This window comes from Azoarcus olearius, from assembly GCF_001682385.1.
GTDB lineage: Bacteria > Pseudomonadota > Gammaproteobacteria > Burkholderiales > Rhodocyclaceae > Azoarcus > Azoarcus olearius.
Genome location: NZ_CP016210.1, coordinates 1870943 through 1925645, shown reverse-complemented (window position 1 = coordinate 1925645; position 54703 = coordinate 1870943). Strand labels below are relative to the sequence as shown.

The 54703-nt window shown below is 65.4% G+C and carries 61 protein-coding genes and 4 tRNA genes (2 of these 65 cut by a window edge); 31 read left to right on the top strand and 34 right to left on the bottom strand.

Annotation, left to right across the window (positions count from 1 at the left end; genetic code table 11):
- Positions 1-98, bottom strand: partial view of a selenide, water dikinase SelD gene (gene selD, locus dqs_RS08910; protein WP_065340243.1) — the beginning only. 943 nt of this gene lie to the left of the window's left edge; the window shows 98 of its 1041 coding nt (coding positions 1-98); its start codon is at positions 96-98; the stop codon falls past the left edge of the window.
- Positions 99-141: 43 nt separating this feature from the next.
- Here selD and mnmH point away from each other — a divergent pair, with 43 nt between their 5' ends.
- Positions 142-1200 carry a tRNA 2-selenouridine(34) synthase MnmH gene (gene mnmH, locus dqs_RS08905; RefSeq protein WP_065341679.1) on the top strand — a complete coding sequence of 353 codons (1059 nt, stop codon included), beginning with the start codon at positions 142-144 and terminating at the stop codon, positions 1198-1200.
- Positions 1201-1203: 3 nt separating this feature from the next.
- Here mnmH and dqs_RS08900 read toward each other — a convergent pair whose 3' ends face one another.
- On the bottom strand, positions 1204-1743 hold the full coding sequence (locus tag dqs_RS08900) for a class I SAM-dependent methyltransferase (protein WP_065340242.1): 540 nt from the start codon (positions 1741-1743) through the stop codon (positions 1204-1206).
- A 298-nt stretch (positions 1744-2041) separates the two neighbouring features.
- Here dqs_RS08900 and dqs_RS20485 point away from each other — a divergent pair, with 298 nt between their 5' ends.
- The 9 genes from dqs_RS20485 to minE all read left to right on the top strand — a co-directional run bounded on the left by dqs_RS20485 (position 2042) and on the right by minE (position 13083).
- Positions 2042-3721 (top strand): sensor histidine kinase, encoded by a 1680-nt coding sequence (locus dqs_RS20485; protein WP_011765395.1) that lies wholly within the window; start codon positions 2042-2044, stop codon positions 3719-3721.
- Between the two features lie 170 nt (positions 3722-3891).
- Positions 3892-6579 carry a bifunctional acetate--CoA ligase family protein/GNAT family N-acetyltransferase gene (locus tag dqs_RS08890; protein WP_011765394.1) on the top strand — a complete coding sequence of 896 codons (2688 nt, stop codon included), beginning with the start codon at positions 3892-3894 and terminating at the stop codon, positions 6577-6579.
- A gap of 4 nt (positions 6580-6583) precedes the next feature.
- The gene (locus tag dqs_RS08885) at positions 6584-7435 is read left to right on the top strand and encodes a D-hexose-6-phosphate mutarotase (protein WP_065340241.1); all 852 of its coding nucleotides are present in this window, start codon (positions 6584-6586) and stop codon (positions 7433-7435) included.
- A gap of 116 nt (positions 7436-7551) precedes the next feature.
- The gene (locus dqs_RS08880; RefSeq protein WP_065340240.1) at positions 7552-9873 is read left to right on the top strand and encodes a Tex family protein; all 2322 of its coding nucleotides are present in this window, start codon (positions 7552-7554) and stop codon (positions 9871-9873) included.
- 12 nt (positions 9874-9885) lie between these two features.
- Positions 9886-10254 carry an ArsC family reductase gene (locus dqs_RS08875; protein WP_041642471.1) on the top strand — a complete coding sequence of 123 codons (369 nt, stop codon included), beginning with the start codon at positions 9886-9888 and terminating at the stop codon, positions 10252-10254.
- Positions 10251-11117 carry an Hsp33 family molecular chaperone HslO gene (gene hslO / locus dqs_RS08870; RefSeq protein ID WP_065340239.1) on the top strand — a complete coding sequence of 289 codons (867 nt, stop codon included), beginning with the start codon at positions 10251-10253 and terminating at the stop codon, positions 11115-11117. Before dqs_RS08875 ends, hslO begins: the two co-directional genes overlap by 4 nt.
- Positions 11118-11208: 91 nt before the next feature.
- Positions 11209-11979 carry a septum site-determining protein MinC gene (gene minC, locus dqs_RS08865; RefSeq protein WP_065340238.1) on the top strand — a complete coding sequence of 257 codons (771 nt, stop codon included), beginning with the start codon at positions 11209-11211 and terminating at the stop codon, positions 11977-11979.
- 29 nt (positions 11980-12008) lie between these two features.
- Entirely contained in the window at positions 12009-12821 is an 813-nt protein-coding gene (minD, locus tag dqs_RS08860) for a septum site-determining protein MinD (RefSeq protein ID WP_011765388.1), read from the top strand.
- 1 nt (position 12822) lies between these two features.
- On the top strand, positions 12823-13083 hold the full coding sequence (minE, locus tag dqs_RS08855) for a cell division topological specificity factor MinE (RefSeq protein WP_011765387.1): 261 nt from the start codon (positions 12823-12825) through the stop codon (positions 13081-13083).
- A gap of 9 nt (positions 13084-13092) precedes the next feature.
- Here the strand turns inward: minE and dqs_RS08850 are convergent, their stop codons facing one another.
- Positions 13093-15780 (bottom strand): autotransporter family protein, encoded by a 2688-nt coding sequence (locus dqs_RS08850; RefSeq protein WP_169823510.1) that lies wholly within the window; start codon positions 15778-15780, stop codon positions 13093-13095.
- A gap of 462 nt (positions 15781-16242) precedes the next feature.
- On the opposite strand from dqs_RS08850, the gene dqs_RS08845 reads away from it, so the two are divergent.
- The 15 genes from dqs_RS08845 to dqs_RS08785 all read left to right on the top strand — a co-directional run bounded on the left by dqs_RS08845 (position 16243) and on the right by dqs_RS08785 (position 27446).
- Positions 16243-17376, top strand: a complete 1134-nt coding sequence (locus dqs_RS08845; protein WP_065340236.1) for a tyrosine-type recombinase/integrase — start codon at positions 16243-16245, stop codon at positions 17374-17376.
- The gene (locus dqs_RS08840) at positions 17373-17762 is read left to right on the top strand and encodes a hypothetical protein (RefSeq protein ID WP_065340235.1); all 390 of its coding nucleotides are present in this window, start codon (positions 17373-17375) and stop codon (positions 17760-17762) included. Before dqs_RS08845 ends, dqs_RS08840 begins: the two co-directional genes overlap by 4 nt.
- Positions 17763-17882: 120 nt before the next feature.
- Positions 17883-18119: a hypothetical protein gene (locus tag dqs_RS08835; protein WP_065340234.1), complete on the top strand. Its 237-nt coding sequence runs from the start codon at positions 17883-17885 to the stop codon at positions 18117-18119.
- Entirely contained in the window at positions 18116-18343 is a 228-nt protein-coding gene (locus tag dqs_RS08830; protein WP_065340233.1) for a hypothetical protein, read from the top strand. Before dqs_RS08835 ends, dqs_RS08830 begins: the two co-directional genes overlap by 4 nt.
- A gap of 38 nt (positions 18344-18381) precedes the next feature.
- On the top strand, positions 18382-18534 hold the full coding sequence (locus tag dqs_RS20725) for a hypothetical protein (protein ID WP_157108167.1): 153 nt from the start codon (positions 18382-18384) through the stop codon (positions 18532-18534).
- 498 nt (positions 18535-19032) lie between these two features.
- A complete protein-coding gene (locus tag dqs_RS20475) occupies positions 19033-19251 on the top strand; it encodes a helix-turn-helix transcriptional regulator (RefSeq protein ID WP_084018766.1) in 219 nt (72 codons plus the stop codon).
- Positions 19252-19261: 10 nt separating this feature from the next.
- On the top strand, positions 19262-21640 hold the full coding sequence (locus dqs_RS08825) for an AAA family ATPase (protein ID WP_065340232.1): 2379 nt from the start codon (positions 19262-19264) through the stop codon (positions 21638-21640).
- A gap of 301 nt (positions 21641-21941) precedes the next feature.
- Entirely contained in the window at positions 21942-22292 is a 351-nt protein-coding gene (locus dqs_RS20720; RefSeq protein ID WP_157108166.1) for a hypothetical protein, read from the top strand.
- A 220-nt stretch (positions 22293-22512) separates the two neighbouring features.
- Positions 22513-23040, top strand: coding sequence for a hypothetical protein (locus tag dqs_RS08815; protein ID WP_065340230.1), 528 nt, complete (start codon positions 22513-22515; stop codon positions 23038-23040).
- Between the two features lie 73 nt (positions 23041-23113).
- Entirely contained in the window at positions 23114-23827 is a 714-nt protein-coding gene (locus dqs_RS08810) for a hypothetical protein (RefSeq protein WP_065340229.1), read from the top strand.
- A 1-nt stretch (position 23828) separates the two neighbouring features.
- Positions 23829-24485, top strand: a complete 657-nt coding sequence (locus dqs_RS08805) for a hypothetical protein (protein ID WP_065340228.1) — start codon at positions 23829-23831, stop codon at positions 24483-24485.
- A 230-nt stretch (positions 24486-24715) separates the two neighbouring features.
- Positions 24716-24910: a hypothetical protein gene (locus dqs_RS08800; protein ID WP_065340227.1), complete on the top strand. Its 195-nt coding sequence runs from the start codon at positions 24716-24718 to the stop codon at positions 24908-24910.
- Between the two features lie 19 nt (positions 24911-24929).
- Positions 24930-25169, top strand: coding sequence for a hypothetical protein (locus dqs_RS08795; RefSeq protein WP_065340226.1), 240 nt, complete (start codon positions 24930-24932; stop codon positions 25167-25169).
- On the top strand, positions 25135-25659 hold the full coding sequence (locus dqs_RS08790; RefSeq protein WP_065340225.1) for a hypothetical protein: 525 nt from the start codon (positions 25135-25137) through the stop codon (positions 25657-25659). Before dqs_RS08795 ends, dqs_RS08790 begins: the two co-directional genes overlap by 35 nt.
- Positions 25656-27446: a hypothetical protein gene (locus dqs_RS08785; RefSeq protein WP_065340224.1), complete on the top strand. Its 1791-nt coding sequence runs from the start codon at positions 25656-25658 to the stop codon at positions 27444-27446. The genes dqs_RS08790 and dqs_RS08785 overlap by 4 nt, the downstream gene beginning before the upstream one ends.
- Positions 27447-27729: 283 nt before the next feature.
- On the opposite strand, the gene dqs_RS20715 is transcribed toward dqs_RS08785, so the two are convergent.
- Both dqs_RS20715 and dqs_RS21270 read right to left on the bottom strand, forming a co-directional pair.
- A complete protein-coding gene (locus dqs_RS20715) occupies positions 27730-28209 on the bottom strand; it encodes an SHOCT domain-containing protein (protein ID WP_169823509.1) in 480 nt (159 codons plus the stop codon).
- 60 nt (positions 28210-28269) lie between these two features.
- Positions 28270-28443, bottom strand: a complete 174-nt coding sequence (locus dqs_RS21270; RefSeq protein WP_418202063.1) for a hypothetical protein — start codon at positions 28441-28443, stop codon at positions 28270-28272.
- A 504-nt stretch (positions 28444-28947) separates the two neighbouring features.
- On the opposite strand from dqs_RS21270, the gene dqs_RS20710 reads away from it, so the two are divergent.
- The 3 genes from dqs_RS20710 to dqs_RS20705 all read left to right on the top strand — a co-directional run bounded on the left by dqs_RS20710 (position 28948) and on the right by dqs_RS20705 (position 30221).
- Positions 28948-29133: a hypothetical protein gene (locus dqs_RS20710; protein ID WP_157108164.1), complete on the top strand. Its 186-nt coding sequence runs from the start codon at positions 28948-28950 to the stop codon at positions 29131-29133.
- A 106-nt stretch (positions 29134-29239) separates the two neighbouring features.
- Positions 29240-29896: an SOS response-associated peptidase gene (locus dqs_RS08770; RefSeq protein ID WP_065340221.1), complete on the top strand. Its 657-nt coding sequence runs from the start codon at positions 29240-29242 to the stop codon at positions 29894-29896.
- A gap of 61 nt (positions 29897-29957) precedes the next feature.
- The gene (locus dqs_RS20705; protein WP_157108163.1) at positions 29958-30221 is read left to right on the top strand and encodes a hypothetical protein; all 264 of its coding nucleotides are present in this window, start codon (positions 29958-29960) and stop codon (positions 30219-30221) included.
- Between the two features lie 40 nt (positions 30222-30261).
- Here dqs_RS20705 and dqs_RS08765 read toward each other — a convergent pair.
- Positions 30262-30346 (bottom strand) — tRNA-Leu (locus dqs_RS08765).
- 262 nt (positions 30347-30608) lie between these two features.
- Between dqs_RS08765 and dqs_RS08760 the strand changes: the two genes are divergently transcribed.
- The gene (locus dqs_RS08760) at positions 30609-31049 is read left to right on the top strand and encodes a DUF1178 family protein (RefSeq protein WP_065341678.1); all 441 of its coding nucleotides are present in this window, start codon (positions 30609-30611) and stop codon (positions 31047-31049) included.
- Positions 31050-31061: 12 nt separating this feature from the next.
- On the opposite strand, the gene dqs_RS20920 is transcribed toward dqs_RS08760, so the two are convergent.
- The 18 genes from dqs_RS20920 to dqs_RS08670 all read right to left on the bottom strand — a co-directional run bounded on the left by dqs_RS20920 (position 31062) and on the right by dqs_RS08670 (position 44918).
- The gene (locus tag dqs_RS20920; protein ID WP_148268730.1) at positions 31062-31241 is read right to left on the bottom strand and encodes a hypothetical protein; all 180 of its coding nucleotides are present in this window, start codon (positions 31239-31241) and stop codon (positions 31062-31064) included.
- A 95-nt stretch (positions 31242-31336) separates the two neighbouring features.
- Complete coding sequence (locus dqs_RS08750) at positions 31337-32512, bottom strand: alkaline phosphatase family protein (RefSeq protein ID WP_011765383.1); 1176 nt, start codon at positions 32510-32512, stop codon at positions 31337-31339.
- Positions 32513-32570: 58 nt separating this feature from the next.
- Positions 32571-32646, bottom strand: a tRNA-Gly gene (locus dqs_RS08745).
- Between the two features lie 9 nt (positions 32647-32655).
- Positions 32656-32729, bottom strand: a tRNA-Cys gene (locus tag dqs_RS08740).
- A 74-nt stretch (positions 32730-32803) separates the two neighbouring features.
- A tRNA-Gly gene (locus tag dqs_RS08735) sits at positions 32804-32879 on the bottom strand.
- A gap of 59 nt (positions 32880-32938) precedes the next feature.
- Entirely contained in the window at positions 32939-33511 is a 573-nt protein-coding gene (gene pgsA / locus dqs_RS08730; RefSeq protein ID WP_011765382.1) for a CDP-diacylglycerol--glycerol-3-phosphate 3-phosphatidyltransferase, read from the bottom strand.
- Between the two features lie 95 nt (positions 33512-33606).
- Positions 33607-35427, bottom strand: a complete 1821-nt coding sequence (uvrC, locus tag dqs_RS08725) for an excinuclease ABC subunit UvrC (RefSeq protein ID WP_065340220.1) — start codon at positions 35425-35427, stop codon at positions 33607-33609.
- Between the two features lie 209 nt (positions 35428-35636).
- The gene (nagZ, locus tag dqs_RS08720; RefSeq protein ID WP_065340219.1) at positions 35637-36770 is read right to left on the bottom strand and encodes a beta-N-acetylhexosaminidase; all 1134 of its coding nucleotides are present in this window, start codon (positions 36768-36770) and stop codon (positions 35637-35639) included.
- Positions 36767-37144: a holo-ACP synthase gene (acpS, locus tag dqs_RS08715; protein WP_065340218.1), complete on the bottom strand. Its 378-nt coding sequence runs from the start codon at positions 37142-37144 to the stop codon at positions 36767-36769. The genes nagZ and acpS overlap by 4 nt, the downstream gene beginning before the upstream one ends.
- Positions 37145-37158: 14 nt before the next feature.
- The gene (locus dqs_RS08710) at positions 37159-37908 is read right to left on the bottom strand and encodes a pyridoxine 5'-phosphate synthase (RefSeq protein WP_011765378.1); all 750 of its coding nucleotides are present in this window, start codon (positions 37906-37908) and stop codon (positions 37159-37161) included.
- Complete coding sequence (gene recO / locus dqs_RS08705; RefSeq protein ID WP_065340217.1) at positions 37905-38636, bottom strand: DNA repair protein RecO; 732 nt, start codon at positions 38634-38636, stop codon at positions 37905-37907. The genes dqs_RS08710 and recO overlap by 4 nt, the downstream gene beginning before the upstream one ends.
- 24 nt (positions 38637-38660) lie before the next feature.
- Positions 38661-39575 carry a GTPase Era gene (era, locus tag dqs_RS08700; RefSeq protein ID WP_065340216.1) on the bottom strand — a complete coding sequence of 305 codons (915 nt, stop codon included), beginning with the start codon at positions 39573-39575 and terminating at the stop codon, positions 38661-38663.
- Positions 39572-40243 (bottom strand): ribonuclease III, encoded by a 672-nt coding sequence (gene rnc / locus dqs_RS08695; RefSeq protein WP_011765375.1) that lies wholly within the window; start codon positions 40241-40243, stop codon positions 39572-39574. Before rnc ends, era begins: the two co-directional genes overlap by 4 nt.
- A 5-nt stretch (positions 40244-40248) precedes the next feature.
- Positions 40249-40608, bottom strand: a complete 360-nt coding sequence (locus tag dqs_RS08690) for a DUF4845 domain-containing protein (RefSeq protein WP_011765374.1) — start codon at positions 40606-40608, stop codon at positions 40249-40251.
- A gap of 15 nt (positions 40609-40623) precedes the next feature.
- A complete protein-coding gene (lepB, locus tag dqs_RS08685; protein ID WP_011765373.1) occupies positions 40624-41412 on the bottom strand; it encodes a signal peptidase I in 789 nt (262 codons plus the stop codon).
- Positions 41413-41433: 21 nt separating this feature from the next.
- Positions 41434-43230: a translation elongation factor 4 gene (lepA, locus tag dqs_RS08680; RefSeq protein ID WP_011765372.1), complete on the bottom strand. Its 1797-nt coding sequence runs from the start codon at positions 43228-43230 to the stop codon at positions 41434-41436.
- A gap of 355 nt (positions 43231-43585) precedes the next feature.
- Positions 43586-44551 (bottom strand): tripartite tricarboxylate transporter substrate binding protein, encoded by a 966-nt coding sequence (locus dqs_RS08675; protein ID WP_065340215.1) that lies wholly within the window; start codon positions 44549-44551, stop codon positions 43586-43588.
- 31 nt (positions 44552-44582) lie between these two features.
- Entirely contained in the window at positions 44583-44918 is a 336-nt protein-coding gene (locus dqs_RS08670; RefSeq protein ID WP_065340214.1) for a hypothetical protein, read from the bottom strand.
- 118 nt (positions 44919-45036) lie between these two features.
- Here dqs_RS08670 and dqs_RS08665 point away from each other — a divergent pair, with 118 nt between their 5' ends.
- Positions 45037-46053 (top strand): LysR family transcriptional regulator, encoded by a 1017-nt coding sequence (locus dqs_RS08665; RefSeq protein WP_065340213.1) that lies wholly within the window; start codon positions 45037-45039, stop codon positions 46051-46053.
- A gap of 32 nt (positions 46054-46085) precedes the next feature.
- Here the strand turns inward: dqs_RS08665 and dqs_RS08660 are convergent, their stop codons facing one another.
- Genes dqs_RS08660 through rpoE form a run of 6 tightly spaced genes read right to left on the bottom strand, consistent with a single transcriptional unit; the run spans position 46086 to position 50317 of the window.
- Positions 46086-46343 carry a glutaredoxin family protein gene (locus dqs_RS08660; protein WP_011765368.1) on the bottom strand — a complete coding sequence of 86 codons (258 nt, stop codon included), beginning with the start codon at positions 46341-46343 and terminating at the stop codon, positions 46086-46088.
- The gene (locus dqs_RS08655) at positions 46340-47758 is read right to left on the bottom strand and encodes a Do family serine endopeptidase (RefSeq protein ID WP_011765367.1); all 1419 of its coding nucleotides are present in this window, start codon (positions 47756-47758) and stop codon (positions 46340-46342) included. The genes dqs_RS08660 and dqs_RS08655 overlap by 4 nt, the downstream gene beginning before the upstream one ends.
- Complete coding sequence (locus dqs_RS08650; protein WP_011765366.1) at positions 47755-48195, bottom strand: SoxR reducing system RseC family protein; 441 nt, start codon at positions 48193-48195, stop codon at positions 47755-47757. Before dqs_RS08650 ends, dqs_RS08655 begins: the two co-directional genes overlap by 4 nt.
- Positions 48195-49166, bottom strand: a complete 972-nt coding sequence (locus tag dqs_RS08645; RefSeq protein ID WP_011765365.1) for a MucB/RseB C-terminal domain-containing protein — start codon at positions 49164-49166, stop codon at positions 48195-48197. The genes dqs_RS08650 and dqs_RS08645 overlap by 1 nt, the downstream gene beginning before the upstream one ends.
- Positions 49163-49708, bottom strand: coding sequence for a sigma-E factor negative regulatory protein (locus tag dqs_RS08640; protein WP_065340212.1), 546 nt, complete (start codon positions 49706-49708; stop codon positions 49163-49165). The genes dqs_RS08645 and dqs_RS08640 overlap by 4 nt, the downstream gene beginning before the upstream one ends.
- A gap of 9 nt (positions 49709-49717) precedes the next feature.
- Positions 49718-50317, bottom strand: a complete 600-nt coding sequence (gene rpoE, locus dqs_RS08635) for an RNA polymerase sigma factor RpoE (RefSeq protein ID WP_011765363.1) — start codon at positions 50315-50317, stop codon at positions 49718-49720.
- Positions 50318-50536: 219 nt separating this feature from the next.
- On the opposite strand from rpoE, the gene nadB reads away from it, so the two are divergent.
- Entirely contained in the window at positions 50537-52126 is a 1590-nt protein-coding gene (gene nadB / locus dqs_RS08630; RefSeq protein ID WP_065340211.1) for an L-aspartate oxidase, read from the top strand.
- Here the strand turns inward: nadB and dqs_RS08625 are convergent.
- The 4 genes from dqs_RS08625 to fabG all read right to left on the bottom strand — a co-directional run.
- Positions 52116-52583, bottom strand: coding sequence for a protein YgfX (locus tag dqs_RS08625; protein ID WP_065340210.1), 468 nt, complete (start codon positions 52581-52583; stop codon positions 52116-52118). The two genes, nadB and dqs_RS08625, sit on opposite strands and share 11 nt — an antisense overlap.
- Positions 52584-52605: 22 nt before the next feature.
- Positions 52606-53841 carry a beta-ketoacyl-ACP synthase II gene (gene fabF / locus dqs_RS08620; RefSeq protein WP_011765360.1) on the bottom strand — a complete coding sequence of 412 codons (1236 nt, stop codon included), beginning with the start codon at positions 53839-53841 and terminating at the stop codon, positions 52606-52608.
- 82 nt (positions 53842-53923) lie between these two features.
- A complete protein-coding gene (gene acpP, locus dqs_RS08615; RefSeq protein ID WP_011765359.1) occupies positions 53924-54163 on the bottom strand; it encodes an acyl carrier protein in 240 nt (79 codons plus the stop codon).
- A 93-nt stretch (positions 54164-54256) separates the two neighbouring features.
- On the bottom strand, positions 54257-54703 hold the 3' portion of the coding sequence (fabG, locus tag dqs_RS08610; protein ID WP_065340209.1) for a 3-oxoacyl-ACP reductase FabG. The gene runs 303 nt beyond the window's last position; only the last 447 of its 750 coding nucleotides appear in the window; its start codon lies off the right edge, out of view; its stop codon occupies positions 54257-54259.

The window sequence follows — 54703 nt, the reverse complement described above, 5'->3', positions numbered from 1 at the left end:
GGCGGCATGCCGGAGAGCATTTCGGCGAGCACCGCGGGCGCGATTTTGCAGCCGCATCCGCCGCCGTGGGAAAATTGCGTGAGCCGGATTTTTTCCATGTTCCAGAAAGGAGTGGCGCCGCAGGACGCGGCACCCGAAACCATGCAGAAAGGCGTTGCGACCGTAGCACAGCGAGGCGAGTTTGACGAGATCATCGACGCCCGCACCCCGGCCGAGTTCGCCGAAGACCATATTCCCGGCGCGATCAACCTGCCGGTGCTGGACGACGCGCAGCGCGCCACCGTCGGCACCATCTACGTGCAGCAGTCCGCCTTCGAAGCGCGCCGCATCGGCGCCGCGATGGTGGCCGAGAACATCGCCCGCCACCTCTATGCCCACCTGCAGGACAAACCGAAGCGCTGGCGTCCGCTGGTGTATTGCTGGCGCGGCGGCCAGCGCAGCGGCGCCTTCACCACCTGGCTGCGGATGATCGGCTGGGACGCCTGCCAGCTCGAAGGCGGCTACAAGCGCTTCCGTCACGTCGTGATCGAAGAGCTGGCACAGCTCGCACCGGCGTTCGACTGGCGCGTCGTCGGCGGCGCCACCGGCAGCGCCAAGACGCGCATCCTCGAGGCACTGGCCGCTGCCGGTGCCCAGGTCGTGGACCTCGAAGGACTGGCGGCGCACAAGGGTTCGGTGCTGGGTGGGCTGCCGGATCGCCCGCAACCCACCCAGAAGGGTTTCGAAACCGCCCTGCACGCGGTGCTGAGCGGACTCGATCCGGCCCGCCCGGTGTTCGTCGAGGCGGAAAGCCGCAAGATCGGCCGCATCTTCCTGCCCGATCCATTGCTGTTCGCCATCCGCAAAGCACCCTGCATCGTGGTGGAGGCGAGCCGCGAGGCGCGGCTGGAATACCTGGTGCGCGACTACGCCTACCTCGGCGACGATACTGCCCGCCTGCAGGGCCTGATCGAGAAGCTGCGCGGGCTGCAGAGCAACGAGCGCATCGACAACTGGCTCGCGCTGGCGCAGGCGCGTGCGCTGCCGGCCTTGTTCGGCGAACTCGTCGACCACCACTACGACCCCCTCTACCGGCGATCGCAAAACGGCAGTTACCAAGGCTACGCGGCGGCGCCGCGCATCGTCACCGACGACCTCGGGCCGCACAACATACCGGCGCTCGCGCGCGAGATCCTCTCGATGGCGACGAACCGGGACTGAGAATCAGGGCAAGGGAATCAGACCGCCGCCATTGACCGCGCAGATGCGCTGCAGCGCGGCCGGGCGCGGCTGGGCGACCTCGCCCTGCTCGAACGCGACCACGCTCCAGCCCGCGGGCAGACGCTGGAGCAACTCGTGGGGCGCAAGCAGGAAATCCGGATTGCTCGGTTTGCCGAAGCGTTCGTTGCCGGCCATGAAGGTTTCGTAGATCAGCACGCCGCCGGCACCGAGCAACGCCAGCATCGCGTCGAAGCGCGGGCGGTAAAGGTAGTTGGTGACCACCACCGCGTCGAACCGGCGCCCGTCGTAGGGCCAGGCGCCCGCCTCCAGATCGACCTGACGGGTGCGCACATGCGGCACACCGGCAAGCAGTTCGAGCGCCACGCCGTCACGGTCGGCCGCCTCCACGCGGAATCCGCGCTGGGCCAGCCAGCGGGCGTGGCGGCCGCCGCCACAGGCAAGGTCCAGCACCTCACCGCCGGCAGCGATCAACGGCGCAAATCGGGTCACCCACGGAGAGGGCGCGGTCAGGCTGGAATGCATGCGTCTGTCCTTCGGCAAGAGACCTCTCGCCAGCGGCGGAAGTCCGGAAAACGGTTGGCGCAAGCCGTGCTTGCAGCGGATATGACAGATTCTACGCCAGCCGTTCGTGACGCCGGGCCCACCTGGGCCGCCATACGGGCTGCCGGCGATACGCGGCGGCGCGGAACTGTGCTATAGAAGCGCGGTGCCCACATAAAGAACCTCGCGCTTGCTAATCCAATCGAGGTAATCCGAAAACGGGAGTCCCGTGAGTCGCGCACAACCGAAACCGTTCTCGTCCCCCATAAGGCATGGGTCGATGGCCCGCCTTCACGGGCTCGTTCCGCTGCTCGGCGCCAGCATGCCGGCGCTTGCGGCGGAAGCAGATGCGGCCGGCGGCGGTCTGACGGCGTTTGCGATCGGCCTGGTGGCGGTCGCGCTCGCCGGCTTCGGTGCCGGCGCCTGGTGGCGCCGCCCCCGCGTCGAGGCAGCCGGCGAGGCGGTTCTGCCGGCCCCGGATGCGCGCGGCTTGCTCGAACTCATCGCGATGGCCTCGGACTGGGTATGGACCACCGACGCAGACCATCGCTACACCCGGATCGGCGAAGGACTGCGCAACCGCCCGGGGCTCGACCCCCGCGCCCTGCTCGGCCGCCGCCCGTGGGAGCAGGCCTGGGATGAATGCGAGCCGGTCGACTGGCTGCGCTACCGCACCCAGGTCGAACAACGCGACGCGGTCACGCTGCAGATCACCTGCAAGGGCAGCGACGGCGCGCTGCACTACCTCGAACTCATCGGCCGGCCACTGGTGCGCAACGGCGAATTCGCCGGCTACCAGGGCATCGGCCGCGACCTGACCGAGCAGGTGGCCACCGAACGCGCGCTGCAGGAAAGCCAGCAGCGCTATTTCGAAGTGGTGGAAGCGGTCAACGAGGTCATCTTCCGCACCGACACCCAGGGGCGGCTCAGCTTCATCAACGGCGTGTGGCGCAACATCACCGGCTACCGGGTGGAACAGAGCCTGGGAAAGCCGCTGGTCGATTTCTTTCACCCGGACGACCGCGGCGGCGCCAGCGAACAACTGCTGGCGGTGGCCAGCGGACGACTGCCCGAATGCCATTTCGAGCTGCGCCTGCGCACCCGCGAAGGGGAAATCCGCTGGATCGAGGCCGCCTGCCGCCCGATCACCGACGCGGCCGGGAGCCGGCTCGGTATCGCCGGCACGCTGGATGACATCTCGTCGCGCAAGGTGGCCGAACTCACGCTGAAGAACATCAACCAGGAACTCGAAGCACGGGTGCGCATGCGCACCTCCGAACTGGAAGCCTCCAACCGCGAACTCGAGGCCTTCTCGTATTCGGTCTCGCACGACCTGCGCGCGCCGCTGCGCGCGATCGACGGCTTTGCCCGCATCCTCGAAGAAGAGCTGGAAGAAAAGCTGGATGAAACGGCGCGCAGTCACCTCGACCGCATCCGCAAGGCAACGCAGCGGATGGCGCATCTGATCGATGCGCTGATCGAACTCGCCCGCCTCACCCGCCAGTCGCTGCACAAGGAAACCTTCGACATCTCCGAACTCGCGCTGCAGGTGGTCGAAGAACTGCGTGCCGAGGAGCCCGAGCGCGAAGTCGAAGTGGAAATCACCCGCGGCCTCATCGTCACCGCCGACCGCACGCTGGTGCGCGTGCTGATCGAAAACCTGCTGCGCAACGCGTGGAAGTTCTCCTCGCGCCAGGCCGTCGCGCGAATCGCCTTCCGTGCCGAGCGCGAACGCGAACGCCGCGTGTTCTGCGTGGCCGACAACGGCGCGGGCTTCGACATGGCCTTCGCGGCCAACCTCTTCCGCCCCTTCCACCGCCTGCACAACGCCACCGAGTTCTCCGGCACAGGCATCGGGCTTGCAACAGTGCAGCGCATCATCCAGCGCCACGGCGGGGTCATCTGGGCCCAGTCCAAACCCGGTGAAGGCGCGCGCTTCTACTTCACGCTCGGGAGCTGAACCCCCATGCAACGCCAGCCCTTCAACTAATCCGCCAACACGCGCCGCCCCCGTGAGAAGTAACATGGAGGCGTTTTGTGCACTGCAGTACAATACGGGCGTTTCCCGGGGTTACGGGCCGGCCGGCTCACCCCGTTCAAGAACAGATTCAATCCACCGGGCAGCCGCCGATGAAAGACAAGCACTACCTCTCTCCCTTGCTCGAGCCGCGCTCGGTCGGCGTCATCGGTGCCAGCGAGCGCGAGTCTTCGCTGGGCAACGTGCTGGTCCGCAACATGCTCGACGCGGGTTACAAGGGCCGCCTGTTCGCGATCAATCCCAAGCACGACACGGTGCTCGGCATCCCCTGTTACAAGTCGGTGGAAGACGTGCCCCACCGGCTCGACCTCGCGGTCATCGCGGTGCGCGCCGAAAAGGTTGCCGCCATCGTAGATAGCTGCGGACGCGCCGGGGTCAAGGCGGTCATCGTGCTGTCGTCCGGCTTCTCCGAAACCGGTCCGCGCGGCGCGCTGTACGAGCGCCACGTCATCGAAGCCGCCCGCCGCCACAAGATCCGCCTGCTCGGCCCCAACTGCCTGGGCATCATGCGGCCGGAACTCGGCCTCAACGCCACCTTCGCCCACGCCAGCGCGGTCAAGGGCAGCATCGGCCTGATCTCGCAGTCCGGCGCGCTCTGCGCGGCGATTCTCGACTGGGCCAAGCCGAACAACGTCGGTTTCTCCGCGGTGGTGTCGCTCGGCACCTCGTCCGACATCGACTTCGGCGAGATCCTCGAATTCATGATCTCGGACCCCCGCACCGAGAGCATCTTCCTGTACGTCGAGGGCATCCGCGACGCGCGCCGCTTCATGAGCGCGCTGCGCGGCGCCGCCCGCGTGAAGCCGGTGCTGCTGGTCAAGGTCGGGCGCCATCCGGACGTCTCGCGCGCCATCCTGTCGCACACCGGCGCGCCGATCGGCGACGACGCGGTGTTCGACGCCGCGCTGCGCCGCGCCGGCGTCATCCGCCTGTACAACATGGGGCAGCTGTTTGCCGCCGCCAACGCGCTGTTCTCGCACTTCCGACCGCGCGGCAACCGGCTGGCGATCATCACCAACGGCGGCGGTCCCGGCGTGATGGCGGCCGACCGTGCCGCGGACCTCGGCATTCCGCTGTCGAACTTCTCCGAAGGCACGATGGAGAAGCTCAACGTCGCGCTGCCCGCGAGCTGGTCGCGCGGCAACCCGGTGGACATCCTCGGCGACGCGGACGTGGAGCGTTACCGCAAGGCAGTCCAGGCGGTGCTCGAAGGCCCGAACGTCGACGGCGTGCTGGTGATGCTGACCCCCCAGGCGATGACCGATCCGAGCGGCGTCGCCGACGCTCTGATCGAACTGGAAAAGACTGCCGACAAGCCGGTGGTCACCTGCTGGATGGGCGAGGACCTCGTCACCGACGCGCGCCACCGCTTCATCGAAGCCGGCATCCCCACCTTCCGCACGCCGGAACCGGCCGTCGAACTCTTCAGCCACATCTCGGCCTACTACCGCAACCAGAAGCTGCTGATGCAGACGCCGGCTTCGCTGTCGCACCTGTCGCCGCCGTCGATCGAGAGCGCGCGGCTGGTGATCGAGACCGCGCTCGCCGAGCGTCGCAAGGTGCTGAACGAGATGGAATCGAAGGCGCTGCTGGCGGCCTTCCGCATCCCCATCGCGCAGACCGTGATCGCGCGCTCTGCCACCGAGGCGATGGTGCTGGCCGAGGAGATCGGCCTGCCGGTGGTGATGAAGATCGACTCGCCGTCGATCATCCACAAGTCGGAATCCGGCGGCGTGCGGCTCAACCTCGGCAGCCTGGCGGCAGTCCGCACCGCCTATCAGGAAATCCAGGACGAGGTCCGCAAGAACCGCCCCGAAGCCGCGATCAACGGCGTCGCGATCGAACCGATGATCCTCAAGCGCAACGGCCGCGAGCTGATGGTCGGCGTACGGCGCGACCCGGTGTTCGGCCCGGTGATCACCTTCGGTGAAGGCGGCAACCGCGTCGAGGCCAACCGCGACGTGGCGGTGGCGCTGCCGCCGCTCAACAACTACCTGGCGGGTGACCTCATCCGCTCCACCCGGGTGCACCGCCTGCTCGGCGACTTCCGCAACCTGCCGCCGGTGGACATGGAGGCGCTGGAGCTGGTGCTGCTGCGCGTGTCGGAAATGGTCTGCGAGCTGCCGTGGATCACCGAGATGGACATCAATCCGCTGATCGTCGACGAGAACGGCGCGGTGGCGGTGGATGCCCGCATCGTGGTCGACAACGTCTCGCCCACCGCGGACCGCTACGACCACATGGCGATCCATCCCTACCCGTCGCACCTCACCAGCAAATGGACGGTGCCGGACGGCGTCGAGATCACGATCCGCCCGATCAAGCCGGAAGATGCGGAACTCGAGGTCGAGTTCGTGCGCGGACTGTCCACCGAGACCAAGTACTACCGCTTCATGAACACGATGCGCGAGCTGCCGCCGGCGATGGTGGCCCGCCTCACGCAGATCGACTACGACCGCGAGATGGCCTTCCTCGCCACCATCCAGGTGGACGGCGTGGAAAAGGAAATCGGCGTGTGCCGCTACGCGGTCAATCCCGATGGTGAATCCTGTGAGTTCGCCGTGGTGGTCGGCGACGAATGGCAGCACCGCGGACTTGCCCGCAAGCTGATGGGCGTACTGATCGAAACCGCGCGCAGCAAGGGGCTTTCGTACATGAACGGGGTCTTCCTCGCCAACAACGACCGCATGCTGAAGTTCGTGCAAGGCCTCGGCTTCGTGCTCACCAACGACCCGGACGACAGCACGATCAAGCTCGGCGTGCTGTCGCTGCAGGACTGACGCGATGGCCTCCGCGAGCATCGACACCCTCGACTTCCGCGGTCAGCCCGCGATTTCTCTGGCCACCGCGAGCGGCGCCCGTGCCGTCGTCGGTCTGTTCGGCGGCCAGGTGCTGTCCTGGAAGCCGGCCGGCGGCGAGGAGCGGCTTTACCTCAGCGACAGTGCCGTGTTCGACGGTGCCACCGCGATCCGCGGCGGCGTGCCGGTGTGTTTTCCGCAGTTCGCCACCGAAGGCGCCCTGCCGCGCCATGGCTTCGCGCGCAACCGGGCGTGGGCGGTGCGCACGCGTCGCACCGGCGACGACTTCGCGATGCTGGCGCTCGGACTCGACGCCGACGACGCCACCCGTGCGCTGTGGCCGCACGACTTCGACCTCGAACTCACAGTGCTGATCGAAGACAGCCGGCTCGAACTCGAACTGGAACTCACGAACACGGGTACCGACGATTTCGCCTTTACCGCCGCGCTGCACACCTACCTGCGCGTGCGCGAAGTCGAGGAATCACGGCTGGAAGGCCTGTACGGCAGCGAGTACCGCGACAGCGCGGACGGCGGCAAACTCAAGCGCGACAGCGGCGACGCCTTGCTGATCGAGGACGAGACCGACCGCATCTACCACGCGGTGCAGCGCCCGCTGCTGTTGCGCGAGTACGACCGCAGCCTCGGCATCAACGCCGAGGGCTTTCCGGACGTGGTGGTGTGGAACCCGTGGGAAACACGCTGCGCGGCGTTGCCGGACATGGCCGCGCTCGACTTCCGCCGCATGCTGTGCGTGGAGGCGGCCGTCGTACAGAACCCGGTGAGGCTGGCGCCGCAGGCGCAGTGGTGGGGCCGCCAGACCCTCGTCGCGCTGTAAATCACGACGTCGATCGTCCGCCGCGGCCTTGCCCCGGCGGCGGGCTTGCTGCACCATCCTGCCCCTTTTCCGCCGCGCCATGCCGGCGCGGCCTCCGCTTCAATCAGCCGAACGACATGCTGCCCCCGATCGAACACCGCATTGCCGATGAAATCGGCGTCTCCCCCCGCCAGGTGATGGCGGCCGTGCAACTGCTCGACGACGGCGCCACGGTGCCCTTCGTCGCGCGCTACCGCAAGGAAGCGACCGGCGGGCTGGACGACACCCAACTGCGCACGCTGGAAGAGCGGCTTGGCTACCTGCGCGAACTCGAAGACCGCCGCGCCACCGTGATCGCCTCGATCGACGAGCAAGGCAAGCTCACCCCCGCGCTGCGCGCCGAGGTCGAGAACGCCGACACCAAGCAGCGCCTCGAAGACCTCTACCTGCCCTACAAACCCAAGCGGCGCACCAAGGCCCAGATCGCCCGCGAAGCCGGCCTCGGCCCGCTCGCCGAAAGTCTGCTGGCCGATCCGACGCTGGACCCGGAAGCCGAGGCGGCGAAGTACTTCAACGTCGAAGCCGGCTTCGCCGACACCAAGGCCACGCTGGACGGCGCCCGCCAGATCCTGATCGAACAGTTCGCCGAAGACGCCGCGCTGCTCGGGGAATTGCGCGACTACCTGCAGGAACACGGCGAGGTGCGTTCCTCGGTGATCGAAGGCAAGGAGAACGAGGGTGCCAAGTTCCGCGACTGGTTCGACTTCCGCGAGCCGATCGCCACCCTGCCCTCGCACCGCGCGCTGGCGCTGCTGCGCGGCCGCAACGAAGGCGTGCTGCGGCTCGCGCTCGATATCGATCGCCCCGACGCGGACGCACCCCACCCCTGCGAAGGCCGCATCGCCGCGCGCTTCGGCATCCGCAACCAGGGCCGCGCCGCCGACCGCTGGCTGGCCGACACCGTGCGCTGGGCGTGGAGCGTGAAGATCTCGCTGCACCTCGAACTGGAGTTGATGGGCCAGTTGCGCGAGCGTGCCGAAGAGGAAGCGATCCGCGTCTTCGCGCGCAACCTCAAGGACCTGCTGCTCGCCGCGCCCGCCGGCACCCGCGCCACCATGGGCCTGGACCCCGGCATCCGCACCGGCGTGAAGGTCGCGGTGGTCGACGCCACCGGCAAGCTGGTCGATACCGCCACCGTCTACCCCTTCGAGCCGCGCCGCGACCGCGAAGGCACGCTGGCCACGCTGGCGGTGCTGGCGAAGAAACACAACGTGGAGCTGATCGCGATCGGCAACGGCACCGCCTCGCGCGAAACCGATGCGCTCGCCGCGGAGCTGCTCAAGCGCCATCCGGAGTTCAAGCTGACCAAGGTGGTGGTGTCCGAAGCCGGCGCCTCGGTGTATTCCGCTTCCGAACTCGCGGCGCGCGAATTCCCGGATGTGGACGTGTCGTTGCGCGGCGCGGTGTCGATCGCCCGCCGCCTGCAGGACCCGCTCGCGGAACTGGTGAAGATCGACCCGAAGTCGATCGGCGTCGGCCAGTACCAGCACGACGTGAACCAGGGCAAGCTCGCCAAGAGTCTGGACGCGGTGGTGGAAGACTGCGTGAACGCGGTCGGCGTGGATGTGAACACCGCCTCTGCGCCGCTGCTGGCGCGCATCTCCGGGCTCAATGCCACGCTCGCCGCCAACATCGTCGAGCACCGCAACGCCAATGGGCCGTTTGCCAGCCGCGACGCGCTGAAGAACGTGCCCCGCCTCGGCCCCAAGACCTTCGAGCAGGCCGCCGGCTTCCTTCGCATTCCCGCCGGCGACAACCCGCTCGACGCGTCTTCGGTCCACCCCGAAGCCTATCCGGTGGTCGAACGCATCCTCGCCCGGGTGCAGAAGAGCGTGCGCGAACTGATGGGCAACAGCAGCTTCCTCAAGGCCCTGAAGCCGGCGGAATTCACCGACGAACGCTTCGGCCTGCCGACGGTGCAGGACATCCTCTCCGAACTCGAAAAGCCCGGCCGTGACCCGCGCCCCGAATTCCGCACCGCCAGCTTCCGCGAAGGCATCGAAACGCTGAAGGACCTGGAGCCCGGCATGATGCTGGAAGGCGTGGTCACCAACGTCACCAACTTCGGCGCTTTCGTCGACATCGGCGTGCATCAGGACGGTCTGGTGCACATCTCGGCGTTGGCCGAACGCTTCGTCAAGGATCCGCACAGCGTGGTCAAGGCGGGCCAGGTGGTGAAGGTCAAGGTGCTGGAAGTGGACATCCCGCGCAACCGCATCGCGCTGACCATGCGCATGGGCGACGAGGCCGCCCCCAAGCGCGCCGACGATCAAGGCGGACGCCGTCCGGCCGCGGGCGGCCGTCCTGGCGGCCAGCGCCCCGCTGCGCAACGCCAGCCCGAGCGTGCCCCATCCAACAATGCGCTCGCCGCCGCATTCGCCCGCGCGCGCACCAAGTAAGCGGAATTCACCATGACGGTCGTCTACGGCATCAAGAACTGCGACACGATGAAGAAGGCCTTCAGCTGGCTCGGCGAGCACGGCGTGGCCCATCGCTTCCACGACTATCGCAAGGACGGGCTGGATGCCGACACCGTGCGCGGCTGGTGCGCGCAGGTGGGCTGGAAGGCGCTGGTCAACACCCGCGGCACCACCTGGCGCAAGCTCAGCCCGGAACAGCAGGCCATCGGCAGTGACGAAGACGCCATCGCGCTGATGCTGGAGCACCCCAGCCTGATCCGTCGTCCCGTGCTGCTGACGCCCGCCGGGGAACTGCTGATCGGCTTCGAGCCCGAACGCTATGAAGCCAGCCTCAACCACGCCGAAGGGGGGCAGAAATGAGCACGCATCCGTTGCCGTCCAGCTACATCCAGCGCTTCATGCTGGAAAACCTCGACATCCGCGGCGCCGTGGTCCGCCTGGATGATGTCTGGCAGTCGCTGCAGGCGGGGCGCGACTACGCGCCCGCGGTGGCAAAGCTGCTGGGCGAGATGGCGGCAGTGTCCACCGTCATCGCCGGCAACCTGAAGCAGCCCGGCCGGCTGACCTTCCAGGTGCAAGGACACGGACCGGTGAGCCTGTTGGTGATCGACTGCACCGAAACGCTGAACCTGCGCGGCTACGCCAAGGCCGAAGGCGCGCTTTCGGGCGAAGGCCTGGAAGCGCTGGTGGGCGACGGCCGCCTGCAGCTGACGCTCGACATCGCCGGCCTGGACCAGCCATACCAGAGCCTGGTGCCGCTGGAGGGCGACAGCATCGCCGCCACCTTCAGCCACTACCTCGAGCAGTCGGAACAGCAGCCGGCCGGCCTGTGGCTGGCGTGTTCGTCCACCGCGGCGGCCGCGCTGTTCGTGCAGAAGCTGCCGGGCGCGGACGCTAAGGACATCGACGGCTGGGCGCGGGTGCAGACCCTGGCCGAAACCGTACGTGCCGAAGAACTCCTCGGCCTCGATCCCGCCGCCTTGCTCGGCCGCCTGTTCGCCGAGGAAGACGTGCGGCTGTTTACCCCGCGTGCGGTCACCCATCACTGGCCGCCGTCGCCGGAAAAGGTGGCCGACATGCTGCGCGGCCTGGGCGAGGACGAAGTGCGCGCGGTGCTGGCGGAACACGGTGAGGTGGTGGTGCATGACGATCTCTCCAACCACACCTACCGCTTCGGCCCCGACGACGTGGACGCCCTGTTCAAGCCGCCCACGCTGCACTGAAGCGCCGGCCCTATGCACGCCGCGGGGGCGCGCCTTGCCCCAACCCCCCGCCCTTAATTACACTTCACTGATTTTGAAGACCTTCTCGCCCATGTCCGCCACCGCGCCCGCCCGTCCGATCGAATTTCGCAACACGGCCCTGGGCGCCACCATCGCGATCCTGCGGGAAACCGAACCGGCACGCCTCGCCGACGAACTCCACAAGATGCTGGGCGGCATGCCGGATTTCTTCAACGGCGAAGCCGCCGTACTCGATTTCGGCGCGCTGGGCCAGCAACCGGGCCGCATCGACTGGGCGGGTCTGCTGTCGTTGCTGCGGCGCTACCAGTTGCAGCCCGTCGGCATCCGCAATCTCGACCCCGCGCTCGCCGCCGCTGCCCGTCAGGCGGGCCTCGCGATACTCGACCACGCCGAGATCAACGACCGACCCGCCGCCGAAGCGGCGCGTCCGGCCCCCGCACCACGGGTAGAGCCCGCACCGTCCGCCACGCCGGTGCCGCCCCCGATCCAGGCCGGCACGCTGTTCATCGACCGCCCGCTGCGCTCCGGCCAGCAGGTGTATGCGCGCGGCGGCGACCTGGTACTGCTCGCGGGCATGAGCAACGGCGCCGAGGTCATCGCCGACGGCAGCATCCACTGTTTCGGTCCGCTGCGCGGGCGCGCGCTGGCCGGCGCGCAGGGCAACCCGGCCGCGCGCATCATCGCCACCAATTTCGGGCCGGAACTCGTTTCGGTCGCCGGGGTTTACCGCACCTTCGAACGCGGCATCCCCGAAGCCATCGCCGGACGCGCCGCCCAGGTGCGGCTCAACACTGCCGGCGCGGACCAGACACTCGACATCGAACCGCTGCAGCTCGACTGAGGCGGCCACACATTGCTAAAGGGGAAACCGTGAGAGTCATCGTCGTAACGTCCGGCAAGGGCGGCGTAGGCAAGACCACCACCAGCGCAGCCTTCGCCTCCGGGCTTGCACTGCGGGGCTTCAAGACCGCCGTGATCGACTTCGACGTCGGCCTGCGCAACCTCGACCTCATCATGGGTTGCGAGCGCCGCGTGGTCTACGACCTGGTCAACGTGATCAACGGCGAAGCCAAGCTGAACCAGGCGCTGATCAAGGACAAGCACTGCGACAACCTCTTCATCCTGCCGGCCTCGCAGACGCGCGACAAGGATGCGCTGACCGAGGCGGGCGTGGAGGCCGTGCTGAAGGAACTGGAGCACATGGCCTTCGACTACGTCGTGTGCGACTCCCCCGCCGGCATCGAGCGCGGCGCGGTCATGGCGCTGACCTTTGCCGACGAGGCGATCGTGACCACCAACCCCGAAGTCTCGTCGGTCCGCGACTCCGACCGCATCCTCGGCATCCTGCAGTCGAAGTCCAAGCGCGCCCGAGAAGGCGGCGAGCCGGTCAAGGAACACCTGCTGGTCACGCGTTATTCGCCCAAGCGTGTCGAAGACGGCGAGATGCTGTCGTACAAGGACGTGCAGGAGCTGCTGCGCGTGCCGCTGATCGGCGTGATCCCGGAATCGGAATCGGTGCTGCAGGCCTCCAACCAGGGCACGCCGGCGATCCATCTCAAGGGCACCGACGTGGCGGAGGCGTATACCGACGTCGTCGCGCGCTTCCTCGGCGAGGACCGCGAGTTGCGCTTCGTCAGCTACGAGAAGCCCGGCCTGATCAAGCGCCTGTTCGGAGGCAAGTGATATGTCTCTGCTCGCCCGCCTTTTCGGCGAAAAGAAGAAGACCGCGGAAATCGCCAAGAACCGGCTGTCGCTGCTGATCGCCCACGAGCGGAGCGGCGGCGCCGGCACGGCGGACTTCCTGCCCGCCCTGCAGAAGGACCTGATCGACGTCATCTCCAAGTACGTCAACGTCAATCCGGACGACATCAAGGTGCAGCTCGACAAGCAGGACAACGTCGAGGTGCTCGAGGTCAACATCGTGCTGCCCGAGCACGGACGCTGACGCCCCGCCTCAGTTCATCTTCCAGCGCAGATTGGCCACCAGCGCGGCGGCATTACCGCTGTCGCTGGTCATGGCGTTGACACCGACGTTGAGCACCACCCCGGCCATCAGGTCGTAGTTTGCGTTCAGCGTCAGGAGCATGCTGTCGCGCGGCAGTTCGGTGCCCATCACCGTAAAGCGCGACCCGCCGGATAGCCGCAGGCCGAGTTCAGGGCGTACATCACCCTCGAGGTGGCGCCATGTGAGCGATCCTTTCAGTTCGATATCGAGTCCGCCGAGATTCACCGCATGCTGGCCGCGCGCACCCAGCGTGCTGATCAGCAGGGCATTGCGCTGGCTGTCGCCGGCCAGCGCCGCGCTGCCGCCCTCCTCCTGGAACCCGTCGGCGCGCTGCTCCACCCTCATCAGCCCGACGAAGGGCTCGACGTGCGACTTCTCCCCAAGCCCCAAGCGATAGGCCAACTCGCCGAACAGCTGGCGGGTAACCACGTCATAGCCGCGGGTGAGATGTTCCACGCCATCGATCAGGCTGACATCGCGAGCGGACTCCAGCCGGTGCAGGCTGTAGGCCGCACCACCGAAAACGCGCAGCGAGTTTCCATCCGCCAGTTCGAAGGATTTGCCGCTGTACAGCGCAAAGCGCCGGGTCTTGGTTTCCCCCTCGGCCTGGCGCGATCCCACGCTGACCTGGGCAATGTCGTATCCGATCGCCGCGCCCACCCGCCAGTCGCCGAAAGCGGGCAGATCGCCGCCGATCAGCGCACCGTCGAAGTCTTGGGTCGTGGCGCCTGCGTTGCCGTCGTCGTTCATGCGCTGGGTGCCGCTGCTCATCTGGGTCCACATCGGCAGGGCCGCGCCCGGCGAGTCGAGGTTGGCGCGCAGGTTGTGGAGCGGCGCGTTGATCACATCGATGTCGCTATACACAAGCGAAGCACTCATGCTGGCATGGGCGTCACCCGACAGTTGCTCGTACATCGCCGCCGCCTGCGGACCGCTGAGGTTGACCAGGGTGCGGTACACCGCGCTGTTGGGGTCGATCGAGGCGATGCTGTTGGCGAACGCGAGCTGGTTGGGCGTGAGCGCCTGACTGGCGAAGCTGACGTCATTGCGCGTCATCGTCAGCGTGACGCCGCTGGCGGTGTAGCTGAGGCTGGGGTCGAGGAAGGCGAGGTTGGACGTCACGTTGGAGAACGTGCCCGAGATCGGTGACCCGCTCGTCGTGCTGATGATGGGGTAGTTGGTGGCGGGGGCGTAGCTGCCGCTGCCAGCCAGCACCTGCAGCGTGCCGTCGAGGCTGACCATGCCGGCAACGATGACCTGATCGGCGTTGCCCGCCGCATCGGTTTCAACTGAAAACACCGAACCCGGCGTGAAGATCAGGTCGCCGGCCACATGCAGCGCGCCGATCGAATTGCCGGGGGCCAGCGTGCCACCGCTATAGACAACGACCGTACCCACTGTGCCGTTGCCGCCCAGTGTTCCCCCGCTGTTGACGTTGACCACCGACGTCGTGTTCAGGCTGCCATTGACCGCCAGAACGCCGCCGTTGACCTCGGTGGCGCCGGTATAGGTGTTGACGCCGGTGAGATCGAGACGCCCTGCACCAGACTTGACCAGGCCGCCGCTGCCGCTGATCTGCCCGCCATAGGTCGTATCGCCGGCCTGGTTCACCGTCAATGTAGAGGCACCGAGGGCAACGACTCCACCGCTGCCGGACAGCGAGGACATCGCGAAACTGCCTTCGCTCAGGTCCAGCGTGCCGCCATTCACCGTATAGGCGGTGTTCGCCGGCAACCAGCCCGCCAGCGTCCCGCCCTCGACGAAGGTACCGCCGGTGTAGCTGGCGGCACCGGAGCCGGCGAGCAGCAACAGCATGCCGTCACCCGTCTTGGTCAGCGCACCGGTGCCGGTGATTTCTCCCTGCAGCAGGATGTCGTTGCCGTTGGTATCGAACACACCGCCGCCGGGCCCCAGCGGCTGCAGGCGGAAGGAGATGTCGTCGGTGTTGCCCGCCGCCCACTGCAACCCGCCGCCATCCAGGGTGATCGTTCCGTAGCCCAGCCCCTCCGCTCGGGAGAAGTTGACGAGACCTTGCTCCACGATCAAGCGGCCGGTAAAGCTGTCGTCGGCCAGGTCGAGCGTAAAGGTACCGGCGCCCGTTTTCACCAGTGCAGAAGTCTCATCCCCGTACAGCGACCCGCTGAAGGAGGTGCTGCTGCCATCACCGCCGACGCGCAGCGTAATGCCCGGCACATAGACCTCGGCAAAGGCATCCTGCAGGTCCACCGCGCCGGAACCCGACAGGGACCCAAGCGATAACACACCGGTTTCATTTGGCCCGGAACTGCCGCCAAAGACGACATATCCGTCCGGACCGACGTTGAGGCTTGCATTACCCCCGGTTGCACTGCCCCAAAAATAGACTTGCCCTTCGTTGGTCACCTCGATACGGGCATTTCCGGCCGTACTGTTGCCGAGGAAATAGAGCTGGCTGCTGCTGACGAGGATATTTGCGTCGCCCGCGCTGCTCGAATCGAAGAAATTGCCTTCGACCAGGTAGGAAGAGAACGTGATCGATGCAGTGCCAGCGCTGCTCTGCTCGTAGAAGTTCAGCGACTCTTCGGCAATCGTGCCGCTTGCGGTCTGGGTGCCCGAGAAGTCGATCGCACTCGCTCCGGCACTGCCGATGCCCAGCATCACGGCTGCAACGGCGTGCATTGCCGTGGACGGCGCCTGATGACGACAAGTACGTCCAACAGTGGTAGCGGAGAGGCGCCTGAGCGCGCCTGCCGGATTCGGGCACATGGAAATCGGTTATCTATCTTTCGTTGTGGAGGCCAGCGGCCGCTGCGGATCTGCTTGCACCGCCCCGGGATGCGCCGTTCGCGCGTGGATACGCCGATATGCCAGCGCGAATCCAGTCAGCATGATGATAGTTTCATCTATGCCAAAGGACCAAGGGAAGATTGCCTACAGGGGTCGCCCGGCGGATGCGGCCGCACCGGAGGGGCGGTACAATTCGCCGCCCCGCCCGGGTGATGAAATCGGTAACCATAGCGGACTTAAAATCGTCTAGAGTCGTAGCATTGATGCGGGTTTTGCAGGCGCAGTGTGTAAATCTGCGTAATCCGATCGGTAAACTACGCATGGAGGATTGGCATGGGTTCCATCACCGTCACCAAGAAGATCGACAGTGCGACCGGCAAGGTCGTCACCAGCTACCGTGCTTTTATCCGACGCCAGGTCAACGGCAAGCCGGTGAGCAAGTCAAAAGTCTTTCCCACAAAGACGTCGGCCAAGGACTGGCTGCGCGAAAACGAGTCCGACGCGGCACTCCAGCAGCTCGGCAGAACCCGCGGGCCGACCTTTGCTGACCTCATCGAGGACTTCGTGAAGGCGCCGCCAGTCCGGGGGACCAAATTCTGGTCGGCTTCGCATCTTGAGTTCTGGCGCGAACAGTTCGGCTGCATGAAGACCGGCGAGATCTCGCGGGGCGATATCAACGCCGCGGTGGCCCGACTGCAGAACAAGCCGGCGATGCGACGCGCTCACGAGGGCGTGAAGGAGACCGGCCAGACCGTGACGCCGGCAACGGTTAACCGCTACCTCGCCAGTTTGTCGAGCGTTTTCAACTACGCGATCAACCACGAGATCATCGACGTCCATCCGCTCAAGGCCGGCAAGGTCAAGAAGTTGAAGGAGAGCGGCGGACGGCGGCGCATTCTCACCCCTGCCGAGGAGGACCGGCTCTATGAGGCGGCCAGGGAAGCACGCTGGCCGATGATGTGGCTATTCCTTCGCATCTTCCTCACCACCGGCGCCCGCAAGTCTGAGGTGCTGAAGTTGCGGTGGAAGGACATCAACCTGGACGAGTCCGTCGCTGTCATCCCGAAGACGAAGAACGACGACCCCCGCGCGTTGCCCCTGGTCACCGACGTCAAGACCGCATTGCTCGAAGCGCAGAAGGTGCGGCCCTTGGGCAGCGACTTCGTGTTCTTCGACCCACGGCGGCCAGAGCGTCCCAAACCGGTCGAAGAAACCTGGAAGGCCGTGCGACAGCGCGCCGGCCTGCTGAACGACCGCGATGACCCCCTGGACCGGGTGTATTTGCATACGACGCGTCACACTGTGGCTACCAAGCTTCTGAAGAAAGGCGCGAACATCGCACAGACCGCAAACATCACAGGTCACAAAACGCTCGCGATGCTGAAGCGATACACGCACTTAGCTGCGGCGGATGCCGTCGATCTCGCACAGAAGCTATTGGTCGACGACGAGCGAGGGGAAGCATGAGCACGCATGCTGAACTGCTCGCCCTCGCACTCGCCGGTGACGCAACCGCAGCGGCGGCGCTATGGCGCGCAATCGACGCCGGCACCGTTGACGATGCCACGGCCGCGGCGTGGGCGCGATCGGTCGCAACTCAGGTAGTTGCCAAAGTCATAAACCCCGAGATTCCGGCCAACCGCGCCAGGGAGAACGCGCGGGCCGCTCTTGGCCTAGAGGGGCCAATCGACAAGAACGCTGACCTTCGGGGACTCGTCGCCGCGATCCCGGAAGCGACACCGAGCCAGTTGGCCGCCGTGGCGGATCTGCTGTGCGATGTAAGAGGCGCATCGCGATACAAGGTGATGCGCCAGATCGAATACATCAAGCGCAAGCTGAAGAAAAAACGGTAGGCCGGGGCAACCCGGCTTTTTATTTTTGCCCTGGCGAATCTGCACAAAAATTCGCGGACGACTTCGTGCAGAGGCTTGGCCGATAGTTCGCTTCACCACACAACGCAACGAGGTGAAGTGATGCCCCACCACACACAACCGACGACCATCTCGCTCGAGGATCTCTACCCGGTGCCCGAGTTCGCCGCAGAGAACTCCAAGATCCTCAGCGTAGACACACTGCGCTGGCAACTTCGCAACCGCCACAAGAACGGCCTCGCTACCTGCTGCGTACAGGTCGGACGCAAGCTGTTGATCTCCAAGAGTCGCTACGAGGCCTGGCTCACTGAGCAGGCGGGCAAGGCGGTGGCAGCATGAGCACGGTGCCGTTTGACACCTACCGTTTCACCCGTCGGCTGATCGACGCCGGGATGTCCGAAAAGCTGGCGCAGGAACTCGTAATCGCCGCAACCGAAGCCTCGGAGAACCTGGCCACCTCGACGGACATCGAGACGGCTCTTCACCGGTTCGAGAACAGCTTGCTCATCAAGATCGGAGGCATGCTGGTTGCCGCGGTCGGGTTACTCAAGGTGCTTCCGTGAACGATCTGTGCCCCCGCGGAGATCAGCAGCATTGCTACATGGATGCCACGGCTGTCGCGGCCGCGCTCGGCATTCCCCTCGAAGACATCCCGCTCGCCCAGCAGGTCGGCACCCTCGGCCCGGCGGATGCACGCACTCTGCATGGAGCGCCACTGTGGAGTGCCCGCGGAGTCTCTGAAGGGGGCTGCTGATGGAAGCGAAGACTGTCAATGAGGGCGGGCGCCGCGTCGGTATGTCCCATCCTCGGGCGGTGCTGACAGACCGGGACGTGGATCTTGTCCACGAGCTTCGGGAATCCGGTCTCACGCTCTCTCAGATTGCAATGCGAATGGAATGCAGCAAGTCGTGCATTGCGCATGTGGTTGCTGGCCGGCGGCGGGCGCAGACGCCCGTCGCATGGGTACGACCCGGAACGTCGCTGACGACATCGAGAGGGGGGACGTCGACTGCTGCTGTGTTGGCCGTAGCAGATGATGTCGGCGCGAGGCTGCAGGCGTTCATCAACGCGGCCATGCGGTGAAAGCACGGCACCGACAGCGTTCAGGCGCCCGGCCGGGGGGCCGTTCGGGCGTCTCCATTTTCGGGATTGAGCAGTTGCTAATCAGCGATTTAGGAGTATCCGGGGGCGTATCCGTGTGCGCCAGGAAGTGCAGCAACATCTAGGCGTGTTCACCTACAAGGAGCCCGAAATGAATACGCCAAATGACCGACTGCTAACTCTCCCCGAGGTGATGAAGATCACGACCAGACCACGGTCGTCGATTTACGCAAGCGTGGAAAAAGGAACGTTCCCCGCGCCGCGGAAACCTGGCCGCCGCCTCGTCTGGTTGGCCTCCGAAATTGACGCGTGGATGGCGTCGCTCCCACCGGTGGAGTTTGCCGGGCGCAAAGCCGCGCCTCACGCATGAGAGCCCACCGATGAACCGGGATATGAGCTTTATCGCGCTGATGCACAGCGGAGCAGCGCAAAAAGAAATGCCGCCCGGAGGCGGCATTCAAGACCAGCAGCACGGCGTGACCAGCGCCGGCACATACGGAATCAATGACGAGATGAAGGATACCGACTTAGCAGATGCTCACGGACACGACGGGGAGTCCCTTGACGATTACCTGTGCGAGCCGGCAAGGCCGGAGGAGTTCGAGAGCTTAGTGGCTCAGGTGCAGCGCCAAGTGGCCCAGGTCATATGCGACGCACAGAACCCCTTGGTCACGATTACGCGCTTCGCCAACAAAAAGGAGACCGCCGGCAAGCGGCACGACGTGACGTGGGAGAAGCTCTGCGATGTGCTTGCGAACCCAAGGGAGTACCCCAGCAAGGTGTGCATGCCCCTGGTGAAGCTCTCCAAACTGCCCAACAACTCGCGCGTGATGGGGACCGTGCCGGAAAACATGACCGCAGTTGTAGGCGACTATGACGGCGGCCTGGTTACGGTTGACGAGGCCGTTGCCCGATTGGCCAGCGCAGGCATTTCTGCTGCGGTTTACACGACGGCAAGCCATCGCCATGACGAACCCCGATGGCGCGTAGTCGCACAACTGGGCAGCCCTGTGACGCCGGACGAGTATGTGGAATACCTCGACCTCGTAAATGGGGCGCTGGGCGGCATCCTGGCCTCCGAAAGCTGGGAGACCACGCGCTCCTACTTCTACGGAAAGGTTAAGGGGGTCGAGTACCGATTCGAATCCGTGCCCGGCGTACCCATCGACATACAGGCTGCTTGTGGGGTTGACTGGGAACCTATTGGCAAGCCTGGAGAGACGGTCAAGACCGCGACCACCGAGCGCGCGGCCCAGGCGCAGGACGATGATCGCGACTTCGAGCGCACCATCACCATCAGCAAGGCGAATGACCGCACCTTGCACGACCTCGAGTATGCGCTGGAGGCAATCAAGGATCGCGCCGTTGCGCGCGGCCCTTGGAACGAGACGTTCCTGGCCATGGTGTGCTTCAAGGGCACGGAGTACGAGGACCGTGCCCGTGCGCTGATCGAGGGCTGGAGTCAGACCCACGGCGTCAACTGGTGCGTGAAGGAGCCCGACGACACGAAGTGGGACCGGGAAAGCGCCCGCGACATCACGTACACGTCCATATTTAAGTGGGCCGACGAGCAGGACGAACTGCAGGGGGTGCTGAGGACAGACGAAAGCTGGCGCGCGAAGGCCAAGGCCGCATGGCGAGAAATGGATGCGGCTGGCTTGGGCGGCAACGTGGTGCCTTACACCGAGTTCACCCGCGCCATGGAGCCTCCGAGCTACGTCTGGCACCGTGTGCTACAGAAGGGCTGCCTGTACGCGCTGACGGCAAAGTGGGGCCACGGCAAGACTGCTTTGATGATTACCGTGGCCATGCACGTTGCCACGGGGCGCGAGTTGGGCGGCCACCAGGTCGAGCGTCAGCGCGTCCTGTATCTCTGCGGCGAAAACCCCGCCGACGTGCAACTGCGCATCACGGCTGCCGCGCTGAAGTTCGGCATGCCTCCGAGCGAACTCTCGGGCCAGATCTTCTTCACCCGCCGACCGTTCGCCCTGGACAACGATGTCGAGCTGAAGCGGTTTGTGAAAGAGGCCAGCGCTTTCGGCCCGTTCGGTATGGCCGTAATCGACACCGGTCCGGCGCACTCGTCGGCCGAAGAGGAAAACGACAACCGGGAGATGCACAAGCTGGCCATGGCCATGCGCGATCTGATGGAGCCGCTGGGCAATCCGGCCACCGTCGCCCTGATGCACCCCACCAAGGAAGCCACGCGCGACAACCTGCAACCGCGAGGTGGCGGCGCGTTTTCCGGCTCGATCGACGGCGAGCTGTGCGCCTGGCAAGAACGCGGACAGGTCGAGTTCTTTCACCGCACGAAGTTTCGCGGCCCCGGCTTCAAGCCGATTCGATTCGAGCTTGAGCGATTCGAGCTGCCGGGGATGGAGGACAACTTCGGCGAACCGGTGGTCACGGTGCTGGCCGTGCAGTCTGACTCCACCGATCCGTCGCCTATCGGTCGCAAGCCGCTAACTGGCGCAGTCAGCGTTGCCTACCGCGCGCTTGATGCAGCGCTGGCCGACATGAAGACCAGCCGTATGCTCGACGCCGCTTTCGCTGGTGAGGCATCCAACGCGCTCAACTGCCCGGCACCCGAGGCCGCCGTCCACCTGGACGACTGGCGGGGTATGGCCTACGACATGGGGATCTCCGACGGCGATGGCGAGGCAAAAAAGAAGGCGTTCAAGCGTGGGCGGGAAAGGCTGGTCGCCGATGGCATCGTGAAGGTGTGGAAGGACATGTGCTGGCTGCGAGGTGGAGCATGAGAGAAGTTGCACGCGTAGGGGGACAGGGGGGACAGCAGGGGGACATGTCCCTTTGTGTCCCTCTGGAATGGGCAGAGGGGGACAAGGGGGACAAAAGGGGGACATGTCCCTCCGTGTCCCGGCCAGTAGGGGGACAGGACAGGACAAAACCCTTAGGTTTGTCCTATGTCCCCCTGGCTGTCCGCGGCTGGTGGGAGAGGAACGAAGAAGGCAAAGAACGGTTGTGTGTGGGCGTGCCTGAAACAAAGCGCGCTCCCCCCGTCAGCGCCTCCAATGCGTCGAACGCGCAAGGAGCGGCAACGTGATCGTGCTCCGGACTACCAACGCCCGAGGCATGCTGTGCGGGGAATCACAGCCGATGTGTCGATACTCCGACACCGTCGTCGCGCTGGCGCGGGCGTTGCGCGCCGAGGGCTGGACCATTCGCGCCATCGCGGCCCGTCTGGACGGCCCGCACCCTGGGACGGTGCACCGGTGGTGTACGTTCGAGCGCCGAAAGCCTGCTGTGCGCGTGTCGGCGAAGCGCATCAAACCACACTCATCAGATGTTGAATCCGTCGGAAATGGCGCAGCAGCAGCGCTTTCCGAGAACCTGTGTAACCCGGCGAGTAATCGCCCCTCGTTCCACGACGATTCAACGGATTTGGCGTAACGCAGGAGAACAAGACGATGATCTCAATAAGCCACACCTCCCCCCTGCCCTCCCCGCCCCCTGGCAGGCACTTCGGCGCCTGGCCGACCAACCCCACGTGGGTTGAACAGATAAGACGCCGGCACTGCGAGGGCTACACCACGGCTCTGGCCTCAACCTATGCGACTGCCGAACTGCTCGGCATTGGTCTCGACGAACTCGAGCTGCTACAGGCGGCAGCATGAGAGACGAGACACCAAGCCTCACGCTGGCCGAACAAGCGCGCTTACTACGCCTGCTTGGAAATCAGATCCCACAGTTGACCGGCATTGAGTCGGACGCTGCTGCGTGGCTCCGCGAGTTCATAAACCAGGCTGCCACCGCTGCCGCCCGACCCGTTGTTTTTGAACTCGATCCACACGGCTTCTATATCGATGGCCGCCGGGTGTCGTACTGCGGCCGAGGCATCGCCGTCGCCTGGACCGTCCTGGTCGCACAGCAGTACCGCATTGCCCCTCTTCGGCCTGAATGGTTCTTCAACGTTGCGCGCCCCTCCGCATGTGCTCGGCAAGCCTTGGAACGCGCCGCCGACGCCGTGGAGAGCTTCAGCCGCCCATTAGCAGCGGCGATACGCTCCATCGGTGTGGAACGGACCTCGGGGGTGTTGGCCGTCAAGCATGATCGCCTGCAACCCATCCGCTGCACGATGACCGACGACATGCTGGCGCTCGCGCGCTCCGCTCCACTCGGGCTGCTCGACGCTGCATGACTCTCGCGTGACTTAAGCCCAGCGAAGACCCCTCTGTCGACACCATAGGCGCACCGAAAGACGGAGCGCCAAGATGGCCAAAGACCCCACATCCCGATTCAGCCTAGACACGCAGGAGGCAGCAGCACGCCGCGACCTGCGAGAGGCGAAGCAGGCGCATCGTGAGGCCTGCCTGCACTTGAGCCAAGCGCCCGGTGACAAAGAGCGCCAGTACGCGGTTGATACCTTCGAGGCAGAGATCGGCCAGCACGAGAAGAAACTCGCCCGCATTGCAGCCGCGCGAGAGGCCGCAACCCGCCAGCAAACCGAGCAGGAGCACACCGACCGGCTCGCCGGGGCCCGCGACGGCCAAGCCGCAGCTCTAGCGCTTGCAGACCAAGAGCGAAAGCTCGTCGATGAGATTGTCGATCTGCTCGAGAACAAGCTCGGTTCCACGCTCGTACGTCTGCACGCAGTACAGCAGGACCGCGCGCAGCAGGCCACTGCAGCTCTGTGCGCCGTTATTAGTCGCGAAGAACGCACTCAGCAGCTCGGCCGGATTGAGCGTCTCACGGGCACCGCATGGGCCGCGAACGCGATCACCGCCGCCGCCCTCGCCAGCGGCTTGGGTCGCACCCCGCCACTCGGACCTGGCGTCGTCGTGACTGCCCCCTTTGGCGGCATCGCAACCCCGGAGCAGAGCATCGAGCGCATGTCGAAGCTCGCCGCCGAACTCGACGCATACCTAGCCGAAGCCATCGAGCGCGCGGCGAACCCCACCACCGCAAACGACGAGGATGACGCCTGACATGGACGACTTCGACGCTATCGCAGCCCGCCTGTTCGGCTCCACCGCGCCCAGCGCAGCACCCGCCCCGGCTCAGGACTCCCCGGCGCCGGCCACGGGGGAGCAGACCGCGGCCGAGCGCCTGTTCGGCGTGAAGCCCCAGGCCGAGACCCAGCCCCGGCCCGAGCTGCGTGACGACCGCGCGTTTTCCGAACTGAGCGAAGCCGAGCAAGCCCAGCGCCTTTACGGCTCCACGGACCCGACCCTGACCCACCGGGACGCCGTGCAGGCCATCGTCAATGCGTCGATGCAGGACCATCTGCATGATCCGGAGACCGCCGGAGAGATCGCAGCGGCATGGGCGGCAACCTTTTCCCAGCACCAGCTCAACGCCACCGAGAGTAAGGAGCTGGCCGACATTGGCGCGTCAGCGATGCGCACGCCGCCCAGCGAAGCGACGGTACTAACCTGGCGCGAAACGGCGATCGAGAACCTGCAAGCTGAATACGGGGTGGAAGGCGCCGGCCATGCGCTTCAGGACGCGCGGGCCTATATCGCAGGCGTGCCCGACGCCGCCGACATGCTCAACGCGCTCGGTCTTGGCTCCCATCCGAGAATCGTGGCGCTCGCTGCCGCGCGCGGTCGCGCCCTGCGCTTGGCGGGCAAGCTGAAGGGGTGAGCCATGGGCCAGCACAACACCACACAAGAACATGACCTCGAAGGCAGCGTCGAAGGGCTCCCCGCCTTCCGCTGCCACCTCACCCCGCATGGCGGATGGTTCTTCCGGTGCACGTGCAACAAGACACACACGCACGGAGCCGGTGAAGGCCACCGGGCGGGCCACTGCCAGACCCACCGGCCGTACGGCTATTTCCTCCTCGCACCAAATGACCACAGGGAGGCCGGATCGTGATCGACCCCGAAAAAATCAACCGCGTCGAGCTCGAGCAGGACCGGCAAGCCCTGCGTGCCTCGGCGCAACGGGTGTACGCCGCGCGGGAACGCCCCCGGTGGGAGTATGAGAAGGCTTGGAATGCTCACCTCGCCGCGGTTGCCGCCTTCAAGCAGAAGTACGGGACCCTGCGCGTCGGCCCGTCCTTTTGACTGCACCGGAGAGAACGACATGACCACCACGACCACCGCTCCGCTTCCGGTGCAGCTCCTGGACGTTCTGACCAGGCATTACGGCGAACCAGCCCCCGGCGGACAGAGCGCAGAGTTGACCGCCGCCATTGCGAAGCTGGTTTCCGTCGCCGCGCAGCAACGCGCGATGCGACAGCTGTGGAAGCACGAGGAAGGATTCTGGGACCGACTGAAGGCGGAAATGAATGAACCGCAAGCTCAGCAACAGCGGGGGCACTGAGATGAGCGACAACCGATTGCCCGACGGGAAATTCCGCCCCGGTCACGCGGTGAAAGGCGGGCGCACGCCGGGCCCGAGCCGCGCCGAGCGCCTGGCCGAGGCCATCGAGCCCCATGTGCCGGACATCATTGCGAAGGCCATTGAGTTGGCGAAGCTCGGCGACCCCCAGGCCCAGAAGCTGATCCTCGAGCGTTACGCACCCATCGCCAAGCAGGACGCTGAGCGCGTCATCGTCGAGGGGTTCGCCACTGCGCCCACACTGGAACTGAAGGCCCAGGCCGTCATGGCCGCCGTCGCAGCCGGGCAGGTGACCGCGGAGGCCGGCGAGCGCCTGCTCCGCACCCTGGATGCCTACGCCCGTGTCGTGGTCGCAGACGATCACGAGAAGCGACTGCAAGCCATCGAGGCGGGGCGCAGCGCACCGAAGCCCGTCACCCTCGATGGAACCAGCGGCAAGGTGTTGCCCGACAACCTGGAAGACCTCGCATGACCCGCACGAACCAGATCCAACGACGTCTGCGCGCGCTGGAGGCGACGGCAAGCACTGCCACCATCGGCGACCTGCGGCAGCGCATCCTGCAAGCGCGCGGCACTGACGCCGTGCCAACTCACAGCTACGACGAGTTGCAGACGCTGGCTGAGGGCAACGACCTGCCGGCGCGGATGGCACGCGGCCTGTTGCGCATCGGCCATTACACCGACGGCGCCCCGCGGGCGGCGGTTCCCGACCTCGACCCGGAGCACCTGCTACCCTTGCTCGCAGGCCACCTACACGACAGGCCGCTGGACTTCGTGCTGTTCGCCTTCGACTGGGGCGTGGATCGTGCCCTCCGCTTGGTGAGGCTGCCCGACGAGTACCGCGTGCAGTACGACAGCGAGCACGGCCCTGACCTGTGGGCGTGCGATCTCCTGGACAGCATCGGGCAGGAAGTTCGCGTCCGCGGGTTCGACGGTACCCAGGCAGTGGAGGCGATTCGCGCCGCCGTGTCGTCCGGCCACGGTATCGGGAAGTCCGCGATCACAAGCTGGCTGGTGCTGTGGATCATGAGCACCCGACCCAACGCCCGCGGCGTTGTGACGGCCAATACGTCGGCTCAGCTGGAATCGAAGACGTGGGCTGAGGTGGGCAAGTGGCTGAAGCGGTCGGTGTTCGCCGACTGGTTCGACCTCACCACCGGCAGAGGGGCAATGCGGCTGACGGTGAAGGGCTTCGCCGAGTCCTGGCGCTGCGATGCGCAGACCTGCCGCGAGGAGAATTCGGAGTCGTTTGCCGGCTTGCATGCCGCCGACTCGACGCCGTTTTACATCTTCGATGAGGCGTCGGCCATCCCCCCGAAAATATGGGAGGTAGGCGAAGGCGGCATGACCGACGGCGAACCCATGTGGTTCGCGTTCGGGAACCCCACTCGGACGGGTACGCGCTTCCATGCCTGTTTCCACGGCCAGCGCCATCGCTGGATGACCCGTCGCGTGGACAGCAGCACCTGCCAAATCACCAACAAGACGCAGATTGAGCAGTGGGCGCACGACTACGGGCGCGACTCCGACTTCTTCAAGGTACGCGTGCTGGGTGAATTCCCCAGCCAGTCCAGCCTGCAATTCATCGGGCGTGATCTGGTGCAGGATGCGGCCAGCCGCGACCTGCCATCGGCGCGTGGAGAAGCCATCATCATCGGCTGCGACATCGCCCGCTTCGGCGACGACTCGACGGTGCTCTACTTCCGGCAGGGGCGCGACGCCCGGACCTTCCCGCCGATCAAGCTGAAAGGGGCGGATACGATGCAGGTGGCCAGCCGCATCGCCGAGCAAGCCAACTTCTTCCGCAGCGCGGGGCACTACGTCCTGGTAGCGATCGACGGCGGAGGAGTGGGCGGCGGAGTGATCGACCGCCTTCGCGCGATCGGTCATGAGGTGGACGAGGTGCAGTTCGGTAGCCGTGCGCTCGACCCGCGGAAGTACGCCCAGCGACGCAGCGAGTTGTGGGGGCTGATGAAGGACTGGCTGAAGGTGGGCGCGATCGCCAACGACCAGGAACTGCTGGACGATCTGACCGGCCCGGAGTACGGGTTCACGAGCACCGAGCAAATTCAACTCGAACGTAAGGCGGATATGAAGGCCCGCGGCCTGTCGTCGCCCGACGTGGCGGACGCGCTGGCCATCACCTTCGCCGTGTCGCCGCCGCTGCCGGGCGAGGACTTGCTGCCCAGCGCAACACATTCCGAGCGCGACCGTCTGGCCGTCCTGAGCTATGACCCGTTCTCACGGATGGGGGTATGAGCATGGGCTTGGACGCGCCCCTCACCTGGTTGGTGGTGGACCTATTGCCCAACCACCCCACGCTTCTAGGTGCTCCGCTGGTCATTTTCGGTCGGGCAAGTTACGACGGCGACGCGGACCTGCTGACGGTAACCACCATCCTGCCAACCAGCCGCGAGACGGAAGTGACGCAGGGCGCTGGATCTGACCTGCAGTGCCTCGCCAAGACCCTGCTACGAGAGATGCACAGGCGAGGTGGAGTTACGTCCTGACCTAAACCGCGGCAGACGTCCAGCGCAAATCGCTACTCCGAGTTCAAGATTTTCCGCTTCTCATCCGCGAACTCAGCTTCACTAATCGCGTTGTTGTCGAGTAGGGACTTGAGCTTTAGGAGCTGGTCGTACTTGGTCTCTTGCGTAACGCCATTGACGCACTCAAAAACCAGCTCGGCCCGGGGGAAGTTTCCTGGGAGCAGTGCAGCGGGGGAGGTCGTTAAAGAAAGCACTCGCAACTGCTTTCCCTTGTCGTTGCAATAGGTCTTCGCACGGCTTTCGGCATCTGCAATATTTGCAGAGTTCGGCACAAATCCCGTCGCCGCCTGATTGAAGACGCGGTACTGCTCCGACGTCTGAGTCTTGGCATTTATCACGGTTGTCTGACCAGCATACACCGCCCCATCAAACCCGGACTGTGAGCTTTCGAGGGGAGTGATGGGGCCAGTTACAGCACACCCTGTAACTACTGCGGCGAAAATCAGAAGCGGCACGCTGCCTATTGCTTTCATTGTCATCATCCTCTGGGGACCCGTTGACCGCATTCGCGTAATTTGGCCTTGGTTCAATTTCTACCTCCGCGGCTGAACTGTCTGGTTAGCGCCGACCGCCCCTGAGCAGCTCGCGAACGGGCTCGAGATGCCCGCCGAATGTGCCGGCGCCTCAAGAGCCAGGTTCAGCAGGAGCTGCACAGGCTCAGGAATGGTCCGCCCGGATTCGTCCCGACATCCGCCGCTCTGCGTGATCTGGAGCGCCCCCCAAACTCGGTCTGGTTGAGGCCGAGCCGGCGTCCGGTGCTCACGAAGCTGTTCTCCCGAGTATGACTTGAGTTACATCCTTACTCCACTTCAATTTTGCATATCCTAGGGGCATGATGGCGGCGGGTGGCGTGACTACCGTCACATCAATCCAATTGAGCTTTTCTGCAGTTGCGCCGGAGATTGTATGGGCGAAATCAATATCCCCACCGCGTGCAGGAGGCGCTGACAGCGATCGACTCCAAGGTCTTGTCTGCACTCATCGACCGATGCCTGAACGATGAAAACCCCTCCGCACTTCGGGGGCTCCGGCTGGAGGAGTGTGGGGTTTATGCAGTACTGAAGCTCCGTACAATTCCCAAGCGATCAAACCTATGTCTATTAGTCACGTTCAATATGAAAAAAGTCTGGAAGTCCACCGCGGTTGTCCTAGCGGTATTGCTGTCCGCATGCGCGAGCTCCGGTGTTGTTCCCCTGACTGCTGAAAAATTCATGATCTCGAAGAACACCGCGAAGCTCGGCGGCGGCATTTCAGCCTCAGCTGCCGCTGAGGTCCACGCTGAGGCGAATGAATTTTGTGCGCGACAGGGAAAGAAAGTGGAGACGGTCGATCTGCAGCTGACTCCAGGTCGGGCGGGCTCTTTGGGCAATGTGACCCTTCAGTTCAAGTGCGTTTGAGTAAGCGCACAACTTTGAGTCCAGCACTAGCTTTCTTAAGAACGAAGGCGTTACCGCGTGGAAGGCAGGACTTCACGCAGCATCTTCTACAAATGGAGGAAACGCGATGTGCGCCGACTACAACCCCGCCCGAACGGCACACCTTGAGCGGATGTCCTGGGGCCGGCATACGATCTCCACGCCTCCGCTGGACTTCGGCGAGACGTTCCCTGGCGGCCTGGCACCGTTCCTCGCGAACTGCCTGCCGACCGAGTGGACGGTCGGGATGTTCGGCGTAGTGCCGCACTGGGGTGACCCCAAGAAGCTGTTCCGGATGACCTACAACGCCCGTTCGGAGACGGTCGGCCAGAAGCCGGCCTATCGCAACGCCTGGAAGCAGCGGCAGTTCGCCCTGATTCCGGTCGAGGCGTTCTACGAACCCTGCTATGAAACGGGCAAGCCGGTTCGCTGGCGCATCGAGCGGGCCGACAGTGAGCCCTTCGCGCTCGCGGGGATCTGGGAGCGCCGCATGGGCGACGAGGGGCCGGCGCGCTGGTCGTTCTCCATGCTCACGATCAACGCCGACGGACACCCCCTGATGTCGCGATTCCACAAGCCAGGCGAGGAGAAGCGGAGCGTCGTGGTGCTCGACCCAAGCGATTACGAGGGGTGGTTGAGGGCGCGGACGGAGATCGAAGCCCGTTCGTTCCTACAGCCCTTCGATCCTGAGCAGATGAAAGCGGAGCCAGCGCCACGGCCTCCGCGGACGGTGAAGGAGACGTAGCCCGTTGCAGCGTCGCGTGAGGCCTATACTGTACGAACGTACAGCAATCACGGAAGCGCACATGGACGACGAGAACATCTTGGCCGCTGTTCGAGGTGAATACCTCGCATCGGAAAGGCATGGACTCCCCAATCCTGATACAGCGGATCTCGACACCTATTGGAGAACGATCGAAGTCCCCGAGCACGGCCTGGTAACCATCACCTTCGAGCGGTTCCGATACCGCCGAGGCCGCAACCGCTTCACCTGCTGGCTTCCGAAGAAGGTGACGCGCTGCACGCCGCCAGAATCAACTGTGGAGTCGGTGACGCGGGCAGATGAGTAGCTGCGACTTGCACCGGAAGACTGGAGGACGCGCGCCGCTTTGGTGCCGAGGACGGGAATCGAACCCGTACGGCCGAAGCCGAGGCATTTTAAGTGCCTTGTGTCTACCAGTTTCACCACCCCGGCGCGGGCCGCATTGTACGTTGGTTGTGCGTAATCCGTGTGTAACCTGCACTGCGAGTCAGCACAACTCAGCACCGTCGAGCACAAACGGATACAATCGCGACTCGTAAAATCAACGTGTTACGCTGTGACAAGGTGTGCTTTGTTGTGCGGGGTATTGACTTAAAATCCGCCGGCGCAAGCCTTACGGGTTCGAGTCCCGTCCCGGGCACCATTCGGCGGAAACGCCTGTCACTTGCGTACCGACACACCCAGGCTGACCATCTTGATCGTCATCGACCTTTGCTGCGACCGCGAACACCGCTTTGAAGGCTGGTTCGCTTCGGCCGAGGCCTTTGAAAAGCAGCGTCAGAACGGGCTGGCGAGTTGTCCGGTCTGTGGCACGACCGAGCTACGCCGGCTGCCGAGCGCGCCTTACGTGCAGACGCGCACCGCGGCAACGGAACCGCCCCAGCAGGCACCCGACCTCTCGTCCGAACACCCCCTGCCCGCCGATGCGGTGGCACTGCTGAAATCCGCGCTGCGCGAGGCGGCACGCAAAGCGGACGATGTCGGCGATCGCTTCCCCGCTGAAGCGCGCCGGATGCACCACGGCGAGATCGAGGCCCGCAGCATCCGCGGCGCTGCCACGCGCGACGAACTGGGCGAACTCATCGATGAAGGCATCGTGGTTCTGCCGGTGCCTCCGGACGACGATCTGCACTGACCGCAGGCGTAATCAGGGCGCCGTTTCGGATGCGAGCGCGTCCGGACATGCGTCCACGACGAAACACAAGGGCTCCGGCAAGGACAGCGGCCAGTTGCTGACCTGGCGCGCGTCCACCGACAAGGCCGATCCGTCGTCCCCAGCGCGCCACGGCTGCCGCAACCATGCGACCGCACCGCCCACGAGCTTCATGAACCCCATGCTGCCCTCCCCCGAGGATGAACGGCAAGGCTACGGAAGCGGCGTGACCGGCCGATGATCGCAACATGACGTGGCGATGACGCCCGTCAGCAACTGGCCTGGATCAGCGGCACCCACATTTCGTCCGCCGTCATCCCGCCATGCACGCCGATCATCGTCGGCGGCACTTCGCCCACCACACGGTCGCTGACTGTCCAGCCGGGCTCCATCAGCCACGCGTGCGAGCCGACGCGCTCGGCAAGCCGGCGGTGCGCGGGGCCAGGTCCGAGCAAGCCGGCACGCACCAGATGCTCGGACGGCACCAGCACCAGCTTGCCGCCGAAGTGGTCACGCGCATACGCCGCGATCTCCGGCTCGGCCCCCGCCCGCGCAAGGGAAAAAGCGAGGCGCCTTTCACCGAACAAGGGCGCCGCGAGCATGCTCTGGAGGGCCGGATGACGCTCGAGACGGAGGCGCTTTTCGTCCGGCGCGTCGATGAAGCCATGATCTGCCGTCAGGATCAGTTCGGCACCGGTACCTTTCAGCCGCGCGAGCAATGCGCTGAAGCAGTCGTCCACCCGCTGGAAGCAATCCCGCGCCTGCGGTGAATGGCAGCCGTAGTGATGGCATATCGCGTCGAACGACGCGTAGTAGGCGTGGACCAGCCCGCCGGTGTCGCGCAGCCGCCGCACCTCGTCCTCGACACACCCCGCCAGTTGATCCAGCCCACGGTAGGGCCGAACCCCGGCGCCACGGGCGTGACGGCGCGAAAACGGCGAATGGGCGATGTCCTGCGGCGACACCATGGTTGTCGGAAGACGCGGACGGGCACCGTTGCGGGCATAGGGAAACAGGCGCTGGAGCAGGAACGGGGCGCGCAGGCGCCCTCCGCCCCGGCGCTGCATCGGCAGTGGCGCAATGACGCCGCCGAAACGCCGGTCATGGATATGCCAGCCTGTCAGTCCGTGCGTCGCGGGTGCCAGGCCGGTGAGCAGCGAGGTCACGGCACTCGCGGTAGTGCTGGGCAACACGGACGTGATCCGGCCGGTGCGATGGGCGAGCAGGCTGCTGCGACGGGGCTCGGCAAAGCGATGGAGCAGCGCATCACCCAGCCCATCGATCACCAGCAACACGAGGACGCGAGTATCGCGCTCGGCAAAGGGCGGCCGCACCTGTTGCCCGGCAAGCCAGCTCTGGATGCCGTGCGCGAGCGGATAGAGCCCCCGCTCGAAGTAGTCGGGCAGTACGGCATCGCGCGGGAGTTGAAGCGGAGCGTGATTCATGCGAACCGACTCCGGAATGAAAAACGGGATGAGCGCAATGCACTCATCCCGTTTTGTTTGGAGCGGGAAACGAGTCTCGAACTCGCGACCTCAACCTTGGCAAGGTTGCGCTCTACCAACTGAGCTATTCCCGCGTTTACCTCTGGAGGCGCGAGCCGGAGTCGAACCGACCTACACGGATTTGCAATCCGGTGCATAACCGCTTTGCTATCGCGCCTTAACCTACTTGGTCGGCATCCCTTCGGGCGCCTCTGAACCAGACGATGCTGCTGCCTGACTCTTCAAATTCTTTGGAGCGGGAAACGAGTCTCGAACTCGCGACCTCAACCTTGGCAAGGTTGCGCTCTACCAACTGAGCTATTCCCGCTCGGGAAAGACCGCCATTATAGGCAGAAATTTAACACTGTCAAGCTTTCTATCTACTTCTCAATCCTTGTGCCGTGCCAGCCGGGGTGCCGCGCGATGCAGGTAGTAGCCCATGGACCACAGGGTCAGCGCGGCAGCGACGTAGATCAGCACACTGCCGATGAAGCGCAGGTCGATCGACAAGAGCTGGCCATTGTATAGCAGCAGCGGAATGGCTGTCATCTGGGCCGCGGTCTTCAGCTTGCCGACGTAGGCTACCGCCACGCTGGAGGATTCGCCGACGCGCGCCATCCACTCGCGCAATGCAGAGATGGTGATCTCCCTGCCGATGATCACCACCGCGATGATGGCATCCACCCGCGCCAACTGGACCAGCAGGATCAGCGCCGCCGCCACCATCAGCTTGTCGGCGACGGGATCGAGGAAGGCGCCGAACGCGGACGTCTGGCGCAGCGCCCGTGCGAGGTAGCCGTCGAACCAGTCGGTGATCGCTGCAACGATGAAGATCGCGGTGGCGACGAGGTTCTTCTGTGCGGGTCCGATCCAGCCGTCCGGCGCGTAGAAGATGCCGACGAAGATGGGAATCAGCGCGATGCGTGCCCAGGTGAGCGAATTGGGTATGTTGAATGACATGCGAAGCGGCCGGCGGCCTGCGTTGAATGCACCGGCGAGTATAGCGGTTAAGGGTGCCGGTTCGGCTGTTGTCCCGGCCGGCGCGCGGAAGCGGATCAGCGCAGCGCTTGGTGGATTTGCTCCGCCAGGGTCCGGTTGATGCCGTCCACCCGGCACAGGTCCTCCACAGTCGCCGCCCTCACCCCGTCCAGGCCGCCGAAGGTGGCCAGCAGATTGCGACGCCGGGTGGGGCCGACGCCCGGGATGTCTTCCAGCTTTGACCCCACACGGGTCTTGGCGCGGCGCGCACGGTGACCGGTGATGGCAAAGCGGTGGGCTTCGTCACGGATTTCGGTGACGAGGTGCAGCGCGGCGTGTCCCCCGCCGAGCACGAGCCCTTCCCGTTCATCCGGAAAAACGAGCGTCTCCAGGCCGACCTTGCGCCCCTCCCCCTTCGCCACGCCGATCATGGCGATGTCCTCCAGCCCAAGTTCCGCGAGAATGCCGAGCGCCGCCGCCACCTGGCCCTTGCCACCGTCGATCAGGATGAGGTCGGGCCGCAGCCCCTCGCCTGCCGCCACCTTGCCGTAGCGGCGCTCCAGTGCCTGGCGCATCGCGGCGAAGTCGTCACCGGGCGTGATTCCGGCGATGTTGTAGCGACGATACTCGCCCCGTTTCATCTGGCCGGCTTCGCACACCACGCAGGACGCCACGGTCGCCTCGCCCATCGTATGGCTGATGTCGAAGCACTCGATGCGCAACGGTGGATCCGCCAGCCCGAGCGCATCGCGCAACGCCTCCAGGCGTTGCTCCGCGCGACCGGTATCGCGCGCGCGCGCCTGGATCGCGAGTCGGGCGTTCTTTTCCGCCATTTCCATCCAGCCGCGATCCACCGCAAAACGCGGCGCGACCACCGCCGCGGGCTTTTCGGCAATCTCGGCCAGCGTCTCGCGAACGGCTTCGACCGCGGTGTTGACGAGGAGCCGCGCGGGCATCGGGTGTTCGCCGTAGTGCTGCTCGACAAACGCGAGCAGGCCATCCTCCGCGCCGCACGCGGCGGCGCCGCTGGGAAACTGGGGCCTGTCGCCAAGGTGGCGACCGCCGCGGACCATCGCGATGTTGACGCACAAGAGGCCGTCTTCCTCCACCGCGGCGAGGATATCCACGTCCTCATCCTTGCCGCTGTCGACAAACTGACGGTGCAGCACTGCCTGCAGGGCCCGGATCTGATCGCGGCAACCGCCCGCGGCCTCGAAGTCGAGCGCGGCCGCGGCGCGCTGCATCTTGTCGGTCAGGGCATCGATCACCTCGGTGCCATGGCCGTCGAGAAAGCGCGATGCGAGGCGCACGTCTGCCGCGTAGTCCTCGGCCGACACCAGCCCGACGCAGGGCCCGGTGCAGCGCTTGATCTGATGCAGCAGGCAGGGGCGCGAGCGGTTCTGGAAGACGGAGTTCTCGCAGGTGCGCAGCTGGAAGGTTTTTTGCAGCAGCTGGATGCTCTCGCGCACAGCCCAGGCGCTCGGGAAAGGGCCGAAGTAGCGTGCCCCCTTGGCGAAGGCGCCGCGATGGTAGGCCAGCTGCGGGAACTCGTCGCCGGTGAGTTCGATGTAGGGGTAGGACTTGTCGTCGCGGAACAGGATGTTGTAGCGCGGCGCCAGGCTCTTGATGAGGTTGTTCTCGAGGATCAGCGCCTCGGCCTCGGAGCGGGTGGCGGTGACGTCCACACGCTGCACCTGGGCCACCATCATCGCGATGCGCGGCGACAGCAGCGTCCGCTGGAAATAGCTGGAGACGCGGCGCTTGAGGTTCTTCGCCTTGCCGACGTAGAGCACCTTGTCCTCGGCGCCGATCATGCGATAGACGCCGGGCTCCTCGGTCAGGGTACGGAGGAAAGCCTTGGCGTCGAAGGAGGGCGTCGGAGCGGGGGTGGTGGACATGCTGGTTGTCGATGGCTTGTTGGGAGGCTTGCGCGGCTACGATGTTGCGGTACGGGGCGTTTGCTCCGCTGGCTGCGGAACTCGCTCACTACGCTCGCTCAGACAGTCCTCGCCTGCTCCACAAACGCCCGGCCCCGCCACTGGCGTGAGTGGAACAGAAAGTCTTGAATCAGTGGATCGTCGATGGGCATCGCATGCACCAGTCGCTGCTAAACGTCCTTCTTCAGGATCTCGACCGCCGGGTTCCCTATCGTGCCTGCCGTCATCGTCGGCCCGCTCGCGTCCTCGGCGATGGCTGCAACCTGCCCGCGCGCTGTCAGATAGGGTTCGTGCAGTTCGAGCGCAAACGGATCGGCCAGCCACGGCGCCTTCGGCCGCACCGGAGCGATCGCCGCCACGCGGGCAAGCTTCTCCGCGTCCGGCACCGGTGCCCAGCGGTCGAGCAACTCGGCGACCCGATCGGGCCGGTTGCACACCAGCAACATGTCGCAGCCCGCTTCATAAGCCGCCTTGCAGCGGCCAAGGATGTCGCCGGCCAGCGCCGCACCTTCCATGTTGAGGTCGTCGCTGAAGATCACGCCCTTGAAGCCGACGCGCTGGCGCAGCACGTCCTTCAGCCAGAAGGCGGAAAAACCGGCCGGGTTGGGATCGGCAGCGGGATAGATCACGTGCGCCGGCATCACGCCCGCCAGCTGGCGGCCGAGGCGGTGGCGGTACGGGGCGATGTCCTCGTTCCAGATGGTGTCGAAATCCCGGTCATCAACCGGCACCTCGTGATGCGAATCGGCCTCGACGTAGCCGTGGCCGGGAAAATGCTTGCCCACGCAGCCCATGCCCGCTTCGGCCATGCCGGCAAGCAGGGCCTGGGCGAGTTGGGCGACGACCTGCGGATCGCGATGGAAGGCGCGGTTACCGATCGCGCGGCTGACGCCGTAGTCGAGGTCCAGCACCGGCGTGAAGCTGAGATCGACGCCGTGCGCCAGCAACTCGGCGGCAAGCACGTAGCCCGTGTGGCGGGCGGCGTCGAGGGCGGCGAGATGGTCGCGCTCCCACAGCGTGCCGAGACTGCGCATCGCCGGCAGACGGGTGAAGCCATCGGTTCGGAAACGCTGCACCCGCCCGCCCTCGTGGTCGACCGCGATCAGCAACTGCGGGCTGCGCAGCGCGCGGATGTCTGCGGTGAGCGCGGCGAGCTGTTCGGAACCGGTGAAGTTGCGGGCGAAGAGGATCACGCCGCCAACCAGCGGGTCGCACAGGCGTTCGCGTTCCTCGTCGGTCAGCGCGGTGCCGGCGACGTCGATCATCACCGGGCCGCGGGGGAGGCTGAGCGGATAGGAAGTCATCGGGTCTCGATTACCGCGAAGGCGACCACATAGTCGTTTTCGTCGGTCAGGCTCAGGTGGGCATTCAGGCGCCGGTCGTCCAGATAGGTGCGCAGGCCGTCGCCGTATCGATAGAGCGGCTTGCCGAGCGCATCGTGATCCACGGCCACTGCGTGCAGCGTGGCCGGCACCGCAACGCCGGTGCCGAGCGCCTTGCCGAACGCTTCCTTGGCGGCGAAACGCTTTGCGAGGAAGCGCGCGGGATCGCGGCTCGCGCGCCATGCCTCGCGCTCGGATTCGGCCAGGATGCGCTCCGCGAAGCGCTCGCCGTGACGCTCCAGCGAGGTCCGGATGCGGGCGATGTGGACGATGTCGGTTCCGATGCCGTGGATCATGCGCCCTCCCCGGCTCAGCCGGCGGCCGCCTCGCGCATCAGGCGCTTCATCTCCGCTACCGCCTCGCGGATGCCGGAAAAGACCGCGCGGCTGACGATGGCGTGGCCGATGTGCAGTTCGCGGATGCCGGGCAACCGGGCAATCGGTTGCACGTTGTAGTAGTTGAGCGCATGGCCGGCGTTGAAGCGCATGCCGTGGCTGCAGATGGCTTCGCCGGCGCGGCGGATCTTGTCGATCTCGGCCAGCACCGCCGGGCTTTCAGCATCGCGCCCCTGGGCGTGAAAGGCGTGGGCATAGGGGCCGGTGTGGATCTCGCACACCCTGGCGCCGATGCGCGCGGCGGCGTCGATCTGGGCGATCTCCGCATCGATGAAGACACTGGTGACGATGCCGGCGTCCGCCAGCCGGGCGATCACGTCCTTCAGGCGCGCTTCCTGCGACACGATGTCCAACCCCCCTTCGGTGGTGACCTCGTGGCGGCCCTCCGGCACCAGCATCGCCATTTCCGGCTTGATGCTGCGCGCGATACCGACCATCTCGTCGGTGGCCGCCATCTCGAGGTTGAGCTTGATCTGGGTGAGTTCGCGCAGGCGGCGGACATCGTCGTCCTGGATGTGACGGCGGTCTTCGCGCAGATGCACGGTGATGCCGTCCGCTCCACCGAGATGGGCTTCTACCGCGGCCCAGGTCGGGTCCGGCTCCCAGGTGCGGCGCGCCTGGCGCAGCGTGGCGACGTGGTCGATATTGACGCCGAGTTCGATCACAGTTCGAGCAACTCCTGAAGGACGCGGCGGGACTGCAGCGGCTGTCCGCCGAGATAGTGATTGATCAACACACGCAGCAGCCGCTTGGACTGGGCCAGCGTCTCGCTGCGGGAAAAGTCGCCGGCGGCCATGTCGAGCAGGGTCTGGCCGCTCACCACCGGCAGATCCGGCGGGGCATCGCCGGGCGCGTCCAGTGCCGCCGGACCGCCTTCGATTATATAAGCGTAGGTCGCATCGCCCCGGACGGCCTCGCCGCTCTGCACGTCATGGAACAGTTCGATGCCGTAGCCAAGTTCCTGCATCAACGCGAGTTCGAACTGGCGCAACACTGGCGGCGGCGGTCTGCCGAGGCCAAGTTCGCGCACTGCGTCGGCATAGGCGACGAAGAGGTTGGGATGGGGATCGTCGCGCGGGGTGAGTTTGACCAGCAACTCGTTGAGGTAATAGCCGCACAGCAAGGCCTGGCCGGTCAGCAGCGGTTGGCCGCCTTGCCATTCGGCACGGACCAGCGTGCGCACCTCGCCTCCGCCAGACCAATCCATCAACAAGGGCTGGAACGCCATCAGCACGCCACGAAAAGCGGAATGCGGCCTGCGCGCACCCTTTGCCACCAGCGCCAGGCGGCCGTGATCGCGGGAAAAGACCTCGACGATCAGGCTGGTTTCGCGCCACGGCAGCGTGTGCAGTACCCAGGCCGACTGTTGGTCGATGCGCTGCTTGACCGCCACCGCGTGCCGTCCCCGCTCCGGCGCTTACTCGTAGCCGAGGCTCTTCAGCGCGCGTTCGTCGTCCGCCCAGCCGCTCTTGACCTTGACCCAGACCTCGAGGAAAACCTTGCCGTCGAAGAGCTTCTCGAGTTCGACGCGGGCCTCGGTCGAAACCCGCTTGAGCTTCTCGCCGCCCTTGCCGATGACGATGCCCTTGTGCCCCGCCTTGTCGACGATCACCGCGGCGTGGATGCGGCGCAGGTTGCCTTCGGTCTCGAACTTCTCGATTTCCACCGCAATGCCATACGGCAACTCGTCGCCGAGCAGCCGGAACAGCTTCTCGCGCAGGAATTCGGCGGCAAGGAAGCGCTCGCTGCGGTCGGTGATCTCGTCTTCCTCGTACATCGGCGCACCTTCCGGCAACAGCGGCGTCGCCGCCCCCACCAGCGCCTCGACGTTGCTGCCGCGCTCGGCCGACAACGGCACGATCTCGACGAATTCGCGCGCGGCGCGCACCTGGTCGATGAAAGGCAGCAGCCGGCTTTTGTCCTTCAGCTGATCGACCTTGTTGATCACCAGCACCACCTGCGCATCGGCCGGAATCACCTCCAGCACCTTGCGATCGTCCTCGCCGAAGCGGCCCGCCTCTATCACGAAGAAGACCAGGTCGACATCGCCCAGCACCTGCGACACCGTGCGGTTCATCGAGCGGTTGAGCGCGTTGCGGTGCTGGGTCTGGAAGCCCGGCGTATCGACGAAGACCAACTGCGCGCCCTCATTGGTCAGGATGCCGGTGACGCGGTGGCGGGTAGTCTGGGCCTTGCTGGAGACGATGCTGATCTTCTGACCGATCAAGCGGTTGAGCAGCGTCGACTTGCCGACGTTGGGCCGCCCGACGATGGCCACAAAACCGGTCCTGAAGCCCGGCTTTGCGGAAGGGACCGCTTCTTCGATCTTCATTTCTTCCTCAACTGGGCAAGCGCGAGTTCGGCGGCGCGCTGCTCGGCAATCCGGCGGCTGGTACCGCGCCCCACGGTGCGCACCTTGTGCTTTTCGACTTCGCACGCCACTTCGAATTCCTGTGCATGCGCTTCACCGGTGACCTGGACCATGACATAGGTGGGCAACGGCGACTTGCGCCCCTGCAACCACTCCTGCAACGCCGTCTTGGGATCCTTGGCGGGAGCGCCCGGCTCCACCTCCGCCAGCAAGGGCGCATAGAGGCGGTCGATGACGGCCTTCGCGCCGGCAAAGTCGGAATCGAGGAAGACCGCGGCGAAAATCGCCTCGAGCGCGTCGGCGAGGATGGAGGGACGGCGGAAACCGCCGGATTTCAGCTCGCCCTCGCCCAATCGCAGGCAATCGCCCAGCTTCAGTTGCACCGCGATCCGGTGCAAGGCGTCCTGGCATACCAGGCCTGCCCGCAAACGGGACAACTCACCCTCGCGCAGCCCGCCGAAGCGTTCGTAGAGCGCGATGGAGGTGACGCAGTTGAGAATGCTGTCGCCGAGGAATTCGAGGCGTTCGTTGTTGGGTTGACCGAAACTGCGGTGGGTCAGTGCCTGCTGCAGCAGTTCGGGCTGGGCAAATTGATGACCGAGCGCACGCTGCAGGTGTTCGACCGACATCCCGCTCAATCCGCGCTCGAGGCGTGGAAATCGACCAGCAGGCTCACGTTCGCCACCACCGGGATCTTGCGCGAATACTCCGCCTCGATCAGCGTCTTGCCACCCTCTTTGACGATGCTCAGATCGGCCCCGTTGATCGACGACACGTTGTCGATCTCGCCGCGCTTGTTGAAGCCCTGCCGCATCTCGGACGGCGAGGCGCCGTTGTCACCCTCGGTGGCCAGCACCTTGATGATGCGCTCGATCGCCATGAACTCGGTCACCGCCGGCACCGAGCGGAAACCGAGCAGCAGCACGAAGACCGCAAAGGCACCGATGATCAGCAGGCCGACAAGGCTGATGCCGCGCTGGGAAGTCCTGTTCATCCATTGACTCCGGAATTAGTGGAAGCTGCCGATGCGCTTCAGATCGTTGAAATTGAACCAGATGAAGAACGCGCGACCGACGATGTTGGCGTCGGGTACGAAGCCCCACACCCGGCTGTCGCTGCTGGCGTCGCGGTTGTCGCCCATCACGAAATAATGTCCGGGCGGAACAGTGCAGGTGACGCCGCTGCCAGTATAGGTACAGTTTTCGCGCCCGGGGAAATTGAGCACCTGCGGCACGAAGGCCGGCGCATCCTTCTCGATCAGGATGGGGTGCTCGACCTCACCGAGCTTTTCGGCAAACTGCGGCGAGTAGTACAGCCGGTCGGGATGGAGATAGTTCCCGTCTTCCTTCAGCGGCACCGGCTGGCCGTTGATCTTCAACTGCTTGTGGTGGTACTCGACCTTGTCTCCCGGCAGTCCGACCACGCGCTTGATGTAATCCAGCGAGGGATCCGCCGGATAGCGGAACACCATGACCTCGCCGCGCTGCGGATCCTTCACGTCGATGATCTTCTTGTTGATCACCGGCAGGCGGATTCCGTAGGTCCATTTGTTGACCAGGATGAAATCGCCCACCAGCAGGGTCGGAATCATCGAGCCGGAGGGGATCTTGAACGGTTCGACGACGAAGGAGCGCAGGCCGAACACGACGAGGATCACCGGGAAGAAGCTGGCACCGTATTCCACCCACCAGGGCGACGGCGCATCCGCTGCACGCCGCTTGCGCGCGACCAGGCGGTCGGCCAACCACAGCACACCGGTGACGACGAGCAGGACGAACAGGATCAGGGCGAAATTCACGGGCACTCCAGCAGGACGGGGTTATTTGCCTTCATCGACGCGCAGCACGGCAAGGAAGGCCTCCTGCGGAATCTCGACGTTGCCCACCTGCTTCATCCGCTTCTTGCCTTCCTTCTGCTTCTCCAGCAGCTTCTTTTTCCGCGTGATGTCGCCGCCATAACACTTGGCGAGCACGTTCTTGCGCAGCGCCTTGATGGTTTCGCGCGCGATGATGTGGGAGCCGATCGCCGCCTGCACCGCCACGTCGAACATCTGGCGCGGAATCAGGCCGCGCAGCTTGGCGGCGAGTTCCCGGCCGCGATACTGGGCGCTGGCGCGGTGCACGATCACCGACAGCGCATCGACCTTCTCGCCGCCCACCATCAGGTCGAGCTTCACGAGGTCGGCGCTGCGATATTCCTTGAACTCGTAATCGAGCGAGGCGTAGCCGCGCGACACCGACTTCAGCTTGTCGAAGAAGTCCATCACCACTTCGTTCATCGGCAGTTCGTAGATCAACTGCACCTGACGGCCGTGGTAGCGCATGTCGATCTGCGAGCCACGCTTGAGATTGCACAGCGTGATCACCGGACCGACGTATTCCTGCGGCAGGAAGATGGTGGCGGTGATGATGGGTTCGCGGATCTCGGCGTACTTGCCGACCTCCGGCAGCTTGGCCGGATTCTCCACGTGGATGATGTCGCCGTTGTTGAGCACCACCTCGTACACCACGGTCGGCGCCGTGGTGATCAGGTCCATGTCGAACTCGCGCTCCAGGCGCTCCTGCACGATGTCCATGTGCAGCAGGCCGAGGAAGCCACAGCGGAAGCCGAAACCCAGCGCCTGCGACACCTCCGGCTCGAACTGCAGCGCGGCGTCGTTCAGGCGCAGCTTTTCGAGCGAATCGCGCAACTGGTCGTACTCGGAGGATTCGACCGGATAGAGGCCGGCGAACACCTGCGGCTTGATTTCCTTGAAGCCGGGGAGCGGCTCGGCCGCGGGCCGCGTCGCCAGCGTGATCGTGTCGCCGACCTTGGCGGCTTCCAGTTCCTTGATGCCGGCGATGACGAAGCCCACCTCGCCCGCCGACAGCTCTTCGCGCGCGACCGACTTGGGGGTAAACACGCCGACCTGGTCACACGGATACTGCGCAGCGGTCGACATCAACAGGATGCGGTCCTTGGGCTTGAGCACGCCGTCTACCACCCGCACCAGCATCACCACGCCGACGTAGTTGTCGAACCAGGAGTCGATGATCAGCGCCTTCAGCGGTGCAGCCGGGTCGCCCTTGGGGGCCGGCACCCGCGCCACGATCGCTTCGAGCACCTCTTCGATGCCGAGGCCGGTCTTGGCCGAGCACAGCACCGCCTCGGAAGCATCGACGCCGATGACGTCCTCGATCTCGCTGCGGGCGTTGTCCGGGTCGGCCGCGGGGAGGTCGATCTTGTTCAGCACCGGCACCACCTCGACGTTCAGGTCGAGCGCGGTATAGCAGTTCGCCACCGTCTGGGCCTCGACGCCCTGCGACGCGTCGACCACCAGCAGCGCGCCTTCGCAGGCGGACAGGGAGCGGCTCACTTCATACGAGAAGTCCACATGCCCCGGGGTGTCGATCAGGTTGAGGTTGTAGCGCTGGCCATCCTTGGCCCGATAGTGAAGCGCCGCGGTCTGCGCCTTGATGGTGATGCCGCGCTCGCGCTCGAGGTCCATCGAATCGAGCACCTGCGACTCCATCTCGCGCTCGGACAGGCCGCCGCAGTACTGGATGAGTCGATCGGCCAGCGTGGACTTGCCGTGGTCGATGTGGGCGATGATGGAGAAATTTCGGATGTGCTGCATACGTCTTATCTAAGAGACATGCCTGCAATCAGCAGGCATGTCGATGAGTTCGGTGTTGTTACCGGCAGTCTGCACGCCGGGGGGCTTCCCTGAAGGCCGACGACACGCCAAAGCACGCGCCGATGCGCAGGGTCGCCGGGAGATTCATCCTTCCCGGTTTCCAGCACGCGGGAACGGCCGCGGATTGTACCTTGAAGTGCCGATCGCCGGGCATCGGCACCGGCACTGCAGCCGTTCAAGGCGTGACCTCCTTGCCCGATACACCCGAGATCGGGACGGGTGCGCAAATGCGTCCGGTCAACGCAAAAAGGCGCGGTGCTCACGCGCCGCGCCTTCTCCACCCTTCGCTGCAACCCTACTCGCTACCGATCCTGTACTCCGAGAGCAGGGTCGCCCACGCCGTCTGTTCGGCCGGCAGGGCCGCAGCCAGTTCCGCCGGCGCAGCGCGCTCCACCGTCAGCGCACGGCGTTCGAACTCGAGCCGGGTCGCTGGATTCGCCAGAACGTCGTCAAGCTCGCCCGTCAGACGCGCAACAACGTGCGCCGGCGTGCCTGCGGGCGCGAACACGGCCTGCCAGGTGGGGAGCACGAGGCCCGCGTAGCCTGCCTCGGCCAGTGTCGGAACGTCGGGAAACAGCTTGCTGCGTTCGGGTGTCAGCACCGCCACCACGCGGACCGCCCCACCGGCCGCATGAGGCTGGGCCAAGGTGAGCGGCGCCACCATCACCTGGATTCTGCCGGCGAGCAGGTCAGGCATCGCCTGCATGCCGCCCTTGTACGCAACGCGGGTCATCCGGACGCCGGTCGCCTTCATGAACGAGGTCGCCGCCATCAATTCGCCCAGCGTGCTACTTCCGAAATTGAGGTGCTCCGGCCTCGCGCGGGCGTACGCAACGAACTCGGCGAGGGACTGAGCGGGAACATCCGGATGAACCATCAGGCAGAACCCGAGCCGCCCCACCTTGCCTACAGGTGTCAGCGCAGCCGCCCAGTCGAAGGCGGGCGGCTTGCTTTGCAGCGGAACCGCAACCATCGAGGCCACCGCAAACAACAGCGTGTGGCCATCCGCAGGCGAAGCGATAACCTCGCGCGCGGCGATTGCGCCGTCGGCGCCCGGCTTGTTTTCCACCACCACAGGCTGCCCCAGCCGCGATGACAGGCCTTCAGCCACGCTGCGGGCGAGAAAATCAGTGGGGCCGCCGGCCGGCAAGGGCACCACGAGCCGCACCGGTTTGGCCGGAAAAGCCGATTGGGCCGAGGCAGGCGCCGCCGATACGCTCAGTCCAACGGCGAGGGAGAGCAGCAAAGCACGCATTCTCATCACGAAATCTCCTTGTAGAGGCTTACGCTGCTCAAACCTGCACCCAGCGCGTCCATGCAACGAGCAGACAGATTGCCGCGCACATGACGGCGTTGACGGCATTGATGACGACCGCACGGTTGACCCGGCGCCCCTCCTGCTCGTAAAGCCAGATCGACATCGTGGTGTTGGCGCCCAGGAAGATGAACCAGGTCAGCAGCGAGTGCTGATCCGAGAGTCCGGACTCCCACAGCGCCAGAATGGTGGGCAGGTAGGCCACGATGCGCAGCCCGTTGAACAGCGCAAACGTCCAGGCCAGCAGGCCCGTGGCGCCGGCGCGAGAACGCGCAGCACCCGCAGCGAGCTGGGGAGCGGTTACCGTTGTCATGTCAGTCTCCGGAATGGGGTGTACCGAATCTAGCCGCCGGGCCTCGGGCACGAAACGCGCAGCAGACTAAAATCGCCTTTAACCGCCGGTTAAAGCGGCCCCTTCCCGGAGCAAGTGCATGGACAAGCTGAAGGCATTGCAGTACTTCATCGCCGCCGCGCAGGAAGGCAGCTTCTCCGGCGCGGCGCGCCGGCTCGATGTCAGCGTGCCGGCCATCGCCAAGCTGATCGGCGCGCTCGAACGCGAACTCGGGGCGAATCTGCTCGACCGCAGCACGCAGGGTCTGCGGCTCACCGCCCGCGGCTCCGCGTATCTGGAAGCGTGCGCCCCGCTACTGGATGAGCTGGCGGATGCCGACCGTCTCGCGGCGGCGGCCGAGACCGACACCCCACGCCGCCTCGCGGTGGGAGCGCCCGCCCTCTTCACGCGTCTGCATTTGATTCCCGCCCTCGCGCGCTTTCACGACCGCCACCCTCATGCCCGCATCGAATTGCGCGCAATCGATCATCTCAAGGTCACCGAGGCGCAGGCTCAGGGGCTGGACGTACTCCTGATCCACGGCTGGCCAAGCACCGGCGAGATGATTCAGCGCCGCCTGGCGCAGAGCCGGCTCATTGTGTGCGGCAGCCCGGCCTACTGGAAGCGCCACGGCCTTCCGCTGCGCCCGCGCGAGCTGGCTGCCCATCAGTGCCTGCTGGTGCGCTCGCCGGAAGGCGTGCTGCTCGACTTCTGGCGCCATCAGCGCGACGGCGAAACCGAAGAGGTTGCAGTCAGCGGCTGGCTGACCAGTGAAAATCGGGACCATGTCCTGCAGGCCGTGCTCGACGGCCAGGGCATCGGCCGTTTCGCCGATCTGGCGGTGTGGCCACACGTGAAGGAAGGCCGGCTCCAGCCGGTGCTGACGGATTGGGACAGCCGCGACGCTCCGCCCTTCAGCGCGCTCTATCGGCCCACGGCGCGCCGCGACCCGCTGCTGCAGGCCTTCATCGCTTTTGCCGAAGAGTTGTTCAGCCAGTTGGAGGCCGAATGCCGGCAGGCGATCGGCGCGCGCCCGGCTGCCACGCGGCCCGGCTGGTGCGAGCAACGGCAGGGCCGGGCGTCGATGGCACGGACCAAACCGGTATCACACGGCTGACGACACGCCGCACGCGTCACCAGCCTGCCGGCCTAAAGCGTGTTGCCCACCCGCCCGCAATGGGCGCGCACTGCGGCTTCGTCCAGGTGGTAGTGGCAGAGTTCGGTCTCGCCATGCAGCAGCACCGGGACGAGTTCATCCCAGCGCGCTTCGAGTGCCGGATCCTGATCGACGTCGACCACGCGGTAGCTCCACCCCAGCTCCTCAGCCAGGGGCGCCAGCGCGGCAACGAGGTCATGGCACAGGTGGCACCACTCGCGGCTGAGCACGGTGAACTCGCGCGCGCTCATTTTTCGGCCCGGACACTGACGTAAGAGGTGGCCTCGCCGCGCTTGACCAGTAAGGTGATCTGCTGACCCGGCTTGAAGGTGGTGAGCTGGCGACTGAAATCCTCCAGGGAGCGCAGCGCGCTCTGGCGGCCGTTGCTCACCAGCGCCAGCACGAGGTCGCCCGGCCGCAGTTCGGCCCGCGCGGCCGGCCCCGCGACGCGCTCCACCAGCAGCCCGTGCTCCACACCTTGTTCCCGCCGCTGCGCGCCCGTGGGCGCAACAAGCTGCAGGCCGAGGCTGTTGATCGTGCTGGCACGCGCCGCCACCACAGGCTTCTTCACCGGCTCGGCGCTGTCGCGCCACTCGCCCACCGTGACCGTCACTTCGCGCAGCGCGCCTTGCCGGAACAGCTGCATCGCGACCCGACCGCCAGGGCGGCTGGCGGAAACGATGCGCGGCAGGTCAGTCGAGGCCTCGACGCTCTTGCCGTCGAAACGAACGATGACATCCCCTTGCTCCACGCCCGCCTGGCCCGCCGGCCCGCCCGCCTCCACACCGCTGACCAACGCACCGGCAGCGCGCGGCAGGCTGAAGCTCTCCGCCAGCTCGCGCGACACCTCCTGGATGGCCACACCGATACGGCCGCGTTGCACCCGGCCGTGAGCGCGCAGCTGCTGCTGGACATCCATCGCGACGTCGATCGGGATCGAGAACGACAGCCCCATGAAGCCGCCGGTCTGGCTGTAGATCTGTGAGTTGATGCCGACCACCTCGCCACGCAGATTGAACAGCGGCCCGCCGGAGTTGCCCGGGTTGATCGCCACGTCCGTCTGGATGAAGGGCACGAAATTCTCGTCGGGCAGGCTGCGTCCCTTGGCGCTGACAATGCCGGCGGTCACGGTCTGTTCAAAGCCGAACGGCGAGCCGATCGCCAAGACCCATTCGCCCACCTTCAGCCGCCCCGGGTCTCCGAGCACCACCTTGGGCAGACCGGCAGCTTCGATCTTGATCAACGCGACATCGCTACGCGCATCCGCCCCGACCACCGTGGCGACGAACTCGCGTTTGTCAGCCAGCCGCACGAGGATTTCCTCGGCCTCATCCACCACATGGGCATTCGTCAGGATGTAGCCGTCGGCGCTGATGATGAAACCGGTGCCCAGCGAACGGTTCTCGGGATCGAGTTCGGGCGTACGGGGGTGCCGCGGGACGAAACGGCGGAAGAAATCGAACATCGGGTCGTTTTCGTCGAGTCCCCGCGGTACCGACGGCGACGCCTGCCGGGTCTGCGAAGTACTGACGTTGACCACCGCCGCGCCCTGGCGCTCGACCAGGGCGGTGAAATCGGGAAGGTTGGCCGGGCTTGCGGCGAGACCCACCGGCGCAAACGGCAGCAACAGACAGGCGCTCAACCAGCGCAGCAACCGCCCCTTCATGACTGCCCTCCGCTGCAAGCGGGGCGGGCAAGCTGTACCGCCGAATACGGCCACCAGCGCCCGGCCAGCCGGACCAGCAAGGCCGCCAGGCCGAGACCGGCCGCGGCCCCGGTCGCTGCGAACAGATCGGGGGCGCTTTCACCGACTGCCGCACCGACTGCGGCGCCGACCAGCACCGCGACCGTCCCCAACCCATAGCTGCGCAGGGCCGCCCGCAGGGGTGCGCCCTCGGCAATCAGCACGTCGACCCTGTCGCCCGGGCGGGCGTCGATATCGTTGGGCAGCCGAAACAGTGCGTCGCGTCGCCCGAAGGCCTGGTCGAGCGAGAACGAGCGGCAGCCGCCTGGCTCGTCGCACCGTCCGCAACCGCCGGTGCGTGTGACCTTAACCCACGCGGATCCACCACGGACCGCGACCACCTCAGCCGGTGCGCGCATCACTGACCGACGAACTCCATACCGTCGCCGAGGCGCTGGATCGTACGCATCGGGACCTCGCCCAACACGGTGATCAGGTGGGCGCCTGCTACCCGTTTGTAGATGTTGATCGCCCCGCTGGTCTGCGCACCGAGCACGGCTGCCGCGCTGTCGGACGCGGCGGGCTCGATGAAGAGCGAAATCGACGCAAGGCCGTCGCCATAGACCATCTGCACGACATCGCCGCGCTCCCGACCAAGAGGACGCTTGACCACCGACTGCAGCGTGAAGCCGGGCAAGGGGGTGCGCAGTGCCCAGCCGGCTTCGCTGCGCGGGACGTCGCTTCCGCGCGCCTGGACGACACGCCAGTCGTCGGTGCTGACATAACGCGGTTTGAGCAGATCCGGACTGATGTTGCCGCCGATGCGCACGTCGTTGAACACAAACTGCTCGATGATTTCGCCGCGCTCGTCCAGCAGACGGGATTTCAGCAACAGGCCCGACTGGACCTCGGCCCACAGCGCATGGCCGTAGCGGAGATCATCCTTGGGTTCCAGAAGGATGGCCTGCGCCTCGAGACCCGCAATCCGATGCACCTCGCCCTTGCGGATCCGGTAGCTTTCCCCCAGGTTCGAGAACGACGAAGGCAGACGGGCCGGAAATGCACGCCGACCACCGGGGCGATCGATGATCACGGTCTTCTGGTCCGGCAACACGCAGCGGACCTCGCCACTGTTGCGGATGACCTCGCGCGGGCTGCCGTCGAGCACTTCCAGTCGTTCGTACTCGCCGGAGGAATCCACCCGATGGGCGATTCTCGACGTTTCGAAGTGCTTGCCGGACTGGTAAACGAAGGTGCCGACGTAGTTCAGCCGCTGCCCAGCCGAGGCGATCCTGTTCAGCCAGCCGAGCGGGTCGGAAGGCGCCTCGGCCTGAGCCGCCCCCGGGAGCAGGGCCAGACAAAGCCCCGCCGCCGCAAACCATCGTTTCATTGTCCTGCGCCCTGCTGGGTCTCGGTGACCGTCCTGACATACTGAACGGCGCCGGGAATCGGACCGCCGGCCGTCATGGACTGGTGAGCGAACACGTATTCCCGATGCGCCTCTCCCTGGGAGACCGGCGCCCGCGTCACCGTTGCCGGCACCGCGGTGCCGACGGGGGCGCTTGCCATGCGTTGCATCTGCAGCGGCGCGGAAGCGTCGCCGCGGGCGGAGTGCAGGTTGGCGGCGACCCAGCCTACCGCTGCAACCCCCATGACCGAAGCCGCCAGCGGCAGCGCGACGCGCCAGCCGCCACGGGACCGCGCGGCGGCAAGACGCGGCGCAAGCACAACCGGCTCGGCATCGACCCGAGCCATGACCTTGTCGACAAAATCGGGCGCCCCGTGGTAATCGCCTCTCAATACATCTCCGATGAGGCAATAGGCGTCCCATTCCTTGCGCAGCGCGCTGTCGCTACGCAAGCCGTTCAGCGTGGGAGCCACGGCATGTTCATCGAGAACGCCGTCGAGCAAAGCCGAGAGTTTTTCCTTCATTCCTGCCACCTACCAACGTTTGTCCGGCGCCGTGTCGAGCAGCGGGCGCAACCGTTCTGCAATCGCTTCGCGGGCACGGAAGATCCGCGACCGCACCGTCCCTATCGGGCAATCCATGATGTTGGCGATCTCTTCGTAGCTCAGCCCCTCGAACTCGCGCAGCATGATCGCCGTCCGCAATTCTTCGGGAAGCCCCGCCATCGCCGCGTCGACCGTTTCCCCGATCTGCTGCGTCATCATCAAGCGCTCCGGCGTGTTGATGTCGCGCAGCTGATCCCCGTCCTCGAAAGTTTCAGCTTCCTCCGAGTCGAACCCCGTGGAGGTCGGCGCACGCCGCCCCTGGGACACGAGGTAATTCTTCGCCGTGTTGATTCCGATGCGGTAGAGCCAGGTGTAGAAGGCGCTGTCCCCGCGAAAGGAACCGAGCGCACGGTAGGCCTTGATGAAGGTCTCCTGCGCCACGTCCTCGACCTCGGCCGGATCACGGATCAGCCTCGAAAGCAGCCGATGCAGCTTGCGCTGGTATTTGGAAACCAACAAGCCGAAGGCCTGCTTGTCGCCACGCTGCACGCGTTCGACAAGTTGCTGATCGATTTCGCGATCGCTCATGAGATGGTCGTTCTGCTTGAGTAAGGAAACAAAAGCGCCCAAGTATAAGCGACCGCCTGTCCGCCCGCCAAAGTCGAAGATACGTGGAAAGACCGAAACAACTTGAATTAGTTCAGACGCCAACAGGGACTTTCCGCCCGCGGCGGCAGACCGCGCTGCGGACGGAGGCGCCAACGTCATGCTATATTCCGCCCCTTCCCCTCGCGCCAGACCGACATCTTGTTAAATCAATACGATGTTCTCATTCTCGGCAGTGGCACCGCCGGGCAATCCCTCGCACTCCGCCTCGCCGACAAGCTCAAGGTCGCGCTGGTCACGAAACGGGAACTGAGCGACAGCGCAAGTGCCTGGGCGCAAGGCGGAATCGCCGCGGTGCTGGACACCGCCGACAGCATCGAAGCACACATCCAGGACACCTTCACCGCCGGCGCCTACCTGTGCGACCCGGTCGCCACCCGTTTCGTGGTGGAAAACGGCCGCCGTGCGATCGAGTGGCTGATTGGCCGCGGCGTGCCTTTCACACGCGAAGACCAGTCCGAGCTCGGCTACCACCTCACCCGCGAAGGCGGCCATTCCCACCGCCGCATCATCCATGCCGCCGACGCGACCGGCGCCGCCGTGCAAGCCACGCTCAGCGAGGAGGTCCGGCGCCATCCGAACATCCACATCTTCGAGCACCACATCGCGGTCGACCTGATCATCGGCGACAAGGTCGGGCGTCCCGGAGAGGGCTGCCTCGGCGCCTACGTGCTGGACATCAAGGCCGACCGAGTAGTCACCTTCGGCGCCCCCAACACCGTGCTGGCCACCGGCGGAACCGGCAAGGTCTATCTGTACACGACCAATCCCGACGTGGCGACCGGCGACGGCATCGCGATGGCCTGGCGCGCGGGCTGCCGCGTCGCCAACATGGAATTCATCCAGTTCCACCCCACCTGCCTCTATCACCCACAGGCCAAGTCCTTCCTGATTTCGGAAGCGGTTCGTGGCGAGGGCGGATTGCTCAAGCTGCCGGATGGCACACGCTTCATGCCGGAACACGACGAGCGCGCCGAACTCGCGCCGCGCGACGTCGTTGCCCGGGCGATCGACTTCGAGATGAAGAAGCACGGCGTGGACTGCGTCTATCTCGACATCAGCCACAAGCCGGCCGACTGGCTGCGCGGACACTTCCCCAACATCCACGCGCGCTGCCTGGAACTGGGAATCGACATCACCCGCCAGCCGATTCCGGTCGTCCCTGCGGCGCACTACACCTGCGGCGGCATCGTGACCGACCTGTCCGCGCGAACCGATGTTGCGGGCCTGTACGCGGTCGGCGAATCCGCCTGCAGCGGCCTGCACGGCGCGAACCGGCTGGCGAGCAACTCACTGCTCGAATGCCTGGTGTTCGGCGAGGCCGCAGCCCAGGACATCCTGGCGAAAACGGCCACGGCACCGCTCACCCTCCCGGACTGGGATGAAAGCCGCGTTACGGACGCCGACGAAGAAGTGGTGATTTCCCACAACTGGGCGGAATTGCGGCGCGCAATGTGGGACTACGTGGGCATCGTGCGCACCACCAAACGGCTGCAGCGTGCCCAGCACCGGATCCGCCTGCTGACCAACGAAATCAACGAGTTCTACTCGAACTTCCGCGTCTCGAACAATCTGATCGAACTGCGCAATCTCGTCGTCACCGCCGACCTGATCGTCCGCTGCGCGCTGAAGCGCAAGGAAAGCCGCGGCCTTCATTACTCGCGCGACTATCCGGACCCCGCCGACCGCATCCGCAGCACCGTGCTGCGCCCTCCCCGCTTCAAGGGCTGAGCACGCCCACCGCAGCGCGGTGTTTCAACCACAACCGGAATAGCCGCCACTGCCCCGGCGCCAGGTTGGCGGGCACCAGCATCAGGCGCATTCCCCCGGCCGGGGAGCCGGACGGGGCGACCGACTCCAGGCGTAGCCATGCCACCCAGCCGAAATCGACGGCCTGGCCGGCAACGCGGAAATGATGGTCGGCCTGGCTGCCGCGCCCCACGGTGACGCCGCCATCTCCCAACAGGTGGATCTTCAATCCGTGCTTGCCGCGTTCACCATGGAGCGCATGCCAGCCCGACCCGAGCAGCACCGCGCCGCAAACCGCGACCCCGAATGCGCTTTGCAGCAACCAAGCCCCAGCCTGATGCCCAAGAAAAAGCGCCAGTGCCGCGATGCCATGCATCGCAAACACTGACGCCTCGATTCCGCGGGAAGACTTCAGTTCCAGCGCGAGCGGATATCGCATGGCCCTGCCATGCTCCGTATGGTCAAACCCGGCGGAACACGAGGGTACCGTTGGTACCGCCGAAGCCGAAGTTGTTCTTGATGGCAACGTCGATCTTCATCGGCCGCGCTTCGTTGGCGCAGTAGTCGAGATCGCACTCGGGATCCTGCTCGAAGATGTTGATCGTCGGCGGCGAGATCTGGTGATGGACGGCGAGGACCGTGAATACCGACTCAAGTCCGCCCGCGCCGCCCAGCAGGTGGCCGGTCATCGACTTGGTGGAATTGACCACAAGCTTCTTGGCCGCGTCGACACCGAACGCAAGCTTGATCGCGTCGGTTTCGTTCTTGTCCCCGAGGGGCGTAGAAGTGCCGTGCGCGTTAAGGTACTGCACCTCATCCACGTTGACGCCCGCGTTCTTCATGGCGTTGACCATGCTGCGGCGCGGCCCGTCGGTATCCGGCGCGGTCATGTGGAAAGCGTCGCCGCTCATGCCGAAACCGGCCAGTTCCGCGTAGATGCGCGCACCGCGCTTTACCGCGTGCTCGTACTCTTCCAGCACGAGGACACCGGCGCCTTCGCCGAGCACGAAACCGTCACGCCCCTTGTCCCACGGACGGCTGGCGGTGGCCGGGTCGTCGTTGCGGGTGGAAAGCGCCTTGGCGGACGAGAAACCGCCGATCGCGAGCGAGGTGACGGTCGATTCGGCACCGCCGCACACCATCACGTCGGCGTCGCCATACTCGATCATCCGCGCACTGGTGCCGATGGCGTGCAAGCCCGTGGTGCACGCGGTGACAACCGCGATGTTGGGCCCCTTCAGACCAAACATGATCGACAGGTTGCCCGAGATCATGTTGATGATGGTGCCCGGAATGAAGAACGGAGAAATCTTGCGCGGCCCGCCCGCAAGATAATCGTCGTGGGTTTCCTCGATCATCGGCAGACCGCCGATGCCCGAGCCGATGTTCACGCCGATGCGCTCAGCGTTGGCTTCGGTGACTTCAATGCCGGAATCACGGATCGCCTGAATCCCGGCCGCCATGCCGTAGTGGATGAACACATCCATGCGGCGGGCTTCCTTGGGCGACAGGTAGGCCGAAACGTCGAAATCCTTGACTTCGCCAGCGATGCGGGCAGCAAACGCCGAGGCATCGAAACGAGTGATCGGCCCGATGCCGCTCTTGCCGGCAAGCAGGTTTTCCCAAGCAACGGGAACAGTATTGCCGACCGGCGAGACGAGTCCCAGACCGGTGACGACGACTCTACGACGCGACACAGGCAACTCCGTAATAAATCGAGGCGGAGAGGTTGGAATCGATCCGGATTTCGACGAGGCGAAATCCGGATGAAAAGCGGAATTACTTCTTCAGATGGGCGTTGACGTAGTCGATCGCCTGCTGGACGGTGGTGATCTTCTCGGCCTCTTCGTCCGGGATCTCGCACTCGAACTCTTCTTCCAGCGCCATAACCAGTTCCACGGTGTCCAGCGAATCCGCGCCCAGATCGTCCACGAACGAAGACTCGTTCTTGATCTCCGATTCGTTCACGCCAAGTTGCTCAGCGACGATCTTCTTGACGCGCTGTTCGATGTTCTCCATGAACAAACTCCTTCCCTGAAAGATGCAGGTATGTAAGAAAAAAAGCCGGCGTATTCTACCAAAAAGCACCGCTGCCGCTATCGCGGCGAACGGTCATGACATATACATGCCGCCGTTGACATGCAAAGTAGTGCCAGTGACGTAGGCCGCTGCAGGCGAGGCCAGGAAGGCCACGGCAGCAGCGATTTCCTCCGGGCGACCAAGGCGGCCGAGCGCGATGCTTCCCAGCAGCGCGTCGCGCGCCGAGTCGGGCAGCGCCCGGGTCATGTCGGTGTCGATGAAGCCCGGGGCGACGCAGTTGACGGTGATGTTGCGGCTGCCCAGCTCACGCGCGAGGGCGCGGCTCATGCCCGCCACGCCCGCCTTGGCCGCCGCGTAGTTGGCCTGGCCGGCATTGCCGGCGCTGCCCACCACGGAGGTGATGTTGATGATGCGGCCGGTGCGCGCCTTCATCATGCCGCGCATGACCAGCCGGGACATCCGGAACACCGCCTTCAGGTTGGTGTCGATGACCGCGTCCCACTCGTCGTCCTTCATCCG

What these genes read in the sequence shown, in the direction of transcription:
- acpS (WP_065340218.1), bottom strand. Translation starts at nt 37,144, where the DNA reads ATGATCCACGGCATCGGAACCGACATCGTCCACATCGCCCGCATCCGG.
- dqs_RS08750 (WP_011765383.1), bottom strand. Translation starts at nt 32,512, where the DNA reads ATGAATCACGCTCCGCTTCAACTCCCGCGCGATGCCGTACTGCCCGAC.
- dqs_RS08640 (WP_065340212.1), bottom strand. Translation starts at nt 49,708, where the DNA reads ATGAAGGAAAAACTCTCGGCTTTGCTCGACGGCGTTCTCGATGAACAT.
- hslO (WP_065340239.1), top strand. Translation starts at nt 10,251, where the DNA reads ATGAGCACGCATCCGTTGCCGTCCAGCTACATCCAGCGCTTCATGCTG.
- dqs_RS08670 (WP_065340214.1), bottom strand. Translation starts at nt 44,918, where the DNA reads ATGACAACGGTAACCGCTCCCCAGCTCGCTGCGGGTGCTGCGCGTTCT.
- dqs_RS08650 (WP_011765366.1), bottom strand. Translation starts at nt 48,195, where the DNA reads ATGCGCGCACCGGCTGAGGTGGTCGCGGTCCGTGGTGGATCCGCGTGG.
- pgsA (WP_011765382.1), bottom strand. Translation starts at nt 33,511, where the DNA reads ATGTCATTCAACATACCCAATTCGCTCACCTGGGCACGCATCGCGCTG.
- dqs_RS08845 (WP_065340236.1), top strand. Translation starts at nt 16,243, where the DNA reads ATGGGTTCCATCACCGTCACCAAGAAGATCGACAGTGCGACCGGCAAG.
- dqs_RS20485 (WP_011765395.1), top strand. Translation starts at nt 2,042, where the DNA reads ATGGCCCGCCTTCACGGGCTCGTTCCGCTGCTCGGCGCCAGCATGCCG.
- nagZ (WP_065340219.1), bottom strand. Translation starts at nt 36,770, where the DNA reads ATGACTTCCTATCCGCTCAGCCTCCCCCGCGGCCCGGTGATGATCGAC.
- dqs_RS08655 (WP_011765367.1), bottom strand. Translation starts at nt 47,758, where the DNA reads ATGAAGGGGCGGTTGCTGCGCTGGTTGAGCGCCTGTCTGTTGCTGCCG.
- dqs_RS08880 (WP_065340240.1), top strand. Translation starts at nt 7,552, where the DNA reads ATGCTGCCCCCGATCGAACACCGCATTGCCGATGAAATCGGCGTCTCC.
- dqs_RS08625 (WP_065340210.1), bottom strand. Translation starts at nt 52,583, where the DNA reads ATGCGATATCCGCTCGCGCTGGAACTGAAGTCTTCCCGCGGAATCGAG.
- dqs_RS08830 (WP_065340233.1), top strand. Translation starts at nt 18,116, where the DNA reads ATGAGCACGGTGCCGTTTGACACCTACCGTTTCACCCGTCGGCTGATC.
- dqs_RS08850 (WP_169823510.1), bottom strand. Translation starts at nt 15,780, where the DNA reads ATGCTGGGCATCGGCAGTGCCGGAGCGAGTGCGATCGACTTCTCGGGC.
- dqs_RS08840 (WP_065340235.1), top strand. Translation starts at nt 17,373, where the DNA reads ATGAGCACGCATGCTGAACTGCTCGCCCTCGCACTCGCCGGTGACGCA.
- lepA (WP_011765372.1), bottom strand. Translation starts at nt 43,230, where the DNA reads ATGCAGCACATCCGAAATTTCTCCATCATCGCCCACATCGACCACGGC.
- uvrC (WP_065340220.1), bottom strand. Translation starts at nt 35,427, where the DNA reads ATGTCCACCACCCCCGCTCCGACGCCCTCCTTCGACGCCAAGGCTTTC.
- dqs_RS08770 (WP_065340221.1), top strand. Translation starts at nt 29,240, where the DNA reads ATGTGCGCCGACTACAACCCCGCCCGAACGGCACACCTTGAGCGGATG.
- dqs_RS08890 (WP_011765394.1), top strand. Translation starts at nt 3,892, where the DNA reads ATGAAAGACAAGCACTACCTCTCTCCCTTGCTCGAGCCGCGCTCGGTC.
- dqs_RS08835 (WP_065340234.1), top strand. Translation starts at nt 17,883, where the DNA reads ATGCCCCACCACACACAACCGACGACCATCTCGCTCGAGGATCTCTAC.
- dqs_RS08660 (WP_011765368.1), bottom strand. Translation starts at nt 46,343, where the DNA reads ATGAGCGCGCGCGAGTTCACCGTGCTCAGCCGCGAGTGGTGCCACCTG.
- dqs_RS20715 (WP_169823509.1), bottom strand. Translation starts at nt 28,209, where the DNA reads ATGAAAGCAATAGGCAGCGTGCCGCTTCTGATTTTCGCCGCAGTAGTT.
- minC (WP_065340238.1), top strand. Translation starts at nt 11,209, where the DNA reads ATGTCCGCCACCGCGCCCGCCCGTCCGATCGAATTTCGCAACACGGCC.
- dqs_RS08690 (WP_011765374.1), bottom strand. Translation starts at nt 40,608, where the DNA reads ATGAACAGGACTTCCCAGCGCGGCATCAGCCTTGTCGGCCTGCTGATC.
- dqs_RS20725 (WP_157108167.1), top strand. Translation starts at nt 18,382, where the DNA reads ATGGATGCCACGGCTGTCGCGGCCGCGCTCGGCATTCCCCTCGAAGAC.
- dqs_RS08665 (WP_065340213.1), top strand. Translation starts at nt 45,037, where the DNA reads ATGGACAAGCTGAAGGCATTGCAGTACTTCATCGCCGCCGCGCAGGAA.
- dqs_RS08645 (WP_011765365.1), bottom strand. Translation starts at nt 49,166, where the DNA reads ATGAAACGATGGTTTGCGGCGGCGGGGCTTTGTCTGGCCCTGCTCCCG.
- dqs_RS08900 (WP_065340242.1), bottom strand. Translation starts at nt 1,743, where the DNA reads ATGCATTCCAGCCTGACCGCGCCCTCTCCGTGGGTGACCCGATTTGCG.
- minE (WP_011765387.1), top strand. Translation starts at nt 12,823, where the DNA reads ATGTCTCTGCTCGCCCGCCTTTTCGGCGAAAAGAAGAAGACCGCGGAA.
- dqs_RS20710 (WP_157108164.1), top strand. Translation starts at nt 28,948, where the DNA reads ATGATCTCGAAGAACACCGCGAAGCTCGGCGGCGGCATTTCAGCCTCA.
- acpP (WP_011765359.1), bottom strand. Translation starts at nt 54,163, where the DNA reads ATGGAGAACATCGAACAGCGCGTCAAGAAGATCGTCGCTGAGCAACTT.
- era (WP_065340216.1), bottom strand. Translation starts at nt 39,575, where the DNA reads ATGAAGATCGAAGAAGCGGTCCCTTCCGCAAAGCCGGGCTTCAGGACC.
- dqs_RS08785 (WP_065340224.1), top strand. Translation starts at nt 25,656, where the DNA reads ATGACCCGCACGAACCAGATCCAACGACGTCTGCGCGCGCTGGAGGCG.
- dqs_RS20475 (WP_084018766.1), top strand. Translation starts at nt 19,033, where the DNA reads ATGAATACGCCAAATGACCGACTGCTAACTCTCCCCGAGGTGATGAAG.
- mnmH (WP_065341679.1), top strand. Translation starts at nt 142, where the DNA reads ATGCAGAAAGGCGTTGCGACCGTAGCACAGCGAGGCGAGTTTGACGAG.
- rnc (WP_011765375.1), bottom strand. Translation starts at nt 40,243, where the DNA reads ATGTCGGTCGAACACCTGCAGCGTGCGCTCGGTCATCAATTTGCCCAG.
- dqs_RS08675 (WP_065340215.1), bottom strand. Translation starts at nt 44,551, where the DNA reads ATGAGAATGCGTGCTTTGCTGCTCTCCCTCGCCGTTGGACTGAGCGTA.
- dqs_RS08875 (WP_041642471.1), top strand. Translation starts at nt 9,886, where the DNA reads ATGACGGTCGTCTACGGCATCAAGAACTGCGACACGATGAAGAAGGCC.
- dqs_RS20920 (WP_148268730.1), bottom strand. Translation starts at nt 31,241, where the DNA reads ATGAAGCTCGTGGGCGGTGCGGTCGCATGGTTGCGGCAGCCGTGGCGC.
- dqs_RS08885 (WP_065340241.1), top strand. Translation starts at nt 6,584, where the DNA reads ATGGCCTCCGCGAGCATCGACACCCTCGACTTCCGCGGTCAGCCCGCG.
- dqs_RS08815 (WP_065340230.1), top strand. Translation starts at nt 22,513, where the DNA reads ATGAGAGACGAGACACCAAGCCTCACGCTGGCCGAACAAGCGCGCTTA.
- dqs_RS08795 (WP_065340226.1), top strand. Translation starts at nt 24,930, where the DNA reads ATGACCACCACGACCACCGCTCCGCTTCCGGTGCAGCTCCTGGACGTT.
- dqs_RS08805 (WP_065340228.1), top strand. Translation starts at nt 23,829, where the DNA reads ATGGACGACTTCGACGCTATCGCAGCCCGCCTGTTCGGCTCCACCGCG.
- rpoE (WP_011765363.1), bottom strand. Translation starts at nt 50,317, where the DNA reads ATGAGCGATCGCGAAATCGATCAGCAACTTGTCGAACGCGTGCAGCGT.
- dqs_RS20705 (WP_157108163.1), top strand. Translation starts at nt 29,958, where the DNA reads ATGGACGACGAGAACATCTTGGCCGCTGTTCGAGGTGAATACCTCGCA.
- dqs_RS08790 (WP_065340225.1), top strand. Translation starts at nt 25,135, where the DNA reads ATGAACCGCAAGCTCAGCAACAGCGGGGGCACTGAGATGAGCGACAAC.
- dqs_RS08825 (WP_065340232.1), top strand. Translation starts at nt 19,262, where the DNA reads ATGAACCGGGATATGAGCTTTATCGCGCTGATGCACAGCGGAGCAGCG.
- dqs_RS08810 (WP_065340229.1), top strand. Translation starts at nt 23,114, where the DNA reads ATGGCCAAAGACCCCACATCCCGATTCAGCCTAGACACGCAGGAGGCA.